This window comes from Halomonas sp. Y3 (genome assembly GCF_024137965.1).
Classification (GTDB): Bacteria; Pseudomonadota; Gammaproteobacteria; order Pseudomonadales; family Halomonadaceae; genus Halomonas; species Halomonas mongoliensis.
The window spans coordinates 506,230-563,627 of record NZ_CP099975.1; the positions used below are offsets into that span (position 1 = coordinate 506,230).

Consider the following 57,398-nt stretch of genomic DNA (forward strand, 5'->3'; position numbering starts at 1 on the left):
CTGTTGAGCCACCGTGGGGCCGTTGATGCCGGGCTGGCGACAGAGGCAGGCAGCTGGCAGTCCGCCCTGGGGCGCGAGTACGCCCGCCTGGCGCTGGCCGGCACCGGCAAGCGAGACGAGCACCGCTTCCAGCGGCCGGCCGACGCCGGCGGCCGCGAGCTGAGCTTCCTGGTACGGGTTTGAGCCCTCCCCACAATAAACGAGAGAACACCCCATGAGCACGACACAGCGCATTCTTCCCAAGAACGTCAGCGCCGCTGATTTCGACGCCGCCCTCGGCCGCTTTCGCGAAACGCTTGGTGCCGACCGGGTGCTGGTCGATGATGAGCAGCTGGCGCCCTATACCAAGATCATGATGTCCGCCGACAAGGAGGACCATATTCCTTCGGCGGCGCTGCTGGCGGAAACCACCGAAGAAGTGCAGGCGATCGTGACGGTCTGCAACGAGGCCAGGATTCCGCTCTGGATGATTGCGACCGGCAAGAACCTGGGCTACGGCTCGGCGGCGCCGGGGGAGACCGGCCAGGTGATTCTCGACCTGAGCCTCATGAATCGCATCCTCGAAGTGGATCCGGACTCCTGCACGGCGCTGGTGGAGCCCGGCGTCACCTATCAGCAGCTCTATGACTACATCCAGGAGAAGGGCTACAAGCTGTGGCTCTCGGTGCCGGCACCCTCTGCCGTGGCCGGCCCGGTGGGTAATACCCTGGACCGCGGCGTGGGCTACACCCCCTACGGCGAGCACTTCATGTTCCAGTGCGGCATGGAGGTGGTGCTGGCCAACGGTGAGGTCGTTCGCACCGGCATGGGGGGGCTGGAGAACTCCACCTCCTGGCAGGTCTTCAAGTGGGGCTATGGTCCCTATGTCGACGGGCTTTTCACCCAGTCCAACTACGGTATCGTGACCAAGATGGGCCTCTGGCTGATGCCGGAGCCGCCCGCCTATCGCCCCTTCCTGATCCAGTATCCGGACCCAGAGGATATCGAAGAGATCGTCGAGATCATGCGTCCGCTGCGCATCAGCCAGGTCATCCCCAACGCCGTGGTGATCGCCCATACGCTCTACGACGTGGCGTCGCACCGGGAGCGCAAGGAGTTCTTCACCGGCGAGGGCAGCATCGACCGGGAGGCCATCGAGCGCATCAAGCAGGACGAGGGGGTCGGCGAGTGGAATATCTACGCCGCCCTCTACGGCACTCCGGAGCAGATCGAGGTCAACTGGAAGATTGTCGAGCAGGCCTTCAGCAAGAGCGGCAAGGCAAAGCTGCTCTACGGGGAAGAGGCGGAGCAGGCGTCGGCCTCCTTTGGTTACCGGTCCGACCTGATGCGCGGCAACATGAACATGCAGGAGTTCGGCCTCTATAACTGGCGCGGGGGCGGTGGCTCCATGTGGTTCGCGCCGGTCTCCCAGGCCAAGGGCAGCGAGACCCGCGACCAGACCGAGCTCGCCCAGCAGATTCTCGGCAAGTACGGCTTCGATTATGTGGGGGAGTACATCGTCGGCTGGCGAGACATGCACCATATCATCGACCTGCTCTACAACCGCCAGGACCCGGAGGAGACCCGGCGCGCCCACGCCTGCTTCGGAGAGCTGGTGGATGAGTTCAGCAAGCGTGGCTACGGCATCTACCGCGTCAATACCGGCTTCATGGATCAGGTGGCGGATACCTATGGCGGCGCCATGCGCGAGCTGCACCGCACCCTGAAGCAGGCGCTGGACCCCAACGGCATTCTGGCGCCCGGCAAGTCCGGCATTCGCCTGTAACCGTCCGTCCCTGAACCGACCGTAAGGAAGAGAACCGATGAGCACTGCATACAGCGATTTTCAGCTTCAGCCCATTGCCGGCGAGTGGCGCAAGGGCAGCGGTGAGCGCACCGCTCGGGTGACCAACCCCTACGACGGCAGCGAGCTGCTCGAGATCCAGCTGGCCACCCGGGATGACCTCGACGCCGCCTTCCTGGCCGCCGAGAAGGCCCAGGCCGCCTGGGCGGCGACCCCGCCGGCCCAGCGCAGCGCCCTGCTGCAGCGCGTCGTGGCGATCTTCGATGCCCGCAAGGAGGAGATCATCGACTGGCTGATCCGCGAGTCGGGCAGCACCCGCCTCAAGGCCAACGTCGAGTGGGGGGCGGCCCGCGGCATCACCCAGGAGGCCGCCAGCATGCCGGGCCGGGTCCACGGCATGACCCTGGCCTCCAACGTGCCGGGCAAGGAGAACCGCGTCTATCGCAAGCCCCTGGGCGTGGTCGGCGTGATCAGCCCCTGGAACTTCCCGCTGCACCTCTCCCAGCGCTCCATCGCCCCGGCGCTGGCCCTGGGCAATGCCGTGGTGGTCAAGCCGGCCAGCGATACGCCGGTCACCGGCGGCCTGCTGCTCGCCAAGATCTTCGAGGAGGCCGGCCTGCCCGAGGGGCTGCTCAGCGTGGTGGTGGGTGCCGGCAGCGAGATCGGCGACGCCTTCGTCGAGCACCGCGTGCCGCGCCTGATCTCCTTCACCGGCTCCACCCAGGTGGGCCGCGGCATCGGCCGCATCGCCAGCGGCGGCGAGCATATCAAGAAGGTCTCCCTGGAGCTGGGCGGCAACAGCCCCTTCGTGGTGCTGGACGATGCCGATATCGAGCAGGCGGTGAATGCCGCGGCCATGGGCAAGTTCCTGCACCAGGGCCAGATCTGCATGGCGGTCAACCGCATCATCGTCGCCGAATCCCGCTATGACGCCTTCGTCGAGCGCTTCGTCGAGAAGGTCAAGGGACTCCAGGTGGGCGATCCCGATGACATGGCCACCGTGGTGGGCCCGGTGATCAACGCCAAGCAGCGCGAGGGGCTGGAGGAGAAGATCGCCACCGCCAAGCGCGAAGGCGCCACCGTGCTGCTGGAGGGCGAGATCCAGGGCCAGCTGGTGCCGCCCCATGTGTTCGGCGACGTCACCGCGGAGATGGAGATCAGCCGCGAGGAGATCTTCGGTCCGCTGGTGGGCATCCAGAAGTCCCGGGACGAGGCCCACGCCCTGGAACTGGCCAACGGCACCGAGTACGGCCTCTCCAGCGCCGTGTTCAGCGGCGACCTGGCCCGCGGCCTGCGCTTCGCTCAGGGCATCAAGGCGGGCATGACCCACGTCAACGACATGCCGGTCAACGACGAGGCCCACGTGCCCTTCGGCGGCGAGAAGAACTCCGGCCTTGGCCGCTTCAACGGCGACTGGGCCATCGAGGAGTTCACCACCGACCACTGGATCAGCGTGCAGCATGAGCCGCGCGGTTATCCCTTCTGAGCCAGATGGCCAGCGCCCCCTGCCGCCCCGAGGGTGGCAGGCGGCGGGCCACAACAAGAATAGAGACCGAGATGACGACGTATCGCAAGAGAGCCGCCCTGGCGGCGCTGCTGACCGGCCTGGCCTCCGCGCCGGCGCTGGCGGTGAATGGCCACTACCCCCCGGGGATCGAGGGGCTGGGGGCGGCGACGGCACCGCCGGAAGGGGTCTACTACCGCGGCTACCTGCTGCACTACGACGTGGATCGCTTCAATGACGCTGGCGGCGATGCCGCGCCGGGGCGCAACAGCGGCTCCGTCACCGCCCTGGCCCATCGCTTCATCTGGATGACCGGGCAGCAGTTCCTCGGCGCCGACTACGGTGTGGAGGCGATCATCCCGACCCTCGATCTGCGCTTCGACCTGGATGTCGCCGGGGGCGACCGCTTCAGCGACAAGGGCGTCGGCGACCTGTTCGTGGGCCCGGTGATCCTGGGGTGGCACGGCGAGCAGTGGGACGCCACCTTCGCCGCCGGCCACTGGTTCGATACCGCCAGCTTCGATGCCGACAACCCGGCCTCGGTGGGCAAGGGCTACGGCACCACCATGCTCACCCTGGGCGGCGTCTGGCACCTGGATGCCGACAGGAGCTGGAGCCTGTCGGCCCTGTCGCGCTATGAGATCAAGGGCAAGCAGGACGATACCGGGATCACGCCGGGCGACAGCTGGCTGCTGGAGTGGGGCATCGGGCATCGCTTGGCCAACGGCCTGGAGCTCGGCCTGGTGGGCTACGACGCCTGGCAGCTGGAGGCCGACAGGGGGGCGCCGACCAGCGACAAGGCCGAGCGTCATGCCGTCGGCGCCGAGGCCGGCTACTTCTGGCCCGCGGCCGGCATCATGCTCAAGGGGGCCTATTACCATGAGTACGACACCCGAGCCGGTGGCCTGAAGGGGCTCGAGAGCGAGGGCGATGCCTTCCGCCTGCAGCTCACCAAGTTCCTGTAGGCCCCCGTAGGCTCGCCCTGCGGGTCCGCGAGGATGAGCCATTCTATCGCCCCTGTCCGGCCATCGGTCGGCCAGGGGCCATGTTCAACTGAGGAGAAGATCCATGCAGATCAAGGCGGCTGTTACCCTGGAGCAGGGGCGTGACTTCGAATGGCAGGCGGTGGAGCTGGCCGAGCCTGGCCTGGGCGAGGTGCGGGTGCGCATCGTGGCCACCGGCGTCTGCCACACCGACGCTGTGGCCCGGGATCTCGGCATCGCGCCCTTTCCCATCGTGCTGGGCCACGAAGGCGCCGGCGTGGTGGAGGCCCTCGGCGTGGGGGTGAGCGGGCTCGAGGTGGGCGACCACGTGGTGCTCTCCTTTGCCCACTGCGGCGGCTGCGGCCACTGCCTGACCGGCCATCCCACCGTCTGCGATACCTTCAACGAGCTCAACTTCGGCGGCGCCATGGATGACGGCAGCCACCGCCTGGCGCTGGGCGACGATGCCCTGGCCACCTTCTTCGGCCAGTCCTCCTTTGCCACCCACGCCGTGGTCAGCGCCCGTAATGCGGTCAAGGTGGACCCCGAGGTGGACCTGGCGCTGCTGGGCCCGCTGGGCTGCGGCATCCAGACCGGTGCCGGCACCGTGCTCAACCGCCTCAAGCCCGAATTCGGGTCGAGCCTGGTGGTCTATGGCTGCGGGGCGGTGGGGCTCTCCGCCATCATGGCGGCGCGCATTGCCGGCTGCCGGCAGATTATCGCGGTGGACGTCCACGACAGCCGCCTCGAGCTGGCGTGTGAGCTGGGCGCGACCCATGCGATCAACGGCCAGCAGGAAGACACCGTCGAGCGGGTGCGTGAGATCACCGGCGGCGGCAGCCAGTTCGCCGTGGAGACCACCGGGGTGCCGGTCGTGGTGCGCCAGTCGCTGCAGGCGCTCAAGCCGCTGGGCGTCTCGGCCATCGTCGGCGTCACCCCCGAGGTGACCCTGGATGTGCACCACGACCTGATGGCCGAGGGCAAGTCGATGATCGGGGTGATCGAGGGCGACTCCGTGCCGCGGGTCTTTATTCCGCAGCTGGTGGCCTACTTCAAGGAGGGGCGCTTCCCCTTCGACCGGCTGGTGAAGTTCTACGCGCCTGAGCAGATCAACGAGGCCTTCGAGGACTCGAAGAACGGTACCACCGTCAAGCCGGTGCTGAAGATCGCCGACTGACCCCGTACCTTCGGCCATCGCGAGGGGGCATCTGCCAGGGCAGGTGCCGCCTCTTTCTGGTTCATCGCAGACTGGCGTGAAATTTCCATGTGGGAGCTCGGGTTCCCCGAGCGAATGGCGCCGCAGGCGCCCCGGCGGAGTTGCGTATGCTGGCAGCCGCCGCCCGGGAGGCCTTCGGCCTCCATTCGCCCGGCAGAGCCGGCCTCCCACAGGGTAGCTCCTTCAGATCAGATTCACGCCGATGTGCGAAGAACCCTTTTTCTATTCGGAGAACATCGCGAAGAGCAGGCCGCGCAGCCAGCGGTTGCCGGCGTCGCGGTGGTAGCGGCGATGCCAGAAGAGGTTGATGGGGATCTCGGGGAAGGGCAGGGGATGCTCCTGCACGGCCAGGCCGAAGCGCGCCCGGGTCGCCTCGGCGAACTTGTCGGTCACCGTGACCACCAGGTCGCTCTCGCTGATGATATAGGGCACGGCGGCGAAGTGGGGCAGCTGCAGCCGGACCGGGCGCTCGATGCCCGCCCGGGCCAGCTGCTCCTCGACGATACCGTGTCCGGTGCCCTTCGCCACCACCACCGCGTGGGTGGCGGCCCGGAAGTCGTTCATGTCGAAGCCGCCATCTGCCAGGGGGTGGCCCCTGCGCATCAGGCAGACATAGCGCTGCACGAAGAGCCGCTGCTGGTAGAAGCCGGCGCCCAGTTGGGGGATCAGGCCGACAGCCAGGTCGATCCGTCCCTCCTCCATCTCGCGCTTCAGGTCCTCGTTGTGGCTGCGCACCGTGCTGAGCCGGACGCCGGGCGCCTCCCGGGCCAGATGCTCCAGCAGCCGCGGCAGGAAGACGATCTCGCCGATATCGGTCATCGCCAGCTGGAAGGTGCGTTCGCTGCTGGCCGGGTCGAAGTCATCGCCCAGGTTGAGGATCTCATGCAGCCGGGCCAGCGCCTCGGCGATGCCGGGGTGCAGCTGGTCCGCCCGTGGTGTCGGCGAAAGCCCCCTGGAGGTGCGTTCGAAGAGCTCATCGCCGAGGAGCCGGCGCAGGCGCTTGAGCGCGTGGCTGACGGCGGGCTGGGTCACGCCGAGCCGCTCGGCAACCCGCTGGGTGTTGCCCTCGCGGTAGAGCAGGTCGAAGACCACCAGCAGGTTCACGTCGATATCCGTCAGCCGCAGCATGCCCTGTCTCGCCTAATTGACTGTATTCAAGATGATATTACTTTCATTTATTTAAGGTATGAAGGCTGCTGCGTTGTGTGAATGTCGCAGGCGCCCTAGTCTGCGCGTCATCACTCTATGCCATGAACAAGAACAGCATTCCCGACGGAGAGCGCAGCATGTCCAATCACAATACCGCGTCCCCCTCTGATTCCCGCCTGTCCATCGCCATCATCGGCGGCGGCATCGGCGGCGTGGCCTTCGCCGTGGCCCTCTCCCGCTTCCCCGACCTCGACGTGCAGCTCTTCGAGGCGGCGCCGCAGTTTTCCGAGATCGGCGCCGGTGTCTCCTTCGGCCCCAACGCCGTGCGCGCCATCCAGCGGCTCGGCCTGGAGGCGGCCTACCGTCGCATCGCCGATTCCTCCCCGGCCCCCTTCGAGGACGTCTGGTTCGAGTGGCGCCGCGGCAGCGACGACGGCTACCTGACCGCCACCCTCGCGCCCGGCTGCGGGCAGTCCTCGGTGCATCGGGCGGACTTCCTGGACGCCATCGTGGCCCAGCTGCCCACCGGCATCGCCCATTTCGGCAAGCGCTGCGTCGAGGTCACCCAGGCGGGGGAGGGCGCCACCGCCCACTTCGCCGACGGCACCTCCTTCACCGCCGATATCCTGATCGGCTTCGACGGCATCAAGTCGGCGGTACGTGCCAACGTGCTGCCCGCCGAGGAGTGCGGCGAGATCGCACCCTTCTGGAGCGGCACCTACGCCTATCGCGGCATGATCCCCACCGCCCGGCTGGAAGAGGCCCTGGAGGCCAGGGGCGCCGACCGGCGCCTGGCCCTGGTGCCCCAGATGTACCTGGGTCACGACCGTCACATCCTCACCTTCCCGGTCAAGCAGTCGGAGCTGATCAACGTGGTGGCCTTCATCACCGACCGTTCCAGCGCCGAGCCGCAGCTGCCCGAGGGGGAGGAGTGGGTCCAGGCCGTGAGCCAGGAGGAGATGCTGGAGGTCTTCGAGGGCTGGGGGGCAGCGTCCCAAGCCATCCTCGAGTGTATCCCCGAGCCGACCCGCTGGGCGCTGCACGAGCTGCCCGAACTGCCCCGCTACCACCGCGACCGGGTGCTGCTGGTGGGCGACGCCGCCCATGCACTGGTGCCCCACCAGGGCGCCGGTGCCGGCCAGGCGCTGGAGGATGCCCATGTGCTGGCCAGCCTGCTGGGCGATGAGGCCTGCACCCGAGACAGCGTGGAGCAGGTGCTGGCAGCCTTCGAGGCGGTTCGTCACGCGCGCACCTGCCGGGCGCAGCGCACCTCCCACGAGGCGGGCAACGTCTACGAGTACGCCGGCGAGGGCATCGGCGACGACGAGGCGAAGCTGATCGAGAACCTCCAGACCCGCTTCGACTGGCTCTGGAACCACGACCCCGAGGCGGATGTGGTGGCGGCAAGGCGCTGGCTGGAAGACGAAAGAGAACACTCCCTCATCGCCTGAGGGAGGTAGAGCCCCTACTTCTTGCGCGCCTCGATGATGCGGTCAAGGATGTCGAGCAACCCTTCTCGCTCCGCATCGCTCATGAAGGTCGTGAACTCCTGCTCCCCGGCCACAACCTTCTGATTGAGACGTTCGGTGAATGTCCTGCCCTTCTCGGTCAGGTAGAGGGCGTAGGAGCGACGGTCGTTCTTGGACTTGCGTCGCTCCACGACTTCCATGCCTTCCAGCTTGTCGATCGCCGCTACCATGGCGGAGCGGTCTACGTCCAGCGCCACCGATACCGCTGTCTGAGTCAGGCCCGGATTGTGGTAGATGATCGCTAGAATGCTGAAAAGCCCCGGTGTGATGCCTTCTCTGGCACAAGCCTCGAAAAAGACATCGAAGTAGACCATCTGGGCGCGTCTCAGCTTGTAGCCGAGCCGGGATTGCAGCATCGAGTAGTCAATGCCGTTGTCTTCAGCGCTGTTCATATGCCTGCTCTGGATTCGCGGTGAGGTTGAAGTGGCTTCTGTTGTATAATTAAACAGTTTGGTATGTTCTGGATATGCTACCAAGAGGCGGTTGCTCAGGATAGGGGAGGCGCCCATGGCGTGACCTCGGCACCCGGGCTCTGGCGAAGAATCTGTGAGGACATCATGCTGACTCATCATCATACGAGAGAGATCGAGTGGGGCGACTGCGACCCGGCGGGAATCGTTTTTCACCCGCGCTATCTGGCCTACTTCGATCACTGTACCAACCTGCTTTTCACCCAGGCCGGCTTTGAGCCGACCAGGCTGCAGGCACGCTTCGATGTCATCGGTTACCCGGTAGTGGATCTACGCACGCGATTCCTTGAGCCCTGTCGCTACGGTGATGAGGTGTGCATCGAGACGCGGGTGGCCGAGTTCCGGAATAGCAGCTTCACGGTCCAGCACGTGCTAAAGCGCGGCGACACCGTGGCTGTCGAGGCCGAAGTGATCCGTGTTCTGGTAGGACGGCAAGCGGAGAATTCCCTGGGCATGCAGGGCAGACCGGTCCCGGAGGAGGTAAGAGTGGCCATGAGCTAGAGCCAAGTCCTTGCTGCGTCGTTGTCGCCTTTGCAGACGCTCGTGTCATCAGGAGGCGGTGGCCGGTGGCAGCGAGAGACGAGTTCCCGCGATGGTTGGCAGTGGCTTTGTGCCTCATGGGCGTTGAGCTTGTCGACAATGGGGCATGCGGTTGTCGGTGGGAAAGAGGCAGGGGATTGGACTAAAGTCTAGGTCTCGGGTATTCTATTAGCACTCTTATGGAATAGTCGGGGTCCAATACCATGACCGTCGAGGCTTCGTCCCAGCACTCGCCAGCTAGCACCACCAGGTGTTCTTTCATCAAGCTCGCAGGCCGGGCCTGCTATGGGTTGCTCGAGCGGATGACAGAGAAATCATACCGTCGTCACGAGGCCTATCTCCGGGCCCTCTACGGCTACTGAATGACGACGGGGAGGAGATTCCTCGTTTGCCATACGAGAAGAGCCAGCGCAGCTACTGCGCTGGCTCTTCTCGTATGGGGGCAAGGGTGGCCCAGTCGATGGGCCTAGGCATCGTGCGCGCTTCTTTGGGACCCAGGGTCTTCCCCTCGCTGGAAGCGGTGGCCTTCATACCAAAGTTGGGTATCGGACAGGGATGTGGGCTGGACTATAATCTGTCTTGAAATAGGTTGTTGATCCTATTGTTTACAAAATAAACAAATATAACTTAGCCGACAAGGTGACCCATGATGCACCGCCCTCTGTTCAAGACTCTAGCTATTGCCGCCACCGTGGGCAGCCTGGCGCTTGCCAGCCATGCCCAGGCCAGAGATCTGCGCCTGGCGCCCGGTGTGCCGCCTGCCCATCCGGCTCATACGCCGCTCTATACCGATTTCGTGGATCTGCTTCAGAGTGAGTCCGAAGGCCGCTTGGGTGGACGGATTCTGGGCACAGAAGTGGCGTCGCTCGGCAACATGCGTAATGCCATACGTAGCGGCCTGGTAGAGGCCGGCCTGCTGCTGCCCGCCTATTTCCCCGCCGACCTGCCGGAGATCAATCTGGTGGGCGATATGGCGCTGCTGGGTACCAACTCCTACGCCATGGCCGGGGCCATGACCGAGTACATCGCTACCTGTGAGGCCTGCCAGGAAGAGCTCAAGCGCCTCGGCATCGTCTATACCAGCTCTCACTCCACCGACACTTACCAGATCCTGACGACAACCCCGGTGGAGACGGCCGAGGATCTTCGTGGTCTGCGGCTGCGCGTCGGTGGTCCCCAGTATTCGCGCTGGGCGGAGGCGATGGGCGCCACGCCGGCCTCCATCCCGGTGGGTGAGACATTCGAGTCGCTCTCCCAGGGGGTCATCGATGGCACTGTGGCCTCCATCGCCGACATCATCTCCTTCCGCCTGGAGGATGTGATCAGCCATGTCACCATGCATGACCTGGGGACCTTCCACAGCACGATCTCCCATGCCGTCGGACAGAGCGCCTGGCAGGCACTCTCTCCCGAGGATCGCGAGGCGCTGGCGATAGCCTCTACCAAGGCGAGTGCCCTGGCCATTCAGCGCTGGGCCTACGAGATGATCGATGAGTCCAAGGCGCTGGCGGAAGAGCACGGCATCGAGATCATCGAGCCCAGCGCCGACCTGCTCGCCACGAGTCAGGCGTTTGCTGAAGAGGACATCGAGAGAGCCGCCGAGCTGGCGGAGCGGCGCCACGGAGTGAGCGATGCCCGTAACAAGCTCGATCGTTTCATCGGGCTGGTCGACAAGTGGAATGCCATCGTCGAGGAGGTTGGCGAGGACCCCGAAGCGGTTGCTGACGCCATCAGGCGTGAAGTGTGGGACAGCGTTGACTTCGCGACCTACGGAACCTGATGTCCATCAGCTCGAGGGCCGTGAACCGGCCCTCGAGCCTTTGCTGATGCAGGAGGTCCACGATGGCCTTTCTTTACCGTCTTACCAATCAGGCTGCCGTAGGCCTGGCGATGCTGGGAACTCTGGGCATTCTGCTGATGGTGTCGCATGTCACGCTTGATGTCCTGCTGCGCGCTACCTTCTCGATTTCCATCCCGGCGACTGTCGAACTGGTAACTCGCTACTACTTGATTACCCTGGCCTTGCTGCCACTTGGCTGGGTGGAGTGGCGCAAGGGCATGATCACGGTGGAGGCCCTGGAAGGCATGATGAGCCGGCGTCTCATCGTTATCTCCGACGTGCTGGTGTCGGTGGTATCGGCGGTGATCTATGGCGTGCTGACCCTGGCTACCTGGGACAAGGCGATGGAGCAGTACGCTATCGGCTCCTACGTCATGTCGCTCAACTTTCCCATGCCGGTCTGGCCAACCTACTTCGCACTGCCCGCGGCCTTTGCGCTGGCAGCAGTGGTCTGCGTCGTGCGTATCCCGGTCCTGGCCAAGGGGGGAGAGCTCCCCTCCAGCATGCAAGATGAAGGGTAACCTCCATGTCTGTTGAAGTTGGTTTCTACGGTCTTGCCATCTTGATGGTACTTCTGGTGCTGCGGGTGCCGGTTGCGCTCTCGCTAATCATTGTCTCCCTCGGTGGCATGACGGTGATGTTTGGCTGGAGCACTGCCATAGGGATGCTCTCCTCGACGCCCTATGAGTTCATTGCCAAGTGGACGCTGAGTGCGGTGCCCATGTTCTTGCTGATGGGGTTTGTCTGTTACCACACCGGGCTCACCAACGGGCTCTTCAATGCCGCCAAGGTAGTGTTTCGCTGGCTGCCTGGCGGAGTGGCGATCTCCAGTATCGTGGCCAGCTCGGGTTTCGCCGCCGTGAGTGGCTCGAGCGTGGCCTGCTCGGCGGCCATGGGGCGTATCGCCATTCCCGAGATGGTCCGCGGTGGTTACAAGCCAAGCTTTGCCTGCGGCACCATCGCTGCCGGGGGGACCATCGGCGCTCTTATCCCGCCCAGCATTCTGATGATCGTGTATGGCGTCTTTGCCCAGGTCTCGATTACCCAGGTGTTCCTGGGGGGCATCACCATCGGCCTGCTGACTGCCCTGAGCTATAGCCTGGTCATTCTGACGGTCAGCTGGCTGCGCCCCGATATCGTGCCTCGTGAGGCAATCGGTGCCCGGGATGTGTCTGCTCGTCAGGCGCTGCTCGACATCTGGCCGGTGCTGGTGCTGGGGGTGCTGGTGTTCGGCGGTCTCTTTTCCGGGTTCTTTACCGCCACCGAAGCGGGTGCGGTTGGCGCGGCCGGTGCCATTCTGATTGGCCTTGCGCTGAGGCGCCTGAGCGCCAAGACGATGAAGACCGCGCTGCTCGAGACGCTGTCTACTACCTCGGCGCTGTTGATCATCGGCGTGGGTGCCAGCATGTTCACTCTCTTTCTGAGCCTGAGTGGGCTGGCCGGCTATATCACCGGCGCCGTTACCGGCTGGGACCCCACCTATTTGCAGCTGATGCTGGTGGTCGTGGTGATCTACCTGTTTCTCGGCCTCTTCATGGAGCCCTTCGGCGCCATGCTGGTCACCCTGCCAGTGCTGCTGCCGATCTTCGAGCTCTACGATGTCAGTCTGATCTGGTTCGGCGTGCTGCTGGTGAAATTGCTGGAGATTGGCATGATCACGCCTCCGGTAGGCATGAACATCTTCGTGATCAAGGGCGTCGCGGGTCAGTACGCCTCGCTGATGGATATCTTCCGGGGCGTGTCGACCTTCCTGGTGGCCGACATCCTGGTGGTCGCGCTGGTGATCTTCTATCCGCAGATTGTGCTGCTGCTGACCAGCGGGTAACGGGGCATGTCTCGTCGAAGGCGGCGGTTTTCGCATAAAAATGTTTGTTGATTAAACAATGTATTTCCCTGATGTTGAACGCTTTCGCAAGAGGGCCACACGAGTGAACAAGATCATCGACAGCACTACCGCGGCGGGCCTGATCCAGGATGGCGACACCGTCATCTGGACCACCGCCGGCCTGTGCGGCTTCGCCGAGGCCGTAGCCACGGCGCTGGAGGCCCGCTTCCTGGAAACCGGGGCACCCCGCCACCTGACCGTGGCACACAGCTGTGGCTGTGGGGACGGCAAGACGCGTGGCATGAACCACCTGGGCCATGCCGGTCTGGTCGACCGGCTTATCAGCGGTCACACCGGTCAGGCGCCGCGCATGGGTGAGCTGATCCGCGAGAACCGAATCGAAGGCTACCTGCTGCCTCAGGGGGTGCTGGCGCACCTGTGGCGGCATATCGCCGGCAAGAAGCCCGGAGTGCTGAGCAAGGTGGGTCTGGGCACCTTCGTCGATCCGCGTCTCGAGGGCGGCAAGGCCAACGAAGCCGCCGAGGAGGACCTGGTCAAGCTGGTCGAGCTCGAGGGCGAGGAGTGGCTACTGTACCGCACCTTCCCGGTAAACGTGGCGGTGATCCGGGCCACGACCGCCGATGAGCGCGGAAACCTGAGCATGGAACGCGAGGCGATCTTCCTCGAACAGCTCTCCATGGCCCAGGCGGCGAAGAACAGCGGTGGCATTGTCATCGCCCAGGTGGAGTACCTGGCCCAGCAGGGCACTTTGCACCCCCAGCGGGTCAAGGTGCCGGGCGACCTGGTGGACTATGTGGTGGTGGCCGAGCCCGAGCACCATATGCAGACCATGTCCACGGGTTACAACCCGGCGCTCTCCGGTGACATCAAGGTGCCGCTGGGCGGTATCAAGCCGATGGCTCTGGACCCGCGCAAGGTAATCGCCCGCCGAGCCGCCATGGAGCTGGTGCCGGGCGGGGTGGTCAACCTCGGCATCGGCATGCCCGAAGGGGTCTCCAGCGTGGCGGCGGAGGAGGGCGTTAGCGACCTCATGACCCTGACCACGGAGCTGGGCACCTACGGCGGTGTACCCGCCAGCGGTGGCGACTTCGCTACCTCCTACAACGCCGAGGCGATCATCGACCACGGTTATCAGTTCGATTTCTACGACGGTGGCGGCCTAGACGTCTGCTTCCTGGGTCTGGCCCAGACCGATCACGAGGGCAACCTCAATGTCAGCAAGTTCGGCGACAAGGTCGTTGGGCCAGGCGGATTCATCAATATCAGCCAGAACGCCCGCAAGGTGGTGTTCTGCGGCACCTTTACCAATGGTGGAGAGGTGGTCGTCGAGGACGATGGGATCCGGATCCAGCAGGAGGGGCATCGCCGCAAGTTCGTGCAGCGAGTCGATCAAATCACCTTCAGTGGCCGCTACGCCCAGGAGGTCGGCAAGCCGGTGCTCTTCGTCACCGAGCGCTGTGTCTTCGAGCTGATCGACGGTGAAGTCACGCTCACCGAGGTGGCCCCGGGTATCGACATCGAGCATGACATTCTGGCGGCCATGGACTTCGTACCGCGCATCTCCAGTGAGCTTCGCGAGATGCCGGCCGAGCTCTTCCAGCCCCAATGGGGCGGCCTGCGCAAGCATCTGACACGCGATTGAGTATCAGGGTTGGGGTCGCCTCTCGAGTCAGCGGGAGGGGCCCCTTTTTTACCCCTCAAGGAGATCTTACACATGTTCAAGAATGCCTATATCCCCTACGGCGGCTACTATTCCAGCCCATTCTGCAAATGGCAGGGCAGCCTGGCAAATATCAACGCCATTGAGCTGGGTGCCGCTACCAGCAAGCGCTGGTTGGCCAGTCGCGATATTGACCCCGAGATCATCGATTACCTCTACCTGGGAGTCTCGGTGGGGCAGAAGTCGATCTTCTACGGGGCGCCCTGGGCGGCGGCCATGATGGGGGCCGGTCATGCGCCGGGTCAGAATGTCACCCAGGCCTGCGCCACCGCGACCACCGCAATATTCAATGCTGCCCTGGCGGTAGAGAGTGGCAGTTTCGACACCACCTACTGCCTGCTCGCCGATCGCACTTCCAACGGCCCCCATACCATCTGGCCCAATCCCAATGGGCCGGGCGGCGAAGTGATCGCCGAAAACTGGAACATGGACAACATCGCGGCGGATCCGGCGACCGGAAAGGATATGCTGACCACCGCCGAGAATGTGGCCCGCGAGCACGGTTTCAGCAGGGAGCAGGCCGATGAGCTGACCCTGAGGCGCTACCAGCAGTACGCCGAGGCGCTGGCCGAGGATCGCGCCTTTCAGAAACGCTATATGTTTCCCCTGGAGGTGCCAGTCTCTCGTAGGGAGACTCGACGGGTGGAGGCCGATGAGGGGGTCACGGAGACCACGGCGGAGGGGCTTGCCAAGCTGCGTACGGTCCAGCCGGAGGGTATCCATACCTTCGGTTCACAGACCCATCCGGCCGATGGCAATGCCGGCCTTATCGTGACCACCCGTGAAAGGGCCGCCGAGCTCAGCACCGATCCTCGACTGGCCGTTCAGGTGGTGGCCTATGGTCACGCCCGTGCCAAACCGGCCCATATGCCCATGGCCCCGGCCAGCGCAGCGCAGCGCGCCCTGGACCAGGCCGGCCTGACCATCGGCCAGATGAAGTCGATCAAGAATCACTCGCCCTTCATCGTCAACGATCTGCACCTGGCCAGGGCGCTGGAAATCGAAGCCGGTACCTTCAACAACTACGGCACCTCCCTGGTGTTCGGTCACCCCCAGGGACCCACCCTGGCGCGTCTGCTGATCGAGGCCATCGAGGAGACCGCCCTCAAGGGGGGGGGCTATGCGCTGGTGACCGGCTGTGCTGCAGGGGATTCCGCCGCAGCGCTGATCGTCAAGGTGGGGTGATCGATCAGAGTGCTCCAGGCCGGAGAGTAGCAATCTCTACCCCGGCCTGTGGCTGTCCTGAGCTCGGCGATAGACACGCTGAAGGGTGTCCCGGAAGATCTGGAGGGTGTCGGCATCAAGCTCTCCAAAGATCTCGTGCTCGATATCGGCGATCACATGCTTGCATGTCTCCTGCAGGCGTTTGCCTTTGGCAGTAAGGCTAATGGCCAGCAGGCGTCGGTTCTCGGTGTTGGGCTCCCTCAGTATCAACCCACGCTTGTCCAGCTGCGTCAGGATGGGGCCCATGGTCTGGGGCGTCACGAAGAAGTGTCGTGACAGCTCCGCCGAGGAGAGGCCGCTGTAACGCCTGATGACCGAGAGAACGGTGTACTGCAGGGAGGTCAGGCCATGCTCCTTGAGAGCCGGGTCGATCCAGGAGTTACGGATGATGTTGGTAGTCTGGGCCAGCAGGTACGTAGTGCTTCGGCTCTGGCTTTGGCTCTGTTTCAGCTTGACGGCAGCATTATCCATGGGGTGTATCCCTTGCTTTCGATTGACAGGCGATGCGCTGGCGCGAGAGGTCCTGTTGGGATCCTATCATATAAGGATGGCATATAAGCCGGGGTGATGATCAAGAATGGTAGCCTGTCAGGATAGCGTAACCGCTATGCCTGGCACTTGCCGTAAGGCTGGCCAGAGGGGGAGGGCGTGCCCTCCCCGGGGTTGATTACTTCAGGTTCAGGTTATAAAGGCTGCAGCAGTTGCACTCGAAGAGGTTCCTGCGCTGTTCCTCGGTCAGCCAGTCGATCTCCTCAATGACAGGCTTGAGGTGGTCGAAGTCACGTCCGCTCACGGGATCGCGTGCACTGCCGGTGCCTGGCTTCTCGGTGCCGAACAGGACATTGTCGGTGCCGACGACCTTGAACAGGAACTCGAGGGCCTCCTTGGAGTAGTTACAGGTGTCGAAGTGAAGCTTCTTGAGCTTCTCGTCGAAGCTTTGCTCTTCCCCCTTGCGCACGTTCCAGGCTCGGAAGCGCCCCATCTGGTAAGGGATAGCACCGCCGCCATGGGGAATGACGATCTTGAGCGCCGGGAAGCGATCGAAGGTATCCGAGGTGAGCAGGGAGATGACGGCGGTGCTTTCCTCGTTGATGAACTTCAGCGTATAGCTTTCACGCGGCTGGCAGCTGCCGGCAGAGTGGATCAGCGCCGGCACATCCAGTTCGACCATCTTCTCGTAGAGGGGATGCCAGAAGGGGTCACCGAGGCCGGGCGGTGGCAGCTCATCACCCTCGGTGGGGTCCGGGTTGATCAGACAGCCGACGAAGCCGAGCTCCTTGACGCAGCGCTCCAGCTCCGACACAACGCGTACGGAGGGGCACTCATGTCGGTGCTGGGGAAGGCCGGCGACTCCACGGAAGCGGTCTGGAAACATCTCCACCAGGCGATAGATGACGTCGTTGACGTGCCGGTTCCAGAGTTCGGAGACGATGGCTGGTTTGAGAGAGTGCAGCTGCAGATAAGGGCGTGGGGAGATCAGCTGAATATCTGTCCCCACGGAGTCCATGATCTTGAGCAGAGCCTCACCTGAGGCTCGGATCGAGGCATCGGGAATTTTCGGATTGCCGGAAGGATTACCGCGTCCTCCAACCAGTTCGGTGAAGTACTTGTAGCTCTCCTGGGGCATGACGATATGAGCATGAGAATCGATAATCATGATTATTTTCCTTCTGGAATGATTGCGATCACTTCGATCTGCAGGTGCAGGGGAACGGGAAGCTCGGCCAGCTGAATATGCCGTGCCGGCCGGTCATCCGGGTCGGGAAAATGTTTCAACCAGGCTTCGTTGATGAGGTCGCGAACGGCGTTGTCGCGGATGGAGATGGCCATCTTGCCGATATGGCCCAGGCTGGTACCGGCGGTATCGACCAGGGACTGCAGGTGAGCGAAGACTAACTCTACCTGGCGTGCTGCGCTGTCGGCAGGTTGACCGGTTTCGGGATCGATGCCCGAGATGGCGGAAGAGAACAGCAGGTTGCCGACTCGGGCGGCCCCGGGAATCGGAGCGCGGTGCCCGAACCCGGGAATCGAGATGCTGCGTTTTCCGGTCATGGAAATTCTCCTTCTTTCTTGTTGTTTAAGGGCCAGTGGCCCCTGATGCTTTCGCTCCGGGGGCTCTGGTGTTTCATACTAAAGTCGATGTCTGTGGCTGTTTCTCGCTCCTCATTGCATGAACTTTCTTTTTATTTCAATAGTTTGTCATGGCTCTCGGAGAGCTGTCTGGTCTCGTTATTTCACCTGGGAAGCGGCTTGACAAAACGTCTTCGCGGCGACACGATGTATGTAAGGTTCCCTGATAAAGAAAAGAAAAGCAACCCCCGACGTCCAGCCTCTTGTCACCGTCTCGCCACCGCCGAGATCCGGGAGCCCGCCTCCGTGACACCTGGCCGAGGAGCCGACATAGCCAATCGGGTTGAGAAGGATACAAGGAGAATAACGATGCCTATGACACCGCAAGAAAATGATCGCCTGACTCGTGTAGAGAACGGTGCCCCCATGGGGCAGATGCTGCGCCAGTGGCACTGGCTGCCGGCGGTCCCCTCACTGTCGCTCGAGGCCGGCGGCACTCCCATCCGCGTGCGTCTGCTGGGGGACAACTATGTCGTATTCCGCTCCGATGATGGCCGGGTGGCCTGTTTCGATGAGCAGTGCCCACACCGCAAGGCGTCACTGGCGGTAGCGCGCAACGAGGACAATGCCCTTACCTGTCTGTTCCATGGCTGGAAGTTCAGCGTGACTGGCGAGATGATCGAGGCGCCCAATCATACCGGCGATCAGGTCAGCTTCTGTCAGAAGGTCAAGTTCAACAGCTACAGGATATGTGAAGCCGGCGGTATCGTCTGGGTATGGCTCGGGGAGGGTGAGACTCCCCCCGCCTTCCCCGAGCTGCCCTTTACCTCCCTGCCCGAGGACCAGCGGGCCGTGGCCTGCCAGGAAATTCCCACCAACTGGGTGCAGGGTGTCGAAGCCTCCATGGATACCTCTCATGTGGGCGTGCTGCACTCCTCCTCCACCGAGCTGACCTCCGGCAAGTCGCAGCGCATGCACATGACCAGGGTGCGGGCGCCTCGCCTCGAGTTCGAGGAGATGACTTACGGGTTCCGCTATGCGGCCCTGCGCCCTCTGGGTGAAGATGAGCAGTATGTACGTGTCAACAACTTCGTGATGCCCTGGTACGGCATTATCTGTCCCCCTGAAGAGGGTGGGCCGGGCACCGTCTTCTTCAGCGTGCCGGTGGATGATACCCATCACCGTGCCTGGTTCGTCCATTTCAATACCAGCCGTCCCCTGGGGGTGACACCCTTTACTATTGGCTCGGATCTGATGGATTTTCCGCCGCTGCCGCCCGGCGACGAGACCAACAACTGGGGCCAGGATCGTGGTGTCATGGCGCGTGGTCACTTCAGCGGCTTCCCTCAGCACTTCGGTACCGAGGACTTCGCCATCTTCCTGGGCCAGGGGCCGATCGTGGACCGGACCACCGAGCAGCTCTGCTCCGCCGATGGTGCCGTGCTGCGGGTGCGCAACCTGCTGCTGCGTGCCGCCGAGCAGCATGAAAACGGCAAGCCGGCTCCCTCCGCCGAGGAGCTGAAGTACGCCGAGATTCGCTCCGTGGGTGGCGTCATCCCGGAGGAACAGGACTGGCGTGTCCTGGTGGATGGCGAGTGACGATTCCTGATGTGATGGACGTGCGTCGGCCAACCCGCGGGGTTGGTCGGCCCAGAGGAGACAACAACACAATGCTTACTACGCCACTTCTGCATGGAGAGCGACAGCTCCATGACGTCAGTCGTCTGCTCCATCCCCGCTCCATCGCGGTGGTGGGGGTGTCCGACAGCGAGCGTTCCTTCGGCAATTTCGTGCTCTCCAATCTCGAGAGCTTCGACTACACCGGCCAACTCCACCTGGTCAGCCGATCTTCCAGCGAGGTACAGGGACGGGCCTGCGTGGGCTCCATCGACGACTTGCCGGAGGGTGTCGATGTGGCGGTGTTGACGGTGCCGGCCTCGGCGGTCATCGAGTCGGTGCGTGCCTGCGGGCGGCGCGGTATCGGGGCGGCGGTGGTGTTCGCTTCCGGGTTTTCCGAGGCCGGCGAGGAGGGCGAGCGTCAGCAGGCGGAGCTCACGCGGGTCGCCGCTGAGGGCGGTGTCATGGTAGTAGGGCCCAACTGCATGGGGCTCAGCAACCTGGTCGATGGGATACCACTGACCTTCGAGCCACAGATGCTGGGCCCTGACTACAGTGCCAGACTGCGTCAGGAGAGTCAGCCGGGGGTTGCAGTGGTGGCCCAGAGCGGCGCCATGTCCAACAACCTTCGTGATGCCCTGATTGCCAATGGCCTGCCGGTCATGCATGCCGTCTCCACCGGCAACGAGGCGGTGCTGAGTATCGAGGATCATCTGGCTTATCTGGTCGATGAGCCGCGTGTCGGGGTCATTGCTCTCTATGTGGAGCAGGTGCGCTACCCGGAACTCTTTCTGGCGCAGGTGGCCCGGGCCCGCCAGGCCGGCAAGCCTGTCGTCATGTTGATGCCCGGGCGCAGCGCTCGCGCCAGGGATGCAGTGCAGTCCCATACCGGCGCCCTGGCAGGCAACCATGCAGCGGCCTGCGTGCGGCTGCGTGCCGAAGGGGTGCTGCTGGTGGATACCCTGGATGAACTGTTCGACGTGACCGCCATCCTGCACAGGTTTCCCGAGCCGCCGGCGGCACCGCCGGCTCTGCTGACCAATTCCGGGGCGATCAAGAACTGTGCTCTGGACCTGGGCGAGGATATCGGCTTGACTTTCCCCGCCTTTGCCGACTCCACCGTGTCGGGGCTCGGGGCCATTCTGCCCTCCTATGCCGTGGCGGAGAACCCGCTGGACTTCACCACCATCAGCGCCAGGGATCCGGAAGCCTATACCCGGCTGTGTCGGGTGGTAGTGGAGGATGCCGGCATCGGCGGCGTCATGGTGGCGATGATGGGGGGGCCCAGGGTCGGTCAACTCGACAAGGCGCGTCATCTGGTACCTGCCATCGCCCAGTGCCACAAGCCCGCGGCGCTGATCATCCTCGGTGACCAGACCGAGCTGATCCCGGAGTTTCGCCAGGCCATTAAGGAGAGCGGCGTGCCCTTCTTCCGCTCCGTAGACCGGGCGGTACGCGCCTTCACCCGGGTGGAGCAGTATGGCCGCAGCCTGCGGCGCCAGCGCGCCGAGCCGGGCGAACGCCGGCTCCCGGTGCTGCCTGGCAGCGGGCTGCATGCCGAGTATCGCTGCAAGCAGTGGCTTGCCGACATGGGGGTCGCCTTTCCCGCGGGGCGGCTGGCCACCAGCGCCGACGAAGCCGTGGCGGTCGCCGAGCAGGTCGGCTATCCCGTGGTACTCAAGGCTCAGTCCGCCGACCTTCCTCACAAGTCCGATGCCGGTGGTGTGGTAGTCGGTCTGGCCGATGAGCAGGCGCTGCGTCAAGGCTGGGAGCGTCTGCAGTCGGCGGTAGCATCGGCTCGGCCCGAGCTGACCCTGGACGGGGTGCTGGTGGAGGCCATGGGCCGCAGCGGCGTCGAGCTGATCGTCGGTGCACGCCGCGACCCTCAGTGGGGGCCGGTGGTGATGGTCGGCCTGGGAGGCGTCTGGATCGAGGCGCTCAAGGATGTGCGTCTGCTGCCCGCCGATGTGCCTCAGGAAGCGATCGCGCAGGAGGTCCTCGCCCTCAAGGGGGCCGCCCTGCTGACCGGTCTGCGCGGCAGCGAGCCGGTGGATATTGCCGCCATCGCCGAGGTGGTCGCCCGGGTCGGGGAGGTCATGCAGAGCTGCCCTGAGGTGGAGGAGATCGACATCAATCCGCTGGTGGCCTATCCCGATGGCGTCGTGGCACTGGATGCGCTGGTCGTGACCAGCCCGCAACACTACTAGGCGAGAACGAATCATGAGACTGGAATTTACACCTGAAGAAGAGGCCTTCCGCCAGGAGGTCCGGGCATTCGTCGAGGCGGAACTGGATCCCGCGATCAGGGCCAAGGTCGAGCGCGGCCTGCGCCTCGAGAAGGTCGATTATGTGGCCTGGTACACCAGGCTCCATGAGAAGGGCTGGATCACCCCGGGCTGGCCGGAGGAGCATGGCGGCCCCGGCTGGACCCCGATCCAGAAGTATCTCTTCGACGAGGAGACCCTGCTGGGAGGCGCACCTCGGATCATCGCCAGCGGTATCAACATGCTGGGGCCAGTGCTGATCGCCTTCGGCACTCCCGAGCAGAAGGAGAAGTACCTGCCGGCCATCCGTCGCAGCGAGAGCTGGTGGGCCCAGGGCTTTTCCGAGCCCGGCTCCGGCTCCGATCTGGCCTCCATGCGCACCACCGCCGTGCGCGATGGGGACCACTACATCGTCAATGGCCACAAGATCTGGACCTCCTACGCCCACTTCTGCGACAAGCTGTTCTGCCTGGTCAAGACCGACAGGGAGGCCAAGCCTCAGGAGGGGATCTCCTTCCTGCTGATAGATCTGGACACTCCCGGCATCGAAGTGCGCCCGATCAAGCTCTACGAGGGGGGTAACGACCTCAACGAGGTGTTCCTGGACAACGTTCGGGTGCCGGTGGAGAACCTGATCGGCGAGGAGAACAAGGGCTGGACCTACGCCAAGTATCTGCTGGGGCACGAGCGCACCGGTATCGCCGGTATCGGGGCTTCCAAGCAGCAATTACTGCGGGTCAAGCGGCTGCTGGCCGAGCAGGGCATGGAGGGGGAGCCTCACTTCCGGCGCCGGGTCGCCGAGCTGGAGATCGAGCTGCTGGCCCTGGAGGCCACCGGGCTGCGTATCCTCGGCGAGAATCAGGTCTTCAGTGCACCGGGGGCCGAGGCCTCGATGCTCAAGGTGCGCGGTACCGAGCTGCGCCAGGATATCTTCGAGCTTCTCTACGAAGTCGCCGGCCCGGCCGCCATTCCCTTCTCCGAGGAGGCCATGCGGCTGGAGGGCGAAGATCCGCTGATCGGCGATGATGAGCGTGCTTCGCTGGCAGCCAACTTCCTGGATTCCCGGAAGCTATCCATCTACGGCGGCACCAACGAGGTGCAGCGCAACGTCACGGCCCAAATGTTGCTGCGAGGTTAGGAGACGATCATGGATTTCTCGATTAGCGAAGAGCAGTTGCAGCTGCGGGATGCGGTCAAGCGGTTCTGCGACGGTGAGTATCCCCAGGAGCGCCGAGGACAGCCGGTGAGTATCGACCGCCGGCGTGAGCGCTGGGGCATGATGGCCGAGCTGGGCCTGACCGGGCTGATCCTCAGCGAGGCCTGTGGCGGTAGTGATCTGGGCATGGTGGAGCAGATGGGGGTTCTCGAGGAGCTGGGGCGCTGTTTGAGCCCCGAACCCTATCTCTCCACGGCCGTTATATCAGCAAGCCTTATACAGTCAATGGGAAATGCCGAGCAGCGGGAGCGGTGGCTGGCGCCAATCGCTGCCGGCGAGCTGCGCATGGCCCTGGCCCTGGATGAGCCCCGGGGACGCTATGCCTACGCGACGATGGCATGTCGGCTGACCCCCGAGGGGGATGGCTATCGCCTGGATGGGGAGAAGTGCCTGGTACTGGATGGACCCTATGCCGATGCCTATGTGGTGGCGGCCCGGCATGAGGGAAGCCTGCAGCTGCTGGTGGTGCCTGCGGATGCGGCGGGGTTGACCCGGACCGCCGGCACCACCCTGGATGCTCGCGAAATCGCCACGCTCGGCTTCGCCGGGGTGTTGGTGTCCCCCTCGCAGCATCTGGCCGAGGGGGAGAGGGCCGAGCAGGCTCTCCAGGCAGTACTGAACCGCGCTTCGGCGGCGCTGTGTGCCGAGTCGGTGGGTGCCATGACCGAGCTGGTGGAGCAGACCCGCGAGTTCCTCAAGGTGCGCAAGCAATTCGGTGCCCCTCTGGGCAAGTTTCAGGCGCTGCAGCATCGTCTCGTCGACATGGTGATCGCCCTGGAACAGTCCCGTTCCATGGCTGCTCTGGCGGCTATGGCCGTCGATGAGGCGGGTGACAGGAAGTGCCTAAAACTGGTCTCCGCTGCCCGAGTCAGCGTGGCCCGAGCCGCACGGCTGATCGCCAAGGAGGCGGTGCAGATGCACGGTGCCATGGGCATGACCGACGAGTGTCAGGTGGGGCACTACGTCAAGCGCCTGATGGTCACCGAGCGTCTGTTCGGCGACGTCTCTTATCACCTGGAAAGTTTCGAGAACACTACCGCGACGGCGGCGTAAGTCTCAGGACACCTCATCAACAACAAGGCTAGGAGCCAAGATATGAGCAACCTCACTACCGAATCCCTCGACGGCAACCTCAAGAACACCCTCCAGGACAAGGTGATCCTGGTCACCGGCGCCGGCAACGGCATCGGGCGCGCCATTGCCCACTACTGTGCCGCCCAGGGTGCCAGGGTGGTGGTCAACGACTTCGGTACCAGCCTGACCGGCGACAAGGAAGAGACCAGCCCCGCCGAGAAGGTGGTCAACGAGATCAAGGAGGCCGGCGGTCAGGCCGTGGCCAACCAGGATAGCGTCTCGGACCCTGAAGGCGCCCAGCGCATGGTGGATCTGGGCGTAGAGACCTGGGGGCGTATCGATGGAGTGGTCAACAACGCCGGCGTGCTGCGCGACAAGATCTTCCACAAGATGAGCCTGGAAGATTGGAAGCTGGTCATCGATACCCATCTCAATGGCTCCTTCTATACCTCCATCGCCGCGGCGCAACACTTCAAGGCCCAGGGCTCCGGTGCCTTCGTGCACATGACTTCCCCGACCGGCGTGGTGGGCATGCTGGGGCAGGCCAACTACGGGGCCGCCAAGTCCGGGATCATCGGGCTCTCCAAGGCCATCGCCCTGGACATGCAGCGCGCCGGGGTGCGCTCCAACACCGTCTCTCCCTCCGCCTTTACCCGCATGCTCGACAATATCGTGGCCGAGACCCCGGAGCAGAAGGCGCGACTCGCCAAGGCCAAGCTCAATACCCCCGAGAAGGTGGCGCCGCTTATCGCCTATCTGCTCTCCGACCTGGCCGAGGGAATCACCGGGCAGATCTTCGGGGTACGCCGCAACGAGCTGATGCTGTTCAACCAGATTCGCCCGATTCGCTCCGTGTCCTACGGGGACGGCTGGACCCAGGAAGCGATCCACGACAGCGCCATGCCCTCCATGAAGCGATTCTTCACGCCTCTGGACGGCGGCGAATACTTTGCCTGGGACTCCATGTAACAGACGCCGGGGGCGAGGCGATGCGCCTGGCCCCGGCACGATACAACAAGGACAAAGCCATGCCGATCAATCGAGAATTCCTGATCAATTGGGAGATGGAGCCGGTAGTTCAGCGCTACACGGACAAGGACACCATGCTGTTCGCCCTGAGCCTGGGGCTGGGCATGGATCCCGAGGATCCCAGGCAGCTGCAGTATGTCTATGAAGAGGGGCTCCAGGCGTTTCCCACCATGCCGTTGGTGCTCTGCTCCCCGCAGGGCTGGGCGGTTCACCCCGAGGCGGGAATCAACTACCGCATGATGGTGCACAGCGAGCAGCGCCTGAAGATCCACAAGCCGCTCCCCCCGGCGGGCACCCTGCGCGCGGTGACTCGGGTCGATGATGTCATCGACAAGGGAGAGGGGCGCGGCGCCATCCTCTATCTCAGCCGTGACATCCACGACGACGAGAGCGGTGAGCTGCTGGCCACGGTGAGCGGTACCGCCTTCGCTCGTGCAGATGGTGGTTTCGGGGGGCCGAGCGGACCCATGATCGAGCCCCACAGGCTGCCGGAAGGAGAAGCCGAGTATCGCCTCGAGGCCACCACCTCCCCCCAGATGGCGCTGCTGTACCGCCTCAACGGGGATCGCAACCCTATCCATGCCTCCCCGGAAATCGCCCGCAGTGCCAGGTTTCCACGCCCGATCCTGCACGGCCTGGCCACCTACGGGGTCGCCGCCAATCTGCTGATCAACGAGTTTGCGGGCGGTGATCCGACCCGACTTCAGGAGTACAACGCGCGCTTCTCGGCGCCCTTCTTCCCCGGTGAAACCCTCACCGTGGAAGCCTGGAAGAAGGGCAACGAGATCTCCTTCCGTGCCTTCGTCGCCGAGCGCGACGCGGTGGTTCTCAACAACGGCTATGCGGTGCTGACATCATGAGTCTCAATGGCAAGGCATACATCGTAGGTGCCTACGAGCACCCCACCCGCCGGGCTGACGATATCTCGGTGGCGCGACTTCATGCGGAAGTGGCCAAGGGCGCCCTGGAGGATGCGGGGCTGAGCAAGTCCGATATCGACGGTTATTTCTGTGCCGGCGATGCGCCGGGGCTGGGTGCCACCAGCATGGTGGAGTACCTGGGGCTCAAGGTGCGTCACGTGGACACCACCGAGTGTGGTGGCTCGGCCCCCATCCTGCACGTGGCCCACGCCGCCGAAGCCATCGCCGCCGGGCGCTGCAATATCGCCCTGGTGACCCTGGCCGGGCGTCCGCGGGCCGCCGGTGCCTCCCTGGCGCTCAAGGCGCCCGATCCGGATGCCCCGGACCTGCCCTTCGAGCTTCCCTTCGGGCCGGCGACCCAGAACCTCTACGCCATGGTGGCGCGCCGCCATATGCATGAATTCGGTACCACCAGCGAACAGCTGGCATGGATCAAGGTGGCTGCCTCGCAGCATGCACAGCACAATCCCAACGCCATGCTGCGCAACCCGGTGACCGTGGAAGAGGTGGTCAACTCGCCGATGATCTCCGACCCACTGCATCGGCTGGACTGCTGTGTCATGAGCGACGGCGGCGGCGCCGTGATCGTGGCACGTCCCGAGATCGCCGCCCAGTTGGGACGCCCGGCGGTCAAGGTGCTGGGCGCCGGAGAGGCCCAGAAGGATGGCCAGGCGGGGCAGATCGATCTGACCTATTCGGCGGCGGCCTGGTCCGGTCCGGCAGCCTTCGAGATGGCGGGCGTCACCCCCGGTGACATCAAGTATGCCTCCCTCTACGACAGCTTCACCATCACCGTGCTGATGCAGCTCGAGGACCTGGGCTTCTGCCGCAAGGGAGAAGGCGGCCGCTTCGTGGCCGACGGCAACCTGATCTCCGGTCAGGGCCGGCTGCCCTTCAACACCGACGGTGGAGGCCTGTGCAACAACCACCCCGCCAATCGTGGCGGCATGACCAAGATCATCGAGGCGGTGCGCCAGCTGCGCGGTGAGGCCGCGCCAGCGGTGCAGGTTGCCAACTGTGACCTGGCCATTGCCAGCGGCATCGGCGGGGCACTCGCCTCACGCCATACCGCAGGCACCATTATTCTGGGGAGGGAGTGAGATGGCAGATGTAAAGCAAGCAAGGCCCGAACCGAAGTCACCACAGATGGATGTGGAGGCCTTCTGGGCCGCCGCCGAGCGGGAAGAACTGCTGATCAAGGAGTGCCAGGCCTGTGGGGAGCCCCACTTCTATCCGCGCATGGTCTGTCCTCACTGCCTCAGCGACCGTGTCGAGTGGAAGGCGGTCAGCGGCAGGGGAGAGATCTACTCCTACAGCACCCTGATGCGCAAGGGACAGCCCGGCCACACCATCGCCTTCGTGCGGCTGGAGGAGGGGGTGACCCTGATGACCAATATCATCGATGCCGATCCGCAGCGTCTGTCCATCGGACAGCCGGTGCGTGCCGTCTTTCGCCGGCTCAAGGAAGAGGGTCCCACGCTGCCACTGTTCGTTCCGGCATGATGGCATCGACTTCTTGACCCAATGTGGAGCCTGACATGCTGAACACCAACAATCATAACGGCCCCCTCTCGCGTTTCACCGTGATTGACGCCAGCCGCGTGCGCGCGGGCCCCACCGCCATTCGGCTCTTTGCCGACATGGGGGCGCGAGTGATCAAGCTCGAGATTCCCGATGGGGCGCCGGGCGGTGATGACATGATCGGCGCGCGGGATCATGACCGGGCCGACTTCGAGAACCTGCATCGCAACAAGGAGAGCCTGACTCTCAATCTCAAGGCCGAGGAGGGCAAGGCGATCTTCCGAGACCTGATCCGCAATGCCGATATCTTCATCGAGAACTACCGTCCCGACGTCAAGTACAAGCTCGGTATCGACTATGAATCGCTGCGTGTGCTCAACCCTCGTCTGGTCTATGCGAGCATTTCCGGTTTCGGTCAGGACGGCCCCTATAGCAAGCGCCCGGGGTTCGACTCCATTGCCCAGGGCATGGGAGGGCTGATGTCCATCACCGGTGAGCCGGGGCGAGGTCCGGCTCGCGTTGGTATCCCCCTGGCTGATCTGTGTGCCGGCCACTTCTGTGCCCAGGGCATCCTGGTGGCGCTGCTCGAGCGAGAGGCGTCCGGCGAAGGGCAGTGGGTGCAGACCAACCTGCTGGAGTCCCAGATCGCCATGCTCGATTTCCAGGCGGCCAAGTGGCTGATCGATGGGCAGGTGTCGGGGCAGAATGGCAACGAGCACCCCCTTACCGTGCCGACCGGCGTCTATGCCACCCGTGATGGTTATCTGAATCTCGCCGCCATCGGCCAGACCATGTGGGTGCGCCTGTGTCAGGTGCTCGGGGTTCCCGAGCTGGTCGAGGAACCGGGCTTCGAGTCGGATGCCATGCGTGTCAAGAATCGCGATCGGGTCAATGCAGCCATCGAAGGGTTCTTCCGGGAGCGCACCACGGCGGAGTGGATCGATGCGCTTAACGAGGCCGGTGTGCCCTGCGGCCCTATCTATGGTATCGACAGGATGTTCGAGGATGAACAGGTCCAGCATCTGGATGTGACCTGGGATATCGATCATCCGGTACGCGGCTCCCTGGAGGTGGTCAACACGCCGATTCGGCTGTCCCGCTTTCCGCGTCCCGAGAAGGCTAGGCCGGCTCCTGAGAAGGGGGAACATACCGATCGCATCCTGACGGAACTGGGACTCTCTCCCGCACGGATCGATGAGCTGAAGCAGCGACACGTCGTTTAGGCGGCGGGGTGTCAATAACCAACAACAGACAGGAGCTTTGCCCATGGCTAGATTAACGGCCGCATTCGGAACCTCGCACAGCATCATGCTGACGTCCCGCAAGGAGGACTGGCAGTACGGGTTCAAGGAGGTTGACCCCCGTAATCCGCACTACTTCGACCGTGAAGGCAACCATCGCACCTATGAAGAGCTGTTGGCGGTAGCGCCGGTCGACTCCGAATCGATGGTGACTCCCGAGTTGATGGCCGAGCGCTTCGATGCTGCCGACTCGGCGATGAACCAGCTTCGGGATCGAATCGCCGAGGCCGAGCTGGATGTCCTGCTGGTAGCTGGTGATGATCAGACGGAGCTGTTTCGGCTCACCAACATGCCGGCCATCGCCATCTACTATGGCGAGACCATTCGCAACGCCAAGCGTGAAGAGCTTAGCGAGGACGACAGCTGGTATCGTCATGCCCGGGCTCAGCGTCAGGAGCCGGACGGTGACGTGCATTACCCGGTGGATAGCGAGCTTGCCGAGTGGCTGATTCGTCGTCTCTCCGACAAGGAGTTCGACATCACAGCCCTGGCCGGCCTCGAGGGCGAGCAGTTCGAGGGGCATGCCTTCTCCTTCCCTCACCGTCGCTACCTCTCGCATGCTCGGCTTCCCGTGGTACCGATCATGGTCAATACCTTCGACCCCCCCAATCAGCCTACGGCCAAGCGTTGCGTGGCCCTGGGGCGTGCACTGCGCGAGCTGATTGCCGAGTATCCGAAGGACCTGAAGGTAGGGATCATGGCCTCTGGGGGGCTGTCCCACTTCGTGGTCGATGAAGAGTTCGATCACCGGCTGATCGAGGCTTTCCGCAACGGCGATCTGGAGTATCTGGCCGCGATCGATCCGCGTCGCCTCAAGGCCGGGAGCTCGGAAATCCGCAACTGGATCGTGGTGGCGGCAGCGGCAACCGACCTTGAGCTGGACTGGGCCGAGTATGTGCCCGGCTATCGCACCCCGGCGCTGACGGGGACGGGGCTGTGCTTCGCCAGTTGGAAACCTGTGAGCCAAATATAAGGGTGACTGATATGTCGGATGATTTCCTGACTCGTCTGCGCCGCCTGGATTGCTGTGCGCTCTCCGATGCCCTGGACAAGCTGGAACTGCCCGGTGCGGTGACGGGCCTGTCGCAGTTCGCCGGTACCCGGCGAATCTCGGGGCGTGTCATCACCGTCAAGCTGGAAGCGGTGGAGGCATTGTCTTCCAGGGCCCCCGAGAGGCCGCCGCGCCATCTCTGCTGCAGTGCCATCGAGAAGGGGGGGGCGGACAATGTGATTGTCGTCGAGCAGCGCACCGGTCTCGATGCGGGCAGCTGGGGAGGATTGCTGTCGCTGGGCGCCAAGATGCGCGGTATTGCCGGGGTCGTCGCCGAGGGGCCTGTGCGGGATATCGACGAGGCCCGGGAGATGGGATTCCCCGTCTTTGCTCGCACCCTGACCTCCCGGACGGCTCGGGGCCGGGTCGCCGAGGTGGGCACCGATGTGCCTGTTCGAGTCGGCGAGGTCCATGTCGAGGCGGGCGATTATGTGGCCGCCGACAACAGCGCCGTGATCCTGATTCCGGCCAGCCGTATCGAGGAGGTCATCGAGACCGCCGAGATGGTCGTGCGCAAGGAAGCTGTCATGGCCAAGGCGATACTCACAGGCCAGCCCATCGGCGATGTGATGGACGGCAACTACGAACATATGCTGGAGAACGGATGATGAGCAACGACAACAACGTGGCCCGCGCGGCGAAGCTGGATACCGCTACCCTGAGTGACGCTCTGGACAAGCACGGCATCGACGGGCAGTGCTATCGCATTGCTCCCCGCGATGGTGATTTTCGGATGACGGGGCGCGCCTACACCCTCAAGTACGGGCCGGCCAGCAGCCCGCCCGGCACCGTGGGTGACTATATCGACGATGTTCCGCCCGGCAGTGTACTGGTGCTGGATAACCAGGGGCGTGATGACGCCACCGTATGGGGCGATATCCTGACCGAGATCGCCCATCGTCGCGGCATCGCCGGTACGGTGATCGACGGTGTCTGCCGGGATGTGGCGCTATGTCGTGAGTTGGGCTACCCGGTCTATTCTCGTGGCCACTGGATGCGCACCGGCAAGGATCGGGTGCAGGTCGAGGCCACCAATGTGCCGGTCAATATCGGTCACGCCAGGGTGGCTCCGGGTGATCTGCTGCGTGGCGATGCCGATGGTGTGGTAGTTATCCCCAGCGAGCACGAGGAGGCGGTGCTGAAGACCGCCGAGGCCATCGAGGCGGCCGAGAACGGCATTCGCGAAGCGGCGCGCAGTGGCATGCGCCTGGACGAGGCCCGGTCTCAGTTTCGCTATCACCAGCTGCAGACTGCCGAACAGTGAGGAGGACCAGTCATGACCATCAGTGACGACCTGCTGCAGCGTGCCGCCGAGCTGCCTACGGCAACCCTGCACGAGGCCTATGGCAAGCGCGGCAATCTGCCGTCTGCCATCAAGCCGGTATCACCGGGCTTCCGGGTCTGCGGCCGGGCGGTAACGGTGCATGGTCCGGGAGGTGATAACGTGTGGATCCACCGTGCCATCTACGAGGCCCAGCCGGGCGATGTACTGGTGGTGTGCACCAACAGTACCTACGAGCATGGCTACTGGGGAGAGATCATGTCCACGGCGGCCCTGGAGCGCGGACTCGCCGGCGTGGTAATCGACGGTGGGGCTCGCGATGGCGGTCTGCTGGCCGAGTTCGGGTTTCCCGTCTTCTCTCGGGGGCTCTGTATCAAGGGGACGGGCAAGGACCTGAATGCCGTCGCCTGGATCAACAAGCCGGTGATGATCGGAGATGTCGTGGTAACCTCTGGTGACCTGATCGTGGGGGATCAAGATGGGGTCGTGGCCATTCCCCGGACCGTGGTGCCTACCGTTGTCGAGGCGGCCGAGCGTCGAGAAGCCGAAGAGGGGCAGATCCTCGAGCGTCTCAGGGCTGGAGAAACCACACTCGCCATCTATGGTTGGCGTTGAGCCAGGGAGATGCAGCATGACGGCAAGCGCACCGCTCCTGGAAATGGATGGACACCTGGCTACGCTGACACTCAATCGCCCAGAGCAGGGCAATCGCCTGAGCGATGATGATCTCGATGTGCTGATTCGGCACTGTGCGACGCTGGACGACTCGGCGGCACGAGTGGTGCATATTCGAGCGCTGGGACGTCACTTCTGTGCCGGTTATAACTTCGCCGATCTCGCCTCAGGAGGGAGAGGAGAGCGATTCGAGGCCGCTATGGATGCGCTGGCGCGGCTCCGTCCTGTTACGCTTGCTGAGGTGCAGGGCGGTGTCTTCGGCGGAGCCAGTGATCTGCTTCTGGCCTGTGATTTCAGGGTTGGCAGTCAGGCGGCTCGTGTCAGCATGCCGGCGGCACGGATTGGCCTGCATCTCTATGGTGGTATCCTGCGTCGTTATGTGACGCGGCTGGGGCTGAATGCAGCCAAGCGAATGATACTAAATGCTGAGCCGCTTGATGCCGAGCAGATGTTTCAGATTGGTCTGCTGACCCATGCGCCCTGTGCAGAGGTCGAGCTGGAAGCCAGAAGTCGTGAGATCATCGACAACCTCCTGACGCTCGCTCCTCTGGCTCTGGAAGGCATGAAACGCCACCTGAATAGCATCGCGGAGGGTGGCCTGGATAGGGCACAGCTGCAGCGGGACATCGATGATTGTGTAGTATCCCGTGACTTTCAGGAAGGCCTGCATGCAATCAACGAAAAGCGCCGGGCGGTCTTCGAGGGCTGTTAACCTATTTCACTAACATCTTATGTAGACTAACGTCTATGTCTTGGGTGTGGACATGCCGGCGACAATGATGCAGTCTCACAATAAGCTAGCCTTATATAAGTATGGCTTATCCTCACCGGCAGTCCTGAACAATAAAGACAAGAGGAGCACGACACATGAAGACCCCTTCGACCATCAAGACCCTAGCCCTGGCCATCGGTCTGGGCCTCCCGCTGACCGCTCTCGCAGAGCCCACCTTCCCGCGGGTATCTGTCTGGACCGCTTATGATACCGGTTCGACCTACTACATCCAGGCATCGGCCCTGGGTGGTCTGCTGCGGGAACACCAGAACAGCAATATCCGCATCATTCCTGGCCGCAACGACGTGGCGCGCATGACACCGCTGAAAAGTGGCCAAGCAAGCTACACCATCAGTGGTATTGCTACCTATTTTGCCCAGGAAGGGGTGATGCTCTTCAACTCCAACGAGTGGGGTCCGCAGCCTCTGCGGGTGGTATCGGCCAACTTTGGTGGGCAAGCCATCGGCCTGGCGGCATCCGGCGCTTCCGGCATCGAGACGCCGGCTGACCTGGAGGGCAAACGCGTCGCCTATGTGTTGGGCGGGGATGCCATGAATATGACCACAGCCGCGGTGCTCTCCTATGCGGGCCTCACCTGGGATGATGTGCGGAAGGTGGAGATCGGAAGCCCTCTGGAGGCGATCGACTCTGTGCTCAATGGCGTCGCCGATGCCATGCCGGGCTCAACGGGAAACCCCCTGATCGAGCGCTTGAGCGGCAGCCCCGGTGGCCTTTCCTGGGTGCAGCTTCCGTCGGATACCCCCGAAGGGGAAGCCGCCTGGCAGCGTATCGCCGAGACAGTGCCCTACTATCAGCCGATTACCGCCACTGAAGGCGTAAATATCAGTGAGGATGATCCCTGGCATAGCGGTGGCTATGCACTGCCCATTCTGGCCACGATGGAGAGTCAAGAGGAGGATGAGGTCTACGCACTGGTCAAGTTCATGGACGAACACTTTGAGACTTTTAACCGTCAGGCTCCTGCGGCATCGGGGTGGTCGATGGAGCGACAGAATTTCGAGTGGATCATGCCCTATCACGATGGAGCCATTCGCTACTTCAAGGAGAAGGGTGCCTGGAGCGATGACCACCAGGCGCACAATGATGACTTGGTGCGACGCCAGGAGGTTCTGGCCAATGCCTGGGGCACCTATATGCAAAATGGCGGTGGGGTGAACTTTAGTTCAGAGGAGTGGAGTGATTTTCGGGCTGAAGCGCTAGAGAGTGCCGGTTTCATTCCGGGCCTGCTGTAAGCCCTGATGTATCTGCTGAGCAGATCCATTACGGTGGGTCTGCTCGCCCCCCTGCTCCTCATATGATCGAGTGCAAGAAATGTCCGAAACCATACCTCATCGTCCAATTATTCTGAGATACATGCTGATAGCGGTGGCGATATTTTCGACACTGACGGCCATCTATCAGGTGTTCAATATTGGTTTCTATACTGGCTACTCCATGTTCGACGTTCAGTACATCTATGTGCTGATGTCCATGCTCTTGCCGGTTGTGTTTCTGGCCATTCCTGCCAGTGTCGGAACCCGTGTCGCCAGGGTTCCATGGTATGACTGGATACTGGCAACTACTTCTTTGGCATGCTGTGGGTTCTTTGCTGCCAATGCAGTCAATGCAATCCATCGTGGGTGGGAGTTCGCTGCACCTGAGCACGTTATCTACATGAGCTATCTGATGTGGATCTTGGTGTTGGAGGCGGTACGCCGCTGCGGTGGCTGGGCAATTTTCACCGTTGTTCTGCTGATGTCATGCTTTCCGCTCTTTGCAGACTGGCTGCCGGATAGCTTGGCAGGCATGTCAACACCAATCGAGCAGGTGGCGATCTATCATGCCCTCAGTGCGGAGAGCATTCTGGGGATTCCGGTACAGGCCTACGGAAAGCTTGTGATAGGCTTTTTGCTCTTTGGCACTGCACTTCAGTTCACCGGTGGAGGAAAGTTCTTCCTGGATCTTGCCTTTGCATTACTGGGAAAAGTGCGAGGTGGTCCCGCTAAGGTGTCTATTTTCTCCAGTGGCCTCATGGGCTCAATGTCCGGCAGCGTCATCACCAATGTGCTGACAACAGGTCCTCTGTCCATTCCCGCCATGCGCCGCGTTGGGTTTTCCAAAACCTACGCGGCAGGTGTTGAGACCTGCGCCTCAACCGGGGGGGTTCTCATGCCACCTGTCATGGGAGCCGCTGCATTTATCATGGCAGTGTTTCTTGATGTTCCCTATGGACAGATAGCCCTGGCTGCCGCTATTCCATCGGCACTCTACTTCTACGGTCTTTTTATACAAATTGATTTCTTTGCCGCTCGCAAGGGACTCAAGGGACTGGAAGAGAAGGAGCTTCCCAAGCTCGGAGAGACCTTCAAGGCGGGTTGGCACTACTTGTTTGTCTTTGCCTTGCTGATCTGGATGCTGCTGGTCATGAATCGTGAAGCGGTTGCTCCCTTCTATGCTACGGCGCTTCTTATTGTCATTAATCAGGTGCGTAAAACAACCCGATGGGACCTCAAAGATCTCCTGGGTTTTATTGAGATAAGCGGGCTGAGGTTGGTGGAATTGCTAGGCTTGATGGCCGGCATAGGGATGATCATGGGTGGCCTGGCAGTGACGGGGATGTCTGGTACCATCGCGACTGACCTCCTCTTTATCGCAGGTGGCAACCCGATGGTGCTCTTGCTGATGGGGGCGCTGACAAGCTTTATCCTGGGAATCGGTATGCCGATCACAGCCGCCTACATCTTCCTCGCGATTGCATTGGCTCCAGCACTCGTGGATGCGGGTCTTAATCCGGTTGCTGTGCATATGTTCATTCTTTACTGGGGTATGCTGAGTTTTATTACTCCTCCTGTCGCAACTGGCGCCTTTACTGCCGCCAAGGTTGCAGGCAGCCACCCCATGAAGACCGGCTTCATGTCCATGCAGCTGGGTAGCATCATCTACTTTATCCCCTTTTTCTTCGTGATGGAGCCTGCTCTCCTGCTGCAGGGAACTCCCGGCGAAATCATCAAGGCGGTCATCTCTGCGCTGATCGGAATCGCACTGGTGGCGGGTGGATTGCAGGGGTATCTGCCGAAGCTTGGATCTCTGGCGAATGCAGGCTTCTTGCAGTGGCCAGTAAGAGTCCTGTTCATTGTGGGTGGCCTGCTTGTGGCTATGCCACATAATCCGCTCATCAATGTTCCTGAGGCCGGCATGCTCGCATTGGCTATTGGCTGCCTGACGTTGGCAACGCTGCTCAGCTTCCTGCTGCGCAGAAAGTGTCTGGCTGCCGGTTAGGCAATGGAAAGTCTGTGAGGAGTAGAGATGATGCACGCAGGAAGGTTGGCATTGTTGGTGGCTGCAAATACGGCGCTGGCGCCTCTCGCCATTGATGCCTACCTTCCTGCCTTGCCGCAGATCGCCAATGAGCTTGGGACCAGCATTCATCGCGCCGAGATCTCCATCAGTATCTTCCTGGCAGGTTTTGCCGTAGGGCAGCTGGTCTGTGGGCCATTGTCCGATCGTCTAGGGCGTAAGCCAGTGCTCCTGACAGGGTTGCTGGTATTCGTGACTGCAAGTGTCATGCTTGCCTTTGCATCATCGCTGAGTGAACTTCTTGTATGGCGCTTTATTCAAGCGCTTGGGGGAGGGGCCAGCGTGGTCAACTCTTCCGCCATTGTGCGCGACTGTTTCAAGGGAAGAGAGGCGGCAACGGTGATGTCCACCATGGCAATGATCATGATGGTAGCGCCGCTGGCGGCGCCGGCAGTCGGTAGCCTTCTTCTGCTCACTTCCGGATGGCAGGCAATCTTTGTCTTCCTGGCTGTCTATGCTTGTATAGTGCTGCTGGTGGTGGCGACAAGGCTTCCGGAAACCTCGTCGGGAAGGTGCAAGGAGATCACGCCAGTCGGTGTGATCAGGGATTATGCCTCGGTTCTTGCACATCGAGAATCCCTGGGATATATCTGCGCCGTTTCCATGTCGTTCTCCGGACTTCTCGCCTTTGTCACGGCCTCTCCTTTCGTTTATATGGATCTTCTTGGTATTTCGGCTTCGTCCTATCCCTTTGTCTTTGGCGCAAACGTGGTTTTTGTCGCGACTTGCAGCAGGATCAATGTGCGCTTGCTCAGGCACCGAAGTCCAAGGCAGAACCTCCTGCTGGGTATCGGTATTCAGCTGGTCTCTTCTTTAGGCCTTGTCATGGTTTCCCTTTCCGGCGTCGTGACCATTTACAGTGTGGTGCCATTGGTCATGATCTTCGTGGGTGCCATCGGTCTGGTGACGCCCAATGCTATCGCGTCAGTACTTGAGAATTTTCCCCATATCAGCGCGACTGCTGCGGCCCTGATGGGAGGAGTCAAGTTTATCTGTGCAGGATTCGTCGGATTCCTGGTGGCCTTCTTCGAGGTGGACAGCATCTGGCCTATGGTTCTGATGATGCTAGGTGTTTCCATCGTTGGAAATCTGAGCCTGCGATGGTTGACATCACCAGAAGGACAAAAACAACAACTGGAGAGTTAGTCGATGTTGTCGAATGAGCTGAATGAGTGCCTGACGCGTGTCGGGCCTGATACACCCATGGGTAAGGTGCTCCGTCGCCACTGGCACCCCATAGCAGGTGTCGACGAGCTGGAGCGTTCACCGACCAAGCCTATCAGGCTGCTGGGTGAGGATCTCGTTCTGTACAGGGACAAGAGTGGTGACTATGGCCTGCTGGATCGCCACTGTGCCCATCGGCGTGCTGATCTCAGCCAGGGGATCGTGGAACAGCACGGGATTCGATGCTTCTATCATGGTTGGCAGTATGATGCTACAGGGCAGTGCACCCAGCAGCCTTTCGAAGAGCAGGTGGATCCGGCAGGCTCCCTCTGCGCTCGCACGCGTCTCAAGGCCTACTCTGTCAAGCCTGCCGGCGGCATGCTCTGGGCCTATCTTGGGCCTTTCCCTGCTCCTGAGCTTCCTGACTGGGAGGCGTTTCACTGGGCCAATGGTTTCGTTCAGGTCGTCTTTTCCGAGGTTCCCTGCAACTGGCTTCAAGCGCAGGAAAACTCCATCGACCCCGTTCACTTCGAGTGGACGCATGCTAACTGGAGCCGTCGGCAGCGTGATGATGGTGCCGAATATGTACCGACTCATACGAAGCTGAATTTTGAGGAGTTCGAGCACGGTTTTCTCTATAAGCGCGTCTGTGAAGATACCTCCGAGGAAGATCCGCTCTGGACAATTGGCCGTGTCTGCCTGTGGCCGCATGGTTTCTTCCTTGGCGATCACTTCGAGTGGCGAGTTCCCATAGACGACGAGAACATGCTCAGCGTCACCTGGTCCTTCATACGCGTGCCCAGAGAGAGTGAGCCATATGACCAGCAGCATATTCCAAGCTGGTATTCGCCAATTCAGGATAGTCAGGGAAATTGGATCACAACGCATGTGATCAACCAGGATATTGTGGCCTGGGTCGGACAGGGACGTATCACCGATAGAACCAGGGAAACTCTGGGAGCGAGTGATCGAGGCATTGCGCTACTTCGACGTCGCTTGCTCGATGATATTGATGCCGTAGAGGCGGGACGAGATCCGAAGGGCGTGTTGAGAGATCCACCCCCAGAGGGTGGTCTGTATCTTCCCAGCGATCATCGTGAATTCTTTCTCCTCGGCCTGCCTCGGGAAGCATATCTTCGACATCCCAAGTGGGGCCGTCTGCTTACCCAGTTCATCTTCCATGCCGGGCAGCCTGAAGCGGTCAGGGCTGCCTGCGAGGTGGCTACCGGCGTGCCGATGAAGCGCGATGGTCTTATCGACCTGTAGTCACTATCCATCCCAGCGAGGTTACCCCCATGAGTCAGGTAGAAGAAATCCTCCAAGTCAGAGTCCAGTCGATCACCTTCGAGGCTGAAGGCATTCTCAGCTATGAGTTAAGGCCCGTGGCGCCGCGCCGTGAGCTGCCCGCTTTTTCTCCTGGTGCTCATGTCGACCTGCACTTGAGTAACGGCCTGATTCGGAGCTATTCGCTCTTCAACTCTCAGGAGCAGGGTGGCTGCTATCGCGTTGCAGTCAACCTCGATGCCAACAGCCGAGGAGGTTCGCGCTTCATGCACAGTAGTGTCGGTGCGGGGGACATTCTCACCATCGGCCTGCCCAGAAACAACTTTCCCCTCTATGAAGAGGCCGAACATACCGTTCTGATTGCCGGTGGCATTGGTATCACGCCTCTCTTCGCCATGCTGAAGCGTCTTGAGGCACTAGGCAGGAGGTGGACGCTCTACTACTCCACGCGATCTCGAAAGAATACCGCCTTTATCAAGGAGCTCGAGGCAGTCAATGCGCAAAGCAGTCACGGCAGGGTGGTCTTCCACTTCGATCAGGAAAGTGCCGGGGGCTTCCTGAATTTCTCCGATATCGTGGCCTCCCAGGCAGCCTCGACGCACTTCTACTGCTGCGGACCGCTGCCCATGCTGGAGGCCTTCGAGGCGGCAACCGCCGATCTTCCCGATGACTGTGTACATGTCGAGTATTTCGCCGCCAAGGAGTCGGCGGACACCTCGGGGGGGTTTACTGTGGAGTTGGCCAGGTCCGGGAAGAGCTTCTACGTGCCGGCCGGGAAAACCATCCTCGATGTGCTGATCGAGGGGGGGCAGCAGCCTCTCTACTCCTGCCAGGAGGGGATCTGTGGCACCTGCGAGGTGGCGGTGCTTGAGGGGGAGCCGGATCATCGCGATCTCGTGCTCTCTGCAAAGCAGCAGAGGGAGGGACACAGCATGATGATCTGCTGCTCCGGCTGCAGGGGGGAGCGGCTGGTGCTTGACCTCTGACTTTTTTTTCTGGTAAAAGGTAAGCCAGCCTTATATAAGGCTGACAGATAAATTACAATGCAAACAATCAAGGAAGCATCTATGGCTGCCTATAACAATATGATTCGGCGTGGAGCGCTCTTTTCTCTCTCATCCTTGGCGCTAGCGGTATCTCTTTCAGCCCAGGCCTATCAGTTCGAGGTGGGCGATACCACCGCCAGCATTTACGGCTATGCCAAGCTTGATCTGATCTACGATGTCGACAACGATTTAGGGGTGTTTGGGGCCAACCCCAACGTCGCCCTTGACGGTGAGCAAGTGTCGACGGGCCATACCCGCCTGCATGCAAACCAGAGTCGTCTCGCCTTCGAGACATCGACACCAACGGAACAAGGTGCTCTGCGTACCGTCATTGAAGGTGACTTCTATGGCGGCGGCGGAGGCCAGTTCCGCCTGCGCCACGCCTATGGTGAATGGAATGGCATTCGAGCTGGCCAGTCTGAAACCAATTTTGGCACGATCCTCGGCATGACTCGTATCATCGACTTCAAGCCCCAGCCTGGGCTGGCTAATGGAGCCCGCCAGGGACAGCTTCGCTACACGACGGGTGGCTTCTCGGTTGCCTTGGAAGAGCCGGGTGCTCTGGGTGGGGGAGTGGCGTCTGGCTTTAGTGCCGTTAATGGCCGTCCTGCAGTGCATCCTAACAACAAGAACAGTGTTCCAGATGTCACCATGCGCTATAGCGGACAAGCAGGTGATTTTCGCTACGGTACGTCTGCCTTGCTTCGTCGCCTTGGTGTAGATGATGGAGCCGAGAAGAATAGCGCCACAGCCTGGGCCTTGAACCTTGAGGGTGAGTACCGAGTTTCATCTGCCGTTACCCTGCGGGGCTCCGTCACCCATGGGGATGGTGTGGGTGGGTATATTGAAGAGGCTGCTGGGGCATCGGCTTATGTCGATCCTGTTTCCGGAGAAGTCAAGACAATTCGAGCCACCGGTGCAACGGCTAGCATCCAGCTCGCAGCCGGCCCAGGGAATATTAACTTGGGGTATGGATATACGACGGCCGACCTCGATGGCGCAGTTCAAGATGGTGTGGCAAATGCCGAGCTTGCCAATGAAACCATGACTGATATTCACTTGAATTATATCTGGTCGCCTATCAGAAATGTTAGCTATGGCGTTGAGGTAAGCCGCCATACCCGAAAAATTGCCAACGGGGATGATGGTGACGCCGTTCGGCTTCAAGGGATGGTCATGTACCGTTTCTGACGCAGAGGTTTGCTGTTCCTGAGTACGTTGCTGTTCCGATCTGCTTGCCCCGGACTCTCCGGGGCTTTTTTAGTTTACATGTTAGGGTAGTTGGGCCCGCCGCCGCCCTCCGGCGCCACCCAGGTGATGTTCTGGGCCGGGTCCTTGATGTCGCAGGTCTTGCAGTGCACGCAGTTCTGGAAGTTGATCTGGAACCGCGGCTTGCCGTCGTCGTCCTCCACAACCTCGTAGACCCCGGCCGGGCAGTAGCGGCTTGCCGGCTCGGCGTACTCGGGCAGGTTGTCGCGGATCGGCAGCTCCGGGTCGGCGAGCCTCAGGTGGCAGGGCTGGTCCTCCTCGTGGTTGGTGTTCGACAGGAACACCGAGGAGAGCTTGTCGAAGGAGAGCTTGCCGTCGGGCTTGGGGTAGTCGATCTTCTCGAATTCGGCGGCCGGCTTGAGGGCCGCGTGGTCCGGCGTGGTGTCGTGGACGTTGGGCAGCTTGCCGCCGAGCAGCTGGTTGACGAAGTTGTAGGCGCCGCCGCCGAGGGTGCCGTACTTGTGGATCGCCGGGCCGAAGCTCGCGCTCTCCTTGAGCTCGGCGTAGGCCCAGCTTGCCTCCCACTTCTCGGTAAAGGCGGTGAGCTCCTGGCCCCCTTCGTCACCGCCGGCGATCGCCTCGAAGACCGCCTCGGCGGCTACCAGGCCCGACTTCATGGCGGTGTGCAGCCCCTTGATCTTGGCGAAGTTGAGGGTGCCGGCGTCGCAGCCGATCAGCAGGCCGCCGGGGAAGGTCATCTTCGGCAGGCAGTTGAGGCCGCCCTTGACGATGGCCCGGGCGCCGTAGGCGACGCGCTTGCCGCCCTCCAGGTGCTTCGCCAGCACCGGGTGGTGCTTCATGCGCTGGAACTCGTCGAAGGGGGAGAGCCAGGGGTTCTGGTAGGAGAGGTCCATGATCAGGCCGACCACCACCTGCTGGTTGTCGGCGTGGTAGAGGAACCAGCCGCCGTGGGTGTTCTTGTCCAGCGGCCAGCCGGAGCCGTGCAGCACCAGGCCGGGCTCATGCTGCTCCGCCGGGATGTCCCACAGCTCCTTCAAGCCGATGCCGTAGTGCTGGGGGTCCTTGCCCTCGGCCAGGTCATACGCCTCGATCAGACGCTTGCCGATATGGCCCCGGGCGCCCTCGGCGAAGAGGGTGTACCTGGCGCGCAGCTCCATGCCCGGCATGTAGCTGTCCTTGGGCTCGCCGTCGGCGCCCACGCCCATGTCACCGATCAGGAGGCCCTTGACCACGCCCTCCTCGACGATCGCCTCCTGGGCGGCGAAGCCGGGGAAGATCTCCACCCCGAGCCCCTCGGCCTGCTCGGCCAGCCAGCGGCAGAGGTTGCCGGCGCTGATCACATAGCGAGGCATGTCGCCGCCGGTGTTGTGCATGCTCTTCGGCACCAGGGCGTTGGGCAGCGTCAAAGCCTTCTCGGCGTCCTTGAGCAGGTAGACCTCGTCGCGGGTCGCCGGGGTGGTCAGGGGCGCGCCGCGCTCCTCCCAGTCGGGGAAGAGCTCGGCCAGGGCGCGGGGCTCGAAGACGGCGCCGGAGAGGATATGGGCGCCCACCTCGGAGCCCTTCTCCACCACGCAGACAGTCAGTTCCTGTTCGGCGGCATTGGCCTGCTGCATCAGTCGGCACGCGGCGGCCAGCCCCGAGGGGCCGGCGCCGACGATCACCACATCGAATTCTATCGAATCGCGTTCTACTTGTTCTGTCACGTTTTATCTCCAGCAAAGGAAAATGGCGGTCAGGAGCTATCCTGGACCGCCAGCGTGTACAGGCCGGTGTACCCGGGCTGGAGCATGGAAAAAGGGCTTGCTATCACACCTTGCTTTCCAGCTCCGGCAGGACCTCGAACAGGTCGCCGACCAATCCATAATCGGCCACCTGGAAGATCGGCGCCTCCTCGTCCTTGTTGATGGCGACGATCACCTTGGAGTCCTTCATGCCGGCCAGGTGCTGGATCGCACCCGAGATGCCCACGGCGATGTAGAGCTCAGGCGCGACGATCTTGCCGGTCTGGCCCACCTGCATGTCGTTGGGCACGAAGCCGGCGTCCACCGCGGCGCGGGAGGCACCGATGGCCGCACCCAGCTTGTCGGCGATGCCGTCGAGCAGCGTGAAGTTCTCGCCGTTGCCCATGCCGCGGCCGCCGGAGATCACCACCTTGGCCGCACCCAGCTCGGGGCGGTCGGACTTGGCCAGCTCCTCCTTGACGAAGGTGGACTGGGCATTCTCCGCCACGAAATCGACCGCTTCCACTCTGGCGGAGCCGCTTTCGCCGACGGCATCGAAGCCGGTGCTGCGCACGGTGATCACCTTGAGGGCGTCATCGCTCTGCACCGTGGCGATGGCGTTGCCGGCGTAGATCGGACGCTTGAAGGTGTCCGGGGATTCGACGGCGATGATCTCGGAGATCTGCGCCACATCGCGCAGGGCGGCGACCCGGGGCAGCACGTTCTTGCCGGTGGTGGAGGCCGCCGCCAGCAGGTGGCTGTAGTCGCCGGCAAGCTCCGCCACCAGCGCCGCGGTGGGCTCGGCCAGCAGGTGGGCGTAGGCGGCGCTGTCGGCCACGCGGACCTTGCTGACGCCGTCCAGCCTGGCCGCGGCCTCGACAACGGCACCCACGCCTTCACCGGCCACCAGCACGTCGATATCGCCGCCGATAGCCTGGGCGGCGGCAACCACATGGGCGGTAGCGCCGGCCAGGGCGCCATCGTGATGTTCAGCGAGTACCAGAATGCTCATGAGATCAGCTCCTATCAAAGCACTTTGGCTTCGTTCTTGAGTTTGTCGACCAGCTCATCCACGGAGCCCACCTTGACGCCGCCCTGGCGCTCGGCCGGCGGCTCGACCTTGAGCAGCTTGACTCGACTGCCTACCGAAATGCCGAGATCCGCCGGGGACTTGACGTCCAGCGGCTTCTTCTTGGCCTTCATGATATCGGGCAGCTTGGCGTAGCGCGGCTCGTTAAGGCGCAAATCCGTCGTCACAATCGCAGGAAGCGTGAGCTCGACGGTCTGCAGGCCGCCGTCTACCTCGCGGGTCACCTGCACCTTGTCTCCCTCGACGTTGACCGCCGAGGCGAAGGTGCCCTGGGGCAGGCCGGTCAGGGCGGCGAGCATCTGGCCGGTCTGGTTGTTGTCGCTGTCGATGGCCTGCTTGCCGAGGATCACCAGGCCCGGCTGCTCCTCCTCGACCAGCTTGGCCAGCGCCTTGGCGGCACCCAGGGACTCGACGCGCTCGTCGGTCTCGACGTGGATGGCGCGATCGGCACCCAGCGCCAGGGCGGTACGCAGCTGCTCCTGGGCGGCCTTGGGACCGATGGTGACGGCGACGATCTCGGTGGCCACGCCCTTCTCCTTCAGGCGCACCGCCTCTTCCACGGCGATCTCGCAGAAGGGGTTCATGGCCATCTTGACGTTGGTGAGATCGACGTCGGAGTGATCCGGCTTGACCCGGATCTTGACGTTGTAGTCGATGACGCGTTTGACCGCGACGAGGACTTTCATGATCTATCTCCTTTCGAGGGGGCGGGCAGGCGTGCAGCGCCTGCTCATCGCCAGTCGTGATTAGAGGGCGCTATCGTTGAGACGGGTCAGCACCGGGCCTGCATGGCGCAGGGTATGTCCATGGGCCATGGCCTGGGGGGCCTGAGTGGCCATGTAGAAGCGGGCCTGTTCGACGAGCCCTTCCAGGTAGTCCGAATCACCGTCGTCGCCCGCAAGTCGTGCGTCCGCGGCGAGTGCCAGGCGGGCCATCTGCCAGGCGCCACAGGCGATGCCCAGCAGGTGAAGCAGAGGTACGGCGCCAGCGTAGAGATCGGCGGTGTCGGCCTTGTGATCGAGCAGCCAATCGGTGATCTCCTCCAGGAGTGTCGCCTGGTCATGCAGTGGTTCTGCCAGATCTCCGAGCCGCTGATGGGCGTCGAGCCTTGCGGTAGTCTCGCGAACATCGGCGATCAGCTCGCGCAGTGTCGCCCCCTCCTCGCGCAGGATCTTGCGGCCCAGCAGGTCGTTGGCCTGGATGCCTGTGGTACCTTCGTAAATGGTGATGATGCGGGCGTCGCGGAACAGCTGGGCGACCCCGGTTTCCTCCACGAAACCCATCCCGCCGAACACCTGAATCGCCTCGTCGCAGAGGTCATTACCCACCTCGGTGCACCAGCCCTTGGCGACGGGCATCAGCAGGTCGACATAGCGGCGGTACTTGTCGGCGACCTCGGCCTCCGGGTGGTGGCGTGCCACATCGAACCAGCCGGCGGCGGTATAGAGCAGGCCGCGCATGGCCATCAGCCGAGCGCGCATGGACACCAGCATGCGCTTCACGTCCGGGTGAATGAGAATCGGCTTGCCGGCTTCGCCGGTAACGATATCGCGCCCCTGAACGCGCTCACGGGCATAGTCCAGAGCCGCCTGATAGGCGCGCTCGCCAAGCGCCACACCCTGCACGCCCACGTTGAAGCGCGCATCGTTCATCATGACGAACATGGTGGCCAACCCCTGGTGCGGCTCACCGACCAGGTAGCCCAGGGCGCCATCGCTGTCGCCATAGCTCAGGGTGCAGGTGGGGCTTCCGTGGATTCCCATCTTGTGCTCGATGGAGATGCAGCGGATATCGTTCTTCTCCCCGGGCTCGCCACGCTCGTCGAGCAGGTACTTGGGGACCAGAAAAAGCGACAGTCCTTTGACACCGGGCGGGGCGTCGGGCAGGCGGGCTAATACCAGGTGCACGATGTTGGGAGTGAGTTCATGTTCGCCGTAGGAGATATAGATCTTCTGTCCGAACAGGCGGTAGGCTCCATCTGCGGCCGACTCGGCTCGCATGCGCGTGGCAGCCAGGTCCGAGCCTGCCTGCGGCTCGGTGAGGTTCATGGTGGCGGCCCATTCGCCGCTGACGATCTTCTCCAGCCAGGTGCTTTTCTGCTCCTCGCTCGCGGCTATCATCATCGCTTCGGTCTGGCCGACATTCAGCTGGGGTAGCATGGCGAAGGCCATGTTGGTGGAGAACCACATCTCCCACACCGGGGTGGAGACGAGCTTGGGTAACCCCTGGCCGCCGTGCTCTTGGGGCAGAGAGAGGCCGACCCAGCCGGCATCGCGGAACTGGTCGTACGCCTCCTGCCAGCCATCGGGGGTGATCACGCGCCCCTCTTCCAAGCGGCAGCCCTGACGATCACCGACCGGGTTGATGGGGGCAAGCACGCCGGAAGCGAACTTGCCGGCCTCTTCCAGCACGGCGCTCACCAGGTCGGCGGAAGCGTCCTCGCAGCCGGGTAATCCGGCGATTTCCTCGAGGCCAGCGAGCTCGTCGAGAATGAACTGCATATCACGCAGCGGTGCCGAGTAGTCGATCATGCTAAGGCCCTTCGAATCGTTTATCTACGGTCCCGTCTCGAGGCACGGGGTAGAGGACATTACTTGGCGGCCATGCGTAGGGAGCCATCGAGGCGGATGGTCTCCCCGTTGAGCATGGTGTTGTCGACGATATGGCAGGCCAGGCGTGCGAATTCGTCGGGCTCACCCAGTCGCCTTGGGAAAGGAATGGAGGCAGCCAGGCCCTGCTGCACCTCTTCCGGCAGGGTCTTCATCAAGGGGGTCATGAAGAGCCCGGGGGCGATGGTCATCACGCGGATGCCGTGACGCGCCAGCTCCCTGGCCATGGGCAGGGTCATGGCGACGATGCCGCCCTTGGAGGCCGCATAGCCTGCCTGGCCGATCTGGCCGTCGAAGGCCGCCACCGAGGCGGTATTGATGATCACGCCGCGTTCGCCGTCTTCCTGAGACTCGCCTCTGGCCATGGCGGCGGCGGCCACGCGGGCCATGTTGAAGCTGCCGTTGAGATTGATATCGACAATGCGCGAGAAGGTGTCGAGAGGCTGTGGGTTGCCGTCGCGGTCGAGTACCTTGGCCGGATTGCCGATGCCGGCACAGTTGACTAGCCCATGGAGCCCTCCGAAGGCTTCCACGGCGAGGTCGACGGCCGCTGTAGCCTCCTGTTCGTCGGTGACGTTGGTGCGCTGGAATCGGGCGTGTTCACCGAGCTCCTGAGCCAGGGCTTCGCCGCGTTCGACGTTGAGATCGGCGATCACGACCCGGCCGCCCGCGGCATGGAGGGCACGTACCGTCGCTTCACCGAGCCCTGAGGCGCCACCGGTAACGACAAAGGCATTGTCCTGGAATTTCATGGCATTCTCCTTGTTTTAAAGCCGATCAGGTGCGAGGCCCCTGGCCCTTGCGTTGCAGGAACTCACCGATACGTGCGGCCACCTCGGGACTTGTCTGAGTCAGCGCGGCGGTCAGGGACTCGACGAAGAGGCCGTCTTCGCTGGCCATGTTGTCGATGCGCGAGATGGCCGACACCATGGCCCAGTTGGCCATGGGGGCATTCTCGGCGATGCGTTCGGCGAGCTGACGCGCCTTGGTCAGGCTCTCGCCCTCACCGACCACATGGTGGGAGAGCCCCAGGCGCTGGCCTTCCTCCGCCTCCAGGATGCGACCGGTAAGCATCATCTCGCACATGCGGCCGGCGCCGATGATGCCGGCGACGCGTACCGAGGCGCCACCGCCCACGAAGATGCCGTGGCGGCCTTCCGGCAGCTGGTAGATGGTGCTGGGCTCGGCGACCCGCACATGGGTGGCGGTGGCCAGTTCCAGGCCGCCGCCGATGACCGCGCCCTGCATGGCGGCAACCACCGGGATTCCCCCGTTCTGCAAACGGTCGAAGATGCGATGCCAGCCGCGTGAGTGCTGCATCACGCCGAAGGGATCGCGATGCTGATGCTCGGAGAGATCCAGCCCGGCGCAGAAGTGCTTGCCCTCGGCGGCGAGAATGATCACGCGGGTGTCTTCCGGTGTTGCCACCAGGGCCTGTTCCAGCGCATCGAGCAGGCGGTCGCTGACGGCGTTGCGTTTCTCCGGGCGTGCAAGGGTGATGGTATAGATGCTGTTGTCCAGCGATGTCTTGACGAGGGTGTCGTTCATGATGGTTCTCGATAATCTCGATAAGGAAGTCGGCGGGTTACAGGGTGATGACGCGGCCGTCGAGCCGCTCGGCATACAGCGCTTCGACGAGCTCGGCGCGACGCGTCAGGACCTGGCGCTGGTTGATATAGGCCTTGTCGGTAATCTCGCCGGCCTCCAGGGAGGGGGGCTCCTCGAGCAGCATGGCGCGGGCTGGATAGGTCGAGCTGCCGCCTTTGGCTTTAAGCGTTTGCATGGCCTTGCGAACGTGATCGACGAGGATGGGGTGGGCGATGAGTTCGGCGACCGATGCATCGTCGGCAAGGTCGGGGCATAGGCGTCGGCATTCGCCCACGTTGGGGAAGATCAGGAAGCCAATCTCGTCACGATCATGACCGGTTACCACGATGTCGAGGCCTGCGGGATTGAGGGCCTCGAGTCCCGCCATGCGCAGTGAGCCCACATGCACCCAAGTGCCGGTCAGGAGCTTGAAATCCTCACCGACTCGGCCATCGAAGAGCAGCCCCATCTCGGGGCACTCGGGGTCCACGAACTCCACGGCGTCACCGATCATGTAGAAACCCTCGTCGTCGAAGGCCTGCTTCGTCAGCTCCGGCTGCTTCCAGTAGCCCTGGAAGACGTTGGGGCCCTTGATGCGTACCTCCAGCTTGTCAGCACCGGGCACCAGCTTGAGAGTGGTGCCCGGAATTGGTACGCCTATGACGCCTGAGCGTACCGCCGGGAAGTGGCAATCCGTGCAGATCGGAGCCGTTTCCGTTGAACCCCAGGAGGAGGTGATCATGATGTCCTCGCCCGAGGTCTCCCGAGCCATCTCTTCCAGTGCCTGCCAGAGGTGATTGGGCAGGGCCGCGGCAGCATAGAAGATGACCTTCAGCCGGGCGAAAAAGGCCTTGCGAAGCGTTTCGTCCTTGCGCAGCAGTGGAACCAGCATGTCGTAGGCGCGTGGCACGCTGAAGTAGACAGTGGGCGAGACCTCCTTGAGGTTGCGCGCGGTCTTCTCGATCAAGGTGGGGGTCGGCTTGCCGTCATCCAGGTAGAGCGTCCCGCCCCAGCGCAGGATGATATTGAAGTTGTGATTGCCGCCGAAGGTGTGACTCCAGGGCAGCCAGTCCAGCATGATGGTCGGCTCCTTGGTGAGAAGCGGCCACACCAGTTCCTTGGCCTTCTGGTTGGAACACAGCATGCGTTGGGTATTGGGGACGGCCTTGGGGGTATTGACGGACCCTGAGGTGAACAGGAACTTGGCAATGGTCTCGGGCGTGATGGTGGCGAAGGCTGCCATCACCGCTGACTCATCACCATGTTGCTCCAGCTCGGCGAAGGGGGTGGCATCCTCCGTCTCGTTGCTGCGGCTCCCGGCCACGATGATGGCGTCGTGGCTGTCTGCGATATTGTTCAGAGCAGGACGATAGGCCTCGACGGGATCAGCATAGATGACGCCGGGCTCCAGCAGCTGGATCTGGCTCTTGAGCTTGACATGATCCTTGGACATCAGCGAGCTGCCGGGAGAGATCGAGCAGGGCGGCACGCCAATATGCATGGCGGCCGTCATGAGCAGGGCATGCTCGATGCTGTTCTCCGAGAGAATCACTAGCGGTCGCTCGGGGGAGAGGTCCTGCCGTAGTAGCCAGGTGGCGATGGCAATCACCCGGCAGCGTGCCTCTCCATAGGTGAGCCTTTGCCAGTTGCCCTGGCCATCGCGTTCCGCCAGCCAGGTTCTATCCGGTGCCTCTCGAGCCCAGTGCTCCAGCCACTCGCCGCTGCAGCGGTCATAGGTACCGAGGTGCACCTCGGAGTTCATCAGTTGGCTGCCGTCATCCCGGTGTTCCAGGCACACCTGTGGATCCATGAAGTCGGGCACTTGTTCTTGGTAGCACTGGGAGGCTGTCATTATTGGCTCCTTGCTGTCTGCCGGCTGGGGGGCAAGCATATGTTGCTAGAAAATACTGTTGTATTTATAAACAATAAAGAGACTACAACAGCTTCCTGGCCGGGTCATGTCTCTGGCGCTACGTCTTTGGTCTAGTGCCGGAGCTCAGCGGGGCGGGGAGCTATCGAGCGGTGATGATGCGCGGGTGCTGGCGTCCTTAGGGGCACATCAAGATGGCACCAGCCGGCTGACGATTGGCACAGGCCGAACCGACAAGGCCCCGAGAGCGATGCTCTCGGGGCCTTGTCGGTTGGGGGGAATTGGCTATGAGGCGGTCAGCCGGCGTTGCGCACCGGCACTCGGCTGAGATGGTTGTTCTCGTCGGCCAGGGTCTGCAGCAGCCGGCAGAGGGTTTCGCGCTCATCCGCTTCCAGGGGGGCGAGGATCTCCTCCTGCACCTCGGCCACGGAAGGCTCCGCAGCGTGGCGCAGGCGCTCCCCCTCCTGGGTCAGGGTCACCAGCATGGCGCGGCGATCCTCGGGGTTGCGCTGGCGAGTCACCAGGCCACGCTCCTCCAGCTTCCTTACCACCACGGCCACGGTATTGCGGTCCAGGGCCGTATGGCCCCCCAGGGTGATCTGGTCGATGGAGCCATGCTCCTCCAGCGCGCAGAGGATGATGTACTGCAGCTGAGTCAGCTGATGGATCTCGCACTTGCGCAGGAAGATCGCCACGCTGATCTGATGGCAGCGCCGGAGCAGGTTGCCGGGAAACTGGCTGGCTTCCGAGAAGGGGGCTGCGGTCATGGTCAGGCTCTACTCGAGGGTGGACGGGGCGCTAACTTAGCAGAATCAGGGAGTTCGGGCACCCGCCGGGCCAGGCCGGCGGGTAGCATCAGCGGAAGACGCTGACCAGCCAGGGGTTGAAGATGGTCACCAGGATCACCAGGCAGGCCGCTAGCACGAAGGGCATGATCCATCTGGTGATGCGCGGCAGACTGACGTTGCTGATCGCCGAGGCGACGTAGAGACCGGCGCCCACCGGCGGCGTCAGCAGCCCCAGGCTCAGGGTCATGCAGGTGACGATGCCGAAGTGGATGGGATCGATGCCGTAGCTCTGCTGGGCCACCGGCAGCAGGATCGGCACCAGGATGATCAGGGCGGCGATGCCGTCGAGCACCATGCCCACCACGATCAGCATCACGAAGACCAGCAGCATGAAGACCAGCGGGCTCTCGGTGGCGCCCTGCATCAGTCCCGCCACCTGCTGGGGAATCTGGTTGTAGACCAGCACCCAGCCGAAGGCCTTGGCCGCGGCGATCAGGAACAGCACGATGGCGGTGTTGCGCGCCGTCCGCTGGAGCACTCCGGGGAGCTGTCCCCACTTCAGCTCGCGGAACACCAGGCCGCCGATGAGCAGCGCCATCAGGGTCGCCACCGCCGCCGACTCGGTGGGGGTGACGACGCCGAAGGCGATGCCGCCGACGATGACCAGCGGGATGACCAGGGTCAGCAGGGCGCCCCGGGTGGCACCCCACAGCGGGATAGCTTGCTTGTTGCCGGTGTCCCGCTTCTTCGCCCGCCCGGCCATCAGCGCGATCAGGCCGCTGATCAGCAGGAAGAGGACCAGGCCCGGAAGGATGCCGCCCAGGAACATCGCCCCGATCGAGACCTGGGCGATCACGCCATAGATGATGAAGACCATGGAGGGCGGGATGATCGGCCCCAGCAGGCCGCTGCCCGCGGTGAGCGCGGCGGCGAACCCCTTGTCGTAGCCGTCGCGCTCCATCTCCGGGGTCATGACCCGGCTCATGATGGCGATCTGCGCCGTGGCGGAGCCCATGATGGAGGCCAGCATCAGGTTCGAGGTGAGGGAGACATAGGCGATGCTGTGGGGGATCCAGGCGAACCAGGCGCGGGCCGCGAGGATGATCCGGCGGGTAATGCCCCCCTCGTTCATGATCTCCCCCAGCAGGATGAAGAGCGGGATCGCCAGCAGGTCGAACACCTCCAGGGAGCCGAAGATCACCTGGGGCAGGTTGTCGAGCAGGCGGTAGTTGCCGGAGGTGATGATGAAGGTGAAGGTCGAGGCCAGCAGCACGAAGGCGATGGGCATGCCGAGCAGCATGAAGAGCAGGAAGGCGGCCAGGGTCATGCGGTCACTCCTCGTCGCTGGCCAGGGTGAAGACCGTGCGTGAGCGGTCCGGCAGCCTGGCGATGAGGTGGAAGATGGAGGTGGCACAGAAGATCGGCACGATCAGGTAGAAGTGCCACTTGGGCCAGTCGAGGGTGATGGCGATATCGAAGGCGACCGAAGGCGAGCGCAGCCACCCGATGGAGTACCAGAGCATCACCGCCAGGATCGCCAGGCAGACCAGCTCGGTCAGCCAGTAGCAGGCCCGCTGGGCCGGTGCGGGCAGCAGGCCCACCAGCATGGTCAGGCGCACGTGCTGGTCGTGGTGGATCGCGATGGAGATGGCCAGAAAGGCCATCCAGATCAGGATGTAGACCGCCAGCTCGTTGGCAAAGTAGAGCGGGCTGTTGAGCACATAGCGGGCAAAGACATTGGCGATCAGCACCACGCTGAAGGCGGCAATCAGCAGGCTGCAGAGAAACTGCTCGACCCGGGCCAGCCCGTGGCTGGCCCGGCTCAGCCAGGTATCGTGTCGGGTGTTCATGGGGCTCTCTTCCGGTACGGGCTTCCGGTACGGGGCGCCTGGGCGCCTCGTACCGGTCTAGCCTTATCTGGCGGCGTCAAGCAGCTCGGCGGACTGCTGCTGGAAGGCCTGGATCAGCGGATGGTCGCCGAAGCGCTCCGCGAAAGCCTGGTTGGCCGGGGCGAAGACGCTTTCGGCATCCTCGAGGATGAAGACATCGATGGCTTCCTGGAGGGTGGCGAGGTTGCGCTGTTCGGCCTCGATCTGCGCTTCGATGCCCCAGGCCAGGGCCTCCTCCATGGCCTCGTCGATGATCTGGCGCTGCTCGTCGGAGAGGGAGGCTCGGGTCGCCTGGCTCATCACCGAGACGGCGGGGAAGGCCATATGGCTGGTCAGGGTCAGGTGCTCGGCGACCTCGTAGAAGCCGGAGCCTACCAGGGCGTCCAGGTCGATATCCACGCCGTCGAGCATGCGATTCTGCAGCGCCTGGTAGACGTCCGGCAGGCTGATGGGGGTAGGGCGGGCATCCATGGCGCGCCACCAGGTGTTCATGGCGGCGAAGGGGATGATGCGCATGTTCTTGCGGGCGACATCGTCCACGCCTTCGACGCGGGTATCGCGCATCAGGATATGGCGCATGCCGGCGAAGGTGTAGCCGAAGGCGTGCAGTCCCTTGCTCTCCAGGTTGGCCAGCATCTCCCGGGCGGCCTCGGTCTCGGTGGCCTTGGCCGCCTCCTCGACGCTGTCGAACAGGAAGGGGGTGAACCAGCCGACCATGGAGGGTTCGCGCTGGCTGGTCAGCGCCGCGGTCATGATGCCCATGTCGAGCAGGCCGGTCTCCATCTGGGAGAACATGGCGGACTCGTCACCCAGCTGGCCGGCGGGGAAGAGGGCGATGGTCAGCTCGCCGTCGCTGCGCTCGGCCACGGCCTCGGCAAACTGCTCGGCGCTCTGGCTCCAGATGTGCTGGGGCGGGGTGATCATCCCCAGGCGCAGCTCCTTGGCCAAGGCGGGGGCGCTGGCGGCCAGCAGGGAGGCCGAGAGCAGCGTCAGGGCCAGGGGGCGACGAACGGTTTGGCGTGCGGTGGTTGTCATTGTCGGCTCGCTTGTCGGTGGTCAGGGATCGGCGGACAGAGAGGTGGTCACTTTTTGATCTGTGTCAGTATTGTGATCATCACATAGATGATCAATTATCCGAAAGTCGGGTTGTCCGCCGCGAAACCGATCACAATACTGATGAATATCGGGGTGGCAGATGACTGCCGCCGAAAGCCTCGACCCCCTGATCGACCCCCAACAACGATGACCCGTAGCGCACGGGATGGAGCGAAACGATGCAGTACTTCCTCGACGGTTACCGCAGCGGCGACCCGCGAATTCAACCCCTGGCCGAAGGGCGCAGCGAGGAGCAGGGTCCGCTGCCGGAGGAGGTGGATGTGCTCATCGTCGGCACCGGCCCCGCCGGGCTGCTGCTGGCCGCCCAGCTCTCGACCTTCCCGGGGATCGTCACCCGCGTAGTGGAGAAGGCCGACGGGCCCCTCGAGGTCGGGCGCGCCGACGGGATCGCCTGCCGCACGGTGGAGATGTTCGAGGCCTTCGGCCTGGCCGAGCGGATGACCACCGAGGCCTACTGGGTCAACGAGACCCATTTCTGGGGCCCGGCCCCCGGCGACAAGTCGCGGATCGCCCGGCTCGGCCGCGTGCAGGACGTGCGCGACGGCCTCTCCGAGTTCCCCCATGTGATCGTCAACCAGGCTCGCCTGCTCGACTTCCTGCTGGAGTACATGCACAACTCCCCGAGCCGCCTGAAGGTCGACTACGGCCATGAGACCCTCAGGGTGGAGGTGCCCGAGGCCCCCGGCGAGCGTGTCACCGTGACCCTCAACACCGCAGAGGGCGAGAAGACGGTGCGTGCGAAGTACGTGGTCGGCTGCGACGGCGCCCACAGCGTGGTGCGCGACTCCATCGGCCGGGTGCCCCAGGGCCACGGCGAGGACAAGGCGTGGGGCGTGATGGATGTCCTGGCGGTGACCGACTTCCCGGACATCCGCTTCAAGTGCACCATCCAGTCCGCCGAGGCGGGCAATATCCTGCTGATCCCCCGCGAGGGCGGCTACATGGTCCGGCTCTACGTCGACATGGGCAACATCGCCCCTGACGCCTGGCTGACCAAGGAGGAGGTGCTGGCCAAGGCCCAGGCGGTGCTGGCCCCCTACACCTTCGAGGCGAAGGAGGTCGCCTGGTTCTCCGTCTATCGGGTCGGCCACCGGGTCACCGACAAGTTCGACGACGTCGACGACGACCAGATGGCGAGCCGCACGCCGCGGGTCTTTATCGCCGGCGACGCCTGCCACACCCATACCGCCAAGGCCGGCCAGGGCATGAACGTGTCGATGCAGGACACCTTCAACCTGGGCTGGAAGCTGATCTCGGTACTCGAGGGACGCAGCCCGGCCAGCCTCTTGCACACCTACAACGCCGAGCGTCACGTCATCGCGGAAAACCTGATTGAGATGGATACCCGCTGGTCACGGGCGATCGGTGCCGCCCAGGACGCCGACGATCCCGAGGCCGCCATGAAGGGGCTGGCCGAGGTGCAGCGCCAGTTCGTCACCAACAGCGAGTTCACCGCCGGGTTCGCCACCCACTACACGCCGGCCCTGCTCACCGGTGACGACAGCCACCTGGCCCTGGCCACCGGCTTCCCGCCCGGGCGCCGCTTCCATTCGGCCGAGGTGATCCGGCTCGGCGATGCCAAGCAGATCCACCTGGGCCACGTCCATCGCGCCGACGGCCGCTGGCGGCTCTACGCCTTCGCGGACATGGTCGACCCGAGAAGCCCGGGCTCGCGCTTCAACCAGCTGATGGACTTCCTGGCCAGCGACGCCTCGCCGATCCGCCGCTTCACCCCGAAGGGAGCCGATCCGGACGCGGTCTTCGATGTCCACGGCATCATCCAGCAGTCTCACCTCGAGGTGGACTGGGCCGACATGCACGACGTCCTCAAGCCCCACAAGGGCCCCCTCGGGCTCCAGGACTACCAGAAGGTCCATGCGCCGGTGCTGGGCACCGACCGGGACATCTTCGACCTGCGCGGCATCGACCGTGGCGCCGGCGCCCTGGTGGTGGTGCGACCCGACCAGTACGTCTCCCTGGTGCTGCCGCTGGACGGCTTCGAGGCGCTTTCCGAGTTCTTCTCCCGCTTTATGGTCGAGGCCGACTGAGCCGCGGGGCGACAGCGCCGCCTGGTGGTCTGGCTGTCAGCCTGGAGCACGCCCCGCGTGCTCCGGGCTTTTTCATGTCATCAGCGGAAAAGATGCGAATAGTCCAGTTTGTTGATCGCTTTGTCCTGGTCGGAAGCGATGGAGTGCCGCTTAGCTCAGGCACGCAATCCCCTTCGCTATAGACGAATGTCCATTGTTCAGGCCTGCGGGAGTGGGGTAGCTTTGCGGAATATCCGAACTGATATTCGGATGCCGAACATATGATAAGTCCATTATAACGACACCCCGGAGGCACCCCATGAACCGCACCCTGACTCGCTGCCTGCTCGCCGCTTCCATTGCGGGCCTTGCCGCGGCCTCTACCGCCCAGGCGTCCACCACCCTGCGCATGTCCCACTTCTGGCCCGACGGCTCCGGCATCAACCAGGAGATCTTCCAGGCCTGGGCCGAGACCATCGAGGAGCAGTCCGGTGGCGAGCTGCGCGTCGAGAACTTCCCCTCCCAGACCCTGACCCGCGCCGATCAGGCCTATCAGGGCGCAGTCAACGGCATCTCCGACATCGCCATCACCGCCCAGGGCTATACCGCCGGGCGCTTCCCGCTCTCCCAGATCGTCGAGCTGCCCGGGGTCTCCGATACCGCCAGCCAGGGCGCCTGCATCCTCCAGAGCCTCTATGACGATGGCCACATCGCCGGCGAGTACGACGATACCCGGGTGCTGTTCATGTTCACCACCGGCCCCGGCTACCTGCACACCGCGGATCACGACATCCAGTCGCCGGACGACCTTGCGGGCCTGCGCATCCGTCGCCCCACCGCGGTGGCCGGCGAGATGCTTGAGCGTCTCGGCGCCCAGCCGGTGGGCATGCCGGCCCCGGACATCTACACCTCCCTGCAGCGCGGCGTGATCGACGGCCTGAGCTTTCCCTGGGAGGGCATGAAGGTCTTCCGCTTGAACGAGCTGGCCAACTACCACACCCAGGTGCCCTTCTACTCGCTGATCTTCGTGGCCACCATGAGCCAGCGCAGCTTCGACCGCCTGAGCCCCGAGCAGCAGGCGGTGATCGAGGCCAACAGCGGCATGGCCTGGAGCGAGGTGGCGGGTCGGGTCTTCGATGGCCTGGACGAGGCCGGCAAGCAGGAGGCCGAGGAGGCGGGGCACCACATCCGCGTGATCGACAGCCCCCTGGAGCACGATGACTGGGCCGGCCCCCTCAAGGAGGGCATCGAGAACTACCTGAGCGAGCTCGAGGGGCGCGGCCTGGATAACGCCCGCGAGGTCTACGAGGCGGCCATGGCGGCGCGCGACGCCTGCCCGGTCGACCAGAGCTGAGCGAGAGCGATTCCATGCAAGCCTTGTCGTTCGTGAGCCGCCAGCTGGCACGCCTGTGCCTGCTGGTGGCGGGGCTGGCGCTGCTGGCCATGATGGGCGTGACCATCGCCGATGTGCTGCTGCGCCTGACCTTCCGCCTCTCCGGGGGCGCCCTCAACTGGAGCGTGGTGGGCAGCGTCGAGCTGGTGCGCTATCTGCTGATGTTCTCCCTGCTGGCGGCCATGGCCGCCAGCGTCGAGCGTTCCCAGGTGGTGGTGGAGGCCTTCAGCCACGGCCTCTCCCCGGTGCTCAAGGAGCGCCTGGGCGGCCTCTTCCTGCTCGGGTTCGTGGTGCTGGGGGCGGTGATGGCCGTCGGTCTCTGGCAGGAGGCGGGCGTGGCCGCCATGCGCGGCCAGGTCACCCAGGACCTGCGCCTGCCTATGGCCCCCATCTATCAGTTCGGGGCCCTGCTCTGCGCTCTGCTGGCGCTGCGCAGCCTGCTGCACGCCCTGCTGGGCACTTTCTTCGCCACCGATGGGGGAGGTGTCCATCATGAGTAGTGAGATGATTGGCGGCATCGGCCTGATCGGGCTGCTGCTGCTGCTGGTGCTGCGCGTGCCGGTGGCCCTGGCCATGCTGATCGTCGGGGTGGTGGGCTTCGCCCAGGTGATCTCCTGGGGCGCCGCCCTCT

At 63.2% G+C, this 57,398-nt stretch carries 52 protein-coding genes (2 of these 52 only partly in view); 36 read left to right on the forward strand and 16 right to left on the reverse strand.

All coding sequences use genetic code 11. The features are described from left to right. From NHL60_RS02410 to NHL60_RS02430, 5 genes are all read left to right on the forward strand, one after another. Positions 1-183, forward strand: partial view of a hypothetical protein gene (locus NHL60_RS02410; protein WP_253448511.1) — the 3' portion only. It extends 357 nt beyond the left edge of the window; 183 of the gene's 540 nt are visible here — the last part of the coding sequence; the start codon falls outside the window, past its left edge; the stop codon is at positions 181-183. 31 nt (positions 184-214) lie between these two features. Beyond that, positions 215-1,765: an FAD-binding oxidoreductase gene (locus tag NHL60_RS02415; RefSeq protein ID WP_253448514.1), complete on the forward strand. Its 1,551-nt coding sequence runs from the start codon at positions 215-217 to the stop codon at positions 1,763-1,765. A 37-nt stretch (positions 1,766-1,802) separates the two neighbouring features. Continuing rightward, positions 1,803-3,269, forward strand: coding sequence for an aldehyde dehydrogenase family protein (locus NHL60_RS02420; RefSeq protein ID WP_253448517.1), 1,467 nt, complete (start codon positions 1,803-1,805; stop codon positions 3,267-3,269). A 71-nt stretch (positions 3,270-3,340) separates the two neighbouring features. Continuing rightward, on the forward strand, positions 3,341-4,252 hold the full coding sequence (locus tag NHL60_RS02425) for a transporter (protein ID WP_253448521.1): 912 nt from the start codon (positions 3,341-3,343) through the stop codon (positions 4,250-4,252). A gap of 103 nt (positions 4,253-4,355) precedes the next feature. Further along, a complete protein-coding gene (locus NHL60_RS02430; protein WP_253448525.1) occupies positions 4,356-5,447 on the forward strand; it encodes an NAD(P)-dependent alcohol dehydrogenase in 1,092 nt (363 codons plus the stop codon). A gap of 261 nt (positions 5,448-5,708) precedes the next feature. On the opposite strand, the gene NHL60_RS02435 is transcribed toward NHL60_RS02430, so the two are convergent. Next, positions 5,709-6,614 carry a LysR family transcriptional regulator gene (locus NHL60_RS02435; protein ID WP_253448528.1) on the reverse strand — a complete coding sequence of 302 codons (906 nt, stop codon included), beginning with the start codon at positions 6,612-6,614 and terminating at the stop codon, positions 5,709-5,711. Positions 6,615-6,772: 158 nt separating this feature from the next. Between NHL60_RS02435 and salA the strand changes: the two genes are divergently transcribed. Continuing rightward, entirely contained in the window at positions 6,773-8,086 is a 1,314-nt protein-coding gene (gene salA / locus NHL60_RS02440; RefSeq protein ID WP_253448531.1) for a salicylate 1-monooxygenase, read from the forward strand. Positions 8,087-8,100: 14 nt separating this feature from the next. Here salA and NHL60_RS02445 read toward each other — a convergent pair whose 3' ends face one another. Further along, the gene (locus NHL60_RS02445; protein WP_253448534.1) at positions 8,101-8,556 is read right to left on the reverse strand and encodes a MarR family winged helix-turn-helix transcriptional regulator; all 456 of its coding nucleotides are present in this window, start codon (positions 8,554-8,556) and stop codon (positions 8,101-8,103) included. Between the two features lie 165 nt (positions 8,557-8,721). Here NHL60_RS02445 and NHL60_RS02450 point away from each other — a divergent pair, with 165 nt between their 5' ends. The 6 genes from NHL60_RS02450 (at position 8,722) to NHL60_RS02475 (ending at position 15,765) form a co-directional block, all read left to right on the forward strand. Beyond that, entirely contained in the window at positions 8,722-9,135 is a 414-nt protein-coding gene (locus NHL60_RS02450; protein ID WP_253448537.1) for a thioesterase family protein, read from the forward strand. Positions 9,136-9,823: 688 nt separating this feature from the next. After that, positions 9,824-10,954 carry a C4-dicarboxylate TRAP transporter substrate-binding protein gene (locus NHL60_RS02455; RefSeq protein WP_253448540.1) on the forward strand — a complete coding sequence of 377 codons (1,131 nt, stop codon included), beginning with the start codon at positions 9,824-9,826 and terminating at the stop codon, positions 10,952-10,954. A gap of 62 nt (positions 10,955-11,016) precedes the next feature. Beyond that, positions 11,017-11,535, forward strand: coding sequence for a TRAP transporter small permease (locus tag NHL60_RS02460; RefSeq protein ID WP_253448543.1), 519 nt, complete (start codon positions 11,017-11,019; stop codon positions 11,533-11,535). Between the two features lie 44 nt (positions 11,536-11,579). Then, positions 11,580-12,839: a TRAP transporter large permease gene (locus NHL60_RS02465; RefSeq protein ID WP_253451951.1), complete on the forward strand. Its 1,260-nt coding sequence runs from the start codon at positions 11,580-11,582 to the stop codon at positions 12,837-12,839. Positions 12,840-12,942: 103 nt separating this feature from the next. After that, positions 12,943-14,502 carry an acyl CoA:acetate/3-ketoacid CoA transferase gene (locus NHL60_RS02470; RefSeq protein ID WP_301271086.1) on the forward strand — a complete coding sequence of 520 codons (1,560 nt, stop codon included), beginning with the start codon at positions 12,943-12,945 and terminating at the stop codon, positions 14,500-14,502. Positions 14,503-14,574: 72 nt separating this feature from the next. Next, positions 14,575-15,765, forward strand: coding sequence for a thiolase family protein (locus NHL60_RS02475; protein ID WP_253448549.1), 1,191 nt, complete (start codon positions 14,575-14,577; stop codon positions 15,763-15,765). A 36-nt stretch (positions 15,766-15,801) separates the two neighbouring features. Here the strand turns inward: NHL60_RS02475 and NHL60_RS02480 are convergent, their stop codons facing one another. The 3 genes from NHL60_RS02480 to NHL60_RS02490 form a co-directional block, all read right to left on the reverse strand. Continuing rightward, entirely contained in the window at positions 15,802-16,275 is a 474-nt protein-coding gene (locus NHL60_RS02480; RefSeq protein ID WP_253448552.1) for a MarR family winged helix-turn-helix transcriptional regulator, read from the reverse strand. Positions 16,276-16,471: 196 nt separating this feature from the next. Continuing rightward, a complete protein-coding gene (locus NHL60_RS02485) occupies positions 16,472-17,461 on the reverse strand; it encodes an amidohydrolase family protein (RefSeq protein ID WP_253448555.1) in 990 nt (329 codons plus the stop codon). 2 nt (positions 17,462-17,463) lie between these two features. Next, positions 17,464-17,856 carry a RidA family protein gene (locus tag NHL60_RS02490; protein WP_253448558.1) on the reverse strand — a complete coding sequence of 131 codons (393 nt, stop codon included), beginning with the start codon at positions 17,854-17,856 and terminating at the stop codon, positions 17,464-17,466. Between the two features lie 393 nt (positions 17,857-18,249). On the opposite strand from NHL60_RS02490, the gene NHL60_RS02495 reads away from it, so the two are divergent. The 20 genes from NHL60_RS02495 (at position 18,250) to NHL60_RS02590 (ending at position 40,638) form a co-directional block, all read left to right on the forward strand. Then, the gene (locus tag NHL60_RS02495; RefSeq protein ID WP_253448561.1) at positions 18,250-19,473 is read left to right on the forward strand and encodes a Rieske 2Fe-2S domain-containing protein; all 1,224 of its coding nucleotides are present in this window, start codon (positions 18,250-18,252) and stop codon (positions 19,471-19,473) included. 71 nt (positions 19,474-19,544) lie between these two features. Continuing rightward, positions 19,545-21,698 (forward strand): acetate--CoA ligase family protein, encoded by a 2,154-nt coding sequence (locus tag NHL60_RS02500; RefSeq protein ID WP_253448565.1) that lies wholly within the window; start codon positions 19,545-19,547, stop codon positions 21,696-21,698. A gap of 13 nt (positions 21,699-21,711) precedes the next feature. Beyond that, positions 21,712-22,893 carry an acyl-CoA dehydrogenase family protein gene (locus NHL60_RS02505; protein ID WP_253448568.1) on the forward strand — a complete coding sequence of 394 codons (1,182 nt, stop codon included), beginning with the start codon at positions 21,712-21,714 and terminating at the stop codon, positions 22,891-22,893. A gap of 9 nt (positions 22,894-22,902) precedes the next feature. Continuing rightward, on the forward strand, positions 22,903-24,024 hold the full coding sequence (locus tag NHL60_RS02510) for an acyl-CoA dehydrogenase family protein (RefSeq protein ID WP_253448571.1): 1,122 nt from the start codon (positions 22,903-22,905) through the stop codon (positions 24,022-24,024). Between the two features lie 42 nt (positions 24,025-24,066). Continuing rightward, positions 24,067-25,014, forward strand: coding sequence for an SDR family oxidoreductase (locus NHL60_RS02515; protein WP_253448574.1), 948 nt, complete (start codon positions 24,067-24,069; stop codon positions 25,012-25,014). Positions 25,015-25,073: 59 nt separating this feature from the next. Beyond that, complete coding sequence (locus NHL60_RS02520) at positions 25,074-25,934, forward strand: MaoC/PaaZ C-terminal domain-containing protein (RefSeq protein ID WP_253448577.1); 861 nt, start codon at positions 25,074-25,076, stop codon at positions 25,932-25,934. Beyond that, complete coding sequence (locus NHL60_RS02525; RefSeq protein ID WP_253448580.1) at positions 25,931-27,094, forward strand: thiolase domain-containing protein; 1,164 nt, start codon at positions 25,931-25,933, stop codon at positions 27,092-27,094. The genes NHL60_RS02520 and NHL60_RS02525 overlap by 4 nt, the downstream gene beginning before the upstream one ends. A 1-nt stretch (position 27,095) precedes the next feature. Next, on the forward strand, positions 27,096-27,497 hold the full coding sequence (locus NHL60_RS02530; RefSeq protein WP_253448583.1) for a Zn-ribbon domain-containing OB-fold protein: 402 nt from the start codon (positions 27,096-27,098) through the stop codon (positions 27,495-27,497). 35 nt (positions 27,498-27,532) lie between these two features. Next, complete coding sequence (locus NHL60_RS02535) at positions 27,533-28,738, forward strand: CaiB/BaiF CoA-transferase family protein (protein WP_253448585.1); 1,206 nt, start codon at positions 27,533-27,535, stop codon at positions 28,736-28,738. Positions 28,739-28,781: 43 nt separating this feature from the next. Continuing rightward, a complete protein-coding gene (locus NHL60_RS02540; RefSeq protein ID WP_253448628.1) occupies positions 28,782-29,789 on the forward strand; it encodes a hypothetical protein in 1,008 nt (335 codons plus the stop codon). Positions 29,790-29,800: 11 nt separating this feature from the next. Further along, positions 29,801-30,475 (forward strand): RraA family protein, encoded by a 675-nt coding sequence (locus NHL60_RS02545; RefSeq protein WP_253448630.1) that lies wholly within the window; start codon positions 29,801-29,803, stop codon positions 30,473-30,475. Next, positions 30,475-31,131: an RraA family protein gene (locus tag NHL60_RS02550; RefSeq protein WP_253448633.1), complete on the forward strand. Its 657-nt coding sequence runs from the start codon at positions 30,475-30,477 to the stop codon at positions 31,129-31,131. Before NHL60_RS02545 ends, NHL60_RS02550 begins: the two co-directional genes overlap by 1 nt. A gap of 12 nt (positions 31,132-31,143) precedes the next feature. After that, complete coding sequence (locus NHL60_RS02555; RefSeq protein WP_253448636.1) at positions 31,144-31,764, forward strand: 4-carboxy-4-hydroxy-2-oxoadipate aldolase/oxaloacetate decarboxylase; 621 nt, start codon at positions 31,144-31,146, stop codon at positions 31,762-31,764. Between the two features lie 16 nt (positions 31,765-31,780). Then, complete coding sequence (locus tag NHL60_RS02560; RefSeq protein WP_253448639.1) at positions 31,781-32,536, forward strand: enoyl-CoA hydratase/isomerase family protein; 756 nt, start codon at positions 31,781-31,783, stop codon at positions 32,534-32,536. A 155-nt stretch (positions 32,537-32,691) separates the two neighbouring features. Next, positions 32,692-33,849, forward strand: coding sequence for a TAXI family TRAP transporter solute-binding subunit (locus NHL60_RS02565; protein ID WP_253448642.1), 1,158 nt, complete (start codon positions 32,692-32,694; stop codon positions 33,847-33,849). Between the two features lie 79 nt (positions 33,850-33,928). Next, a complete protein-coding gene (locus tag NHL60_RS02570; protein ID WP_253448645.1) occupies positions 33,929-35,875 on the forward strand; it encodes a TRAP transporter fused permease subunit in 1,947 nt (648 codons plus the stop codon). Positions 35,876-35,902: 27 nt separating this feature from the next. Next, complete coding sequence (locus tag NHL60_RS02575) at positions 35,903-37,099, forward strand: Bcr/CflA family multidrug efflux MFS transporter (RefSeq protein ID WP_253448647.1); 1,197 nt, start codon at positions 35,903-35,905, stop codon at positions 37,097-37,099. Between the two features lie 57 nt (positions 37,100-37,156). Continuing rightward, entirely contained in the window at positions 37,157-38,383 is a 1,227-nt protein-coding gene (locus tag NHL60_RS02580; RefSeq protein WP_253448650.1) for an aromatic ring-hydroxylating dioxygenase subunit alpha, read from the forward strand. Between the two features lie 29 nt (positions 38,384-38,412). Then, positions 38,413-39,387, forward strand: a complete 975-nt coding sequence (locus tag NHL60_RS02585; RefSeq protein WP_253448653.1) for a PDR/VanB family oxidoreductase — start codon at positions 38,413-38,415, stop codon at positions 39,385-39,387. 81 nt (positions 39,388-39,468) lie between these two features. Beyond that, positions 39,469-40,638, forward strand: a complete 1,170-nt coding sequence (locus NHL60_RS02590; protein ID WP_253448656.1) for a DcaP family trimeric outer membrane transporter — start codon at positions 39,469-39,471, stop codon at positions 40,636-40,638. Positions 40,639-40,712: 74 nt separating this feature from the next. Here the strand turns inward: NHL60_RS02590 and NHL60_RS02595 are convergent, their stop codons facing one another. The 11 genes from NHL60_RS02595 to NHL60_RS02645 form a co-directional block, all read right to left on the reverse strand. Beyond that, positions 40,713-42,380: an electron transfer flavoprotein-ubiquinone oxidoreductase gene (locus NHL60_RS02595; protein WP_253448659.1), complete on the reverse strand. Its 1,668-nt coding sequence runs from the start codon at positions 42,378-42,380 to the stop codon at positions 40,713-40,715. A 103-nt stretch (positions 42,381-42,483) separates the two neighbouring features. Then, entirely contained in the window at positions 42,484-43,410 is a 927-nt protein-coding gene (locus NHL60_RS02600) for an electron transfer flavoprotein subunit alpha/FixB family protein (protein ID WP_253448662.1), read from the reverse strand. Positions 43,411-43,424: 14 nt separating this feature from the next. Then, the gene (locus NHL60_RS02605) at positions 43,425-44,174 is read right to left on the reverse strand and encodes an electron transfer flavoprotein subunit beta/FixA family protein (RefSeq protein ID WP_253448665.1); all 750 of its coding nucleotides are present in this window, start codon (positions 44,172-44,174) and stop codon (positions 43,425-43,427) included. 60 nt (positions 44,175-44,234) lie between these two features. Next, a complete protein-coding gene (locus NHL60_RS02610) occupies positions 44,235-46,019 on the reverse strand; it encodes an acyl-CoA dehydrogenase (RefSeq protein ID WP_253448669.1) in 1,785 nt (594 codons plus the stop codon). 59 nt (positions 46,020-46,078) lie between these two features. Beyond that, positions 46,079-46,849 (reverse strand): SDR family NAD(P)-dependent oxidoreductase, encoded by a 771-nt coding sequence (locus tag NHL60_RS02615; protein ID WP_253448672.1) that lies wholly within the window; start codon positions 46,847-46,849, stop codon positions 46,079-46,081. A 25-nt stretch (positions 46,850-46,874) separates the two neighbouring features. Then, entirely contained in the window at positions 46,875-47,645 is a 771-nt protein-coding gene (locus NHL60_RS02620) for a crotonase/enoyl-CoA hydratase family protein (protein ID WP_253448675.1), read from the reverse strand. A gap of 37 nt (positions 47,646-47,682) precedes the next feature. Next, the gene (locus NHL60_RS02625; protein WP_253448678.1) at positions 47,683-49,536 is read right to left on the reverse strand and encodes a feruloyl-CoA synthase; all 1,854 of its coding nucleotides are present in this window, start codon (positions 49,534-49,536) and stop codon (positions 47,683-47,685) included. Between the two features lie 314 nt (positions 49,537-49,850). Continuing rightward, positions 49,851-50,321, reverse strand: a complete 471-nt coding sequence (locus NHL60_RS02630; RefSeq protein WP_253448681.1) for a MarR family winged helix-turn-helix transcriptional regulator — start codon at positions 50,319-50,321, stop codon at positions 49,851-49,853. 88 nt (positions 50,322-50,409) lie between these two features. Next, positions 50,410-51,669, reverse strand: a complete 1,260-nt coding sequence (locus NHL60_RS02635; protein WP_253448684.1) for a TRAP transporter large permease — start codon at positions 51,667-51,669, stop codon at positions 50,410-50,412. A gap of 4 nt (positions 51,670-51,673) precedes the next feature. Next, positions 51,674-52,192 (reverse strand): TRAP transporter small permease, encoded by a 519-nt coding sequence (locus NHL60_RS02640; RefSeq protein WP_253448687.1) that lies wholly within the window; start codon positions 52,190-52,192, stop codon positions 51,674-51,676. 63 nt (positions 52,193-52,255) lie between these two features. Continuing rightward, on the reverse strand, positions 52,256-53,266 hold the full coding sequence (locus NHL60_RS02645; RefSeq protein WP_253448690.1) for a TRAP transporter substrate-binding protein: 1,011 nt from the start codon (positions 53,264-53,266) through the stop codon (positions 52,256-52,258). A 239-nt stretch (positions 53,267-53,505) separates the two neighbouring features. On the opposite strand from NHL60_RS02645, the gene NHL60_RS02650 reads away from it, so the two are divergent. The 4 genes from NHL60_RS02650 to NHL60_RS02665 form a co-directional block, all read left to right on the forward strand. Next, positions 53,506-55,395, forward strand: a complete 1,890-nt coding sequence (locus tag NHL60_RS02650) for an FAD-dependent monooxygenase (protein ID WP_253448694.1) — start codon at positions 53,506-53,508, stop codon at positions 55,393-55,395. Between the two features lie 298 nt (positions 55,396-55,693). Continuing rightward, positions 55,694-56,728 (forward strand): TRAP transporter substrate-binding protein, encoded by a 1,035-nt coding sequence (locus NHL60_RS02655; protein WP_253448696.1) that lies wholly within the window; start codon positions 55,694-55,696, stop codon positions 56,726-56,728. A gap of 14 nt (positions 56,729-56,742) precedes the next feature. Then, a complete protein-coding gene (locus NHL60_RS02660; protein WP_253448698.1) occupies positions 56,743-57,267 on the forward strand; it encodes a TRAP transporter small permease in 525 nt (174 codons plus the stop codon). Then, positions 57,260-57,398, forward strand: partial view of a TRAP transporter large permease gene (locus NHL60_RS02665; RefSeq protein ID WP_253448699.1) — the 5' end (the start) only. Its footprint extends 1,148 nt past the window's final position; the window shows 139 of its 1,287 coding nt (coding positions 1-139); its start codon is at positions 57,260-57,262; the stop codon falls past the right edge of the window. The genes NHL60_RS02660 and NHL60_RS02665 overlap by 8 nt, the downstream gene beginning before the upstream one ends.

Bases quoted from the DNA above. Each gene is read 5' to 3' on its own strand.
- NHL60_RS02415 (WP_253448514.1), top strand. From the start codon at position 215: ATGAGCACGACACAGCGCATTCTTCCCAAGAACGTCAGCGCCGCTGAT.
- NHL60_RS02420 (WP_253448517.1), top strand. From the start codon at position 1,803: ATGAGCACTGCATACAGCGATTTTCAGCTTCAGCCCATTGCCGGCGAG.
- NHL60_RS02425 (WP_253448521.1), top strand. From the start codon at position 3,341: ATGACGACGTATCGCAAGAGAGCCGCCCTGGCGGCGCTGCTGACCGGC.
- NHL60_RS02430 (WP_253448525.1), top strand. From the start codon at position 4,356: ATGCAGATCAAGGCGGCTGTTACCCTGGAGCAGGGGCGTGACTTCGAA.
- NHL60_RS02435 (WP_253448528.1), bottom strand. From the start codon at position 6,614: ATGCTGCGGCTGACGGATATCGACGTGAACCTGCTGGTGGTCTTCGAC.
- salA (WP_253448531.1), top strand. From the start codon at position 6,773: ATGTCCAATCACAATACCGCGTCCCCCTCTGATTCCCGCCTGTCCATC.
- NHL60_RS02445 (WP_253448534.1), bottom strand. From the start codon at position 8,556: ATGAACAGCGCTGAAGACAACGGCATTGACTACTCGATGCTGCAATCC.
- NHL60_RS02450 (WP_253448537.1), top strand. From the start codon at position 8,722: ATGCTGACTCATCATCATACGAGAGAGATCGAGTGGGGCGACTGCGAC.
- NHL60_RS02455 (WP_253448540.1), top strand. From the start codon at position 9,824: ATGCACCGCCCTCTGTTCAAGACTCTAGCTATTGCCGCCACCGTGGGC.
- NHL60_RS02460 (WP_253448543.1), top strand. From the start codon at position 11,017: ATGGCCTTTCTTTACCGTCTTACCAATCAGGCTGCCGTAGGCCTGGCG.
- NHL60_RS02465 (WP_253451951.1), top strand. From the start codon at position 11,580: ATGGTACTTCTGGTGCTGCGGGTGCCGGTTGCGCTCTCGCTAATCATT.
- NHL60_RS02475 (WP_253448549.1), top strand. From the start codon at position 14,575: ATGTTCAAGAATGCCTATATCCCCTACGGCGGCTACTATTCCAGCCCA.
- NHL60_RS02480 (WP_253448552.1), bottom strand. From the start codon at position 16,275: ATGGATAATGCTGCCGTCAAGCTGAAACAGAGCCAAAGCCAGAGCCGA.
- NHL60_RS02485 (WP_253448555.1), bottom strand. From the start codon at position 17,461: ATGATTATCGATTCTCATGCTCATATCGTCATGCCCCAGGAGAGCTAC.
- NHL60_RS02490 (WP_253448558.1), bottom strand. From the start codon at position 17,856: ATGACCGGAAAACGCAGCATCTCGATTCCCGGGTTCGGGCACCGCGCT.
- NHL60_RS02495 (WP_253448561.1), top strand. From the start codon at position 18,250: ATGACACCGCAAGAAAATGATCGCCTGACTCGTGTAGAGAACGGTGCC.
- NHL60_RS02500 (WP_253448565.1), top strand. From the start codon at position 19,545: ATGCTTACTACGCCACTTCTGCATGGAGAGCGACAGCTCCATGACGTC.
- NHL60_RS02505 (WP_253448568.1), top strand. From the start codon at position 21,712: ATGAGACTGGAATTTACACCTGAAGAAGAGGCCTTCCGCCAGGAGGTC.
- NHL60_RS02510 (WP_253448571.1), top strand. From the start codon at position 22,903: ATGGATTTCTCGATTAGCGAAGAGCAGTTGCAGCTGCGGGATGCGGTC.
- NHL60_RS02515 (WP_253448574.1), top strand. From the start codon at position 24,067: ATGAGCAACCTCACTACCGAATCCCTCGACGGCAACCTCAAGAACACC.
- NHL60_RS02520 (WP_253448577.1), top strand. From the start codon at position 25,074: ATGCCGATCAATCGAGAATTCCTGATCAATTGGGAGATGGAGCCGGTA.
- NHL60_RS02525 (WP_253448580.1), top strand. From the start codon at position 25,931: ATGAGTCTCAATGGCAAGGCATACATCGTAGGTGCCTACGAGCACCCC.
- NHL60_RS02530 (WP_253448583.1), top strand. From the start codon at position 27,096: ATGGCAGATGTAAAGCAAGCAAGGCCCGAACCGAAGTCACCACAGATG.
- NHL60_RS02535 (WP_253448585.1), top strand. From the start codon at position 27,533: ATGCTGAACACCAACAATCATAACGGCCCCCTCTCGCGTTTCACCGTG.
- NHL60_RS02540 (WP_253448628.1), top strand. From the start codon at position 28,782: ATGGCTAGATTAACGGCCGCATTCGGAACCTCGCACAGCATCATGCTG.
- NHL60_RS02545 (WP_253448630.1), top strand. From the start codon at position 29,801: ATGTCGGATGATTTCCTGACTCGTCTGCGCCGCCTGGATTGCTGTGCG.
- NHL60_RS02550 (WP_253448633.1), top strand. From the start codon at position 30,475: ATGAGCAACGACAACAACGTGGCCCGCGCGGCGAAGCTGGATACCGCT.
- NHL60_RS02555 (WP_253448636.1), top strand. From the start codon at position 31,144: ATGACCATCAGTGACGACCTGCTGCAGCGTGCCGCCGAGCTGCCTACG.
- NHL60_RS02560 (WP_253448639.1), top strand. From the start codon at position 31,781: ATGACGGCAAGCGCACCGCTCCTGGAAATGGATGGACACCTGGCTACG.
- NHL60_RS02565 (WP_253448642.1), top strand. From the start codon at position 32,692: ATGAAGACCCCTTCGACCATCAAGACCCTAGCCCTGGCCATCGGTCTG.
- NHL60_RS02570 (WP_253448645.1), top strand. From the start codon at position 33,929: ATGTCCGAAACCATACCTCATCGTCCAATTATTCTGAGATACATGCTG.
- NHL60_RS02575 (WP_253448647.1), top strand. From the start codon at position 35,903: ATGATGCACGCAGGAAGGTTGGCATTGTTGGTGGCTGCAAATACGGCG.
- NHL60_RS02580 (WP_253448650.1), top strand. From the start codon at position 37,157: ATGGGTAAGGTGCTCCGTCGCCACTGGCACCCCATAGCAGGTGTCGAC.
- NHL60_RS02585 (WP_253448653.1), top strand. From the start codon at position 38,413: ATGAGTCAGGTAGAAGAAATCCTCCAAGTCAGAGTCCAGTCGATCACC.
- NHL60_RS02590 (WP_253448656.1), top strand. From the start codon at position 39,469: ATGGCTGCCTATAACAATATGATTCGGCGTGGAGCGCTCTTTTCTCTC.
- NHL60_RS02600 (WP_253448662.1), bottom strand. From the start codon at position 43,410: ATGAGCATTCTGGTACTCGCTGAACATCACGATGGCGCCCTGGCCGGC.
- NHL60_RS02605 (WP_253448665.1), bottom strand. From the start codon at position 44,174: ATGAAAGTCCTCGTCGCGGTCAAACGCGTCATCGACTACAACGTCAAG.
- NHL60_RS02610 (WP_253448669.1), bottom strand. From the start codon at position 46,019: ATGATCGACTACTCGGCACCGCTGCGTGATATGCAGTTCATTCTCGAC.
- NHL60_RS02615 (WP_253448672.1), bottom strand. From the start codon at position 46,849: ATGAAATTCCAGGACAATGCCTTTGTCGTTACCGGTGGCGCCTCAGGG.
- NHL60_RS02620 (WP_253448675.1), bottom strand. From the start codon at position 47,645: ATGAACGACACCCTCGTCAAGACATCGCTGGACAACAGCATCTATACC.
- NHL60_RS02625 (WP_253448678.1), bottom strand. From the start codon at position 49,536: ATGACAGCCTCCCAGTGCTACCAAGAACAAGTGCCCGACTTCATGGAT.
- NHL60_RS02630 (WP_253448681.1), bottom strand. From the start codon at position 50,321: ATGACCGCAGCCCCCTTCTCGGAAGCCAGCCAGTTTCCCGGCAACCTG.
- NHL60_RS02635 (WP_253448684.1), bottom strand. From the start codon at position 51,669: ATGACCCTGGCCGCCTTCCTGCTCTTCATGCTGCTCGGCATGCCCATC.
- NHL60_RS02640 (WP_253448687.1), bottom strand. From the start codon at position 52,192: ATGAACACCCGACACGATACCTGGCTGAGCCGGGCCAGCCACGGGCTG.
- NHL60_RS02645 (WP_253448690.1), bottom strand. From the start codon at position 53,266: ATGACAACCACCGCACGCCAAACCGTTCGTCGCCCCCTGGCCCTGACG.
- NHL60_RS02650 (WP_253448694.1), top strand. From the start codon at position 53,506: ATGCAGTACTTCCTCGACGGTTACCGCAGCGGCGACCCGCGAATTCAA.
- NHL60_RS02655 (WP_253448696.1), top strand. From the start codon at position 55,694: ATGAACCGCACCCTGACTCGCTGCCTGCTCGCCGCTTCCATTGCGGGC.
- NHL60_RS02660 (WP_253448698.1), top strand. From the start codon at position 56,743: ATGCAAGCCTTGTCGTTCGTGAGCCGCCAGCTGGCACGCCTGTGCCTG.